Raw genomic sequence first — 56,711 nt, forward strand, 5'->3', positions numbered from 1 at the left:
ACTTAATTAAGTTTATTTTTCTCACGGGCAATACGCTCTTCCCAGGCCTTACTCGCCTGTTTCATATCGATACCGGAGGCCGACAGATAGTTATTAATTTTACCCTTGTACTTCCCAAACCACGCGTGTTTTTTATTGGATGATTCGGCATCCATGGCCCGTTCACGAGCTTCGGTTAAGTAAGCAAGAATTTGCTTTTTCTGCCCTTCCGTTAAATCAGGTAACATCTCCTGATACCCCTTATATGTGATCGGCAAAACTCCGTACGTCATACCATCCTTAACAGCCTCTATTTGTTGCTCCGAAAGCACTTTTTTTAACTTGGACAAGTACGCGGAATGGGCCTTTTCTAAGGCTGCCATTCGTTGATCCTCTACCTGCCTTATTTTCGTTTCCTGAATTTCTTTAGAAAGATCCGTTGCTGCTTTAATTTGCTTAATCTGTGCATTGTATAGATCATGCATCGTATTCAACTGCCGATACTGATCTACAATAATATCCCGAACTTTTACTGAATCAGGCGTGTGTAAAGGAGTAACAATTTTCTCAGCCCGTTTCGTAATGGTCTGCGTATAAGCCTCAGCTTCCTGTTGGGTATTCTGGGCTTTTGCTCCCAGACTAATACCTACGACCATCGTAATCGTTACAAGGATTTTATTCATTGGAATAAATAGAAAGTATGGTAGTTCCTGTGCGAAATTTTGCGTTTATGCCAGCTTTTAAATAAAGTCCTTTATTTTCCCGAAGACCCTTACGCGATTCTGCAGATGATGAAGACTGAAAGCGTCCAATCCATGGCAAACTATAGCTAGCTGAAACTTCTCAAAGGGTGAAAGTTTATGGATAGTACACGTAAAATATATTTGAATAGTACAAATTTTGCACTTTTCAATCATAAATCAGTCCTCATTATTATCAACTTATTATAGGAAATTATCATAGAATTCATTTGAATTATTATATTTGTATTTCCTTACGTTCTTCCGCTCAGTTTCAGATCGAGAACAACAAATCTTTTAATAAAAAAATTTATAATCATCTGTCATACAGATCATTATAAATACATCGATAAAACAGACATTGCTGCACGAGTTTAGCGATGTTTGCTCGTTTTGTTCAGGTTGAAGAGAAACGGTAAGGGTAAGATTTAACAGAATCCCGGAGCAAGCACTTTCTGAGTTTCGCTCCGATGCATTCACACCTCTAAGAAAACGATCAACGCCTTGCGTACATGAAGCCTCTATTTCACAAAGTCCCCGTTAAACTGGAGAGTTCTTTCAGCATTCGTCACGACATTAAGCCTAATTTCGGTACCATCTGGCATTACCACCCGGAAATCGAACTTCATTACGTCATTCAGGGCGAAGGCGTCCGATTCATCGGTGATAACATCAGCAACTTTTCGAAAGGCGAAATTGTACTGTTAGGTGAAAATTTACCGCATACCTGGCGTTGTAAAGAAGAATACTATCAGCCCGATTCAGACCTGAACGTGGAAGCGATTGTGATTCACTTTCTGCCCGATTGCCTGGGCGATTATTTATTGAAATTACCAGAAGCGTATTTGATTCCTAAACTGTACGAAAAAGCAAAACGCGGCATGGTGATGACCGGATCAGTAAAAGAAAAACTGATCGAATTAATGTACGCCGCTACTACCGCAACGGATCTGGATAAAATTATTCTTCTGTTAAAGATTCTGAAAACGTTAGCAGAGACGGACGAATATACCCCTATCGTAAGCAGTCAAAGTGCGTTTTATCAGTCGAATGATATGGATACGCAACGCTTGAATAAAGTTTGTGCGTATACACTGACGAATTACAAAAAAGACATTACGCTGGAAGAAATTTCATCCATCAGTAACTTGAGTGTCACTTCCTTTTGTCGGTACTTTAAACTATTAACCAATAAGACCTACTATGACTTTTTAATCGAAATACGAATTAGTCATGCCTGCCGGGCTTTGGTCGAGAATAAAGTACCGACGGAAGTCATTTGTTTTGACTGCGGATTCAATAACGTTTCCAACTTTTACCGGCACTTCAAAAAAGTAACGGGCGTTACGCCGTTAGAGTATAAACGCAAGTATTTGCACCGCGTCAACTAAGCATTTTTTTTAGTAGACGGCTTTCAGATCCAGTTCTTCCTTCAACTGACTATACTTTGAATACAGACTTTCGACTTCTTTGTAAATCTGAGGCGTTAGTACACCTACGTTTCGCCGCGTAAACGTGGAGATATCAAACCCGCGTTTTTGCAGAAAATACTTGGAAACGATGGGGTATACGTTGTGCATCACATCCATGTTATCAATCAGAAACTGCTGGACTTTCTGTACTTCATCTTCGGAAGAATTGTAATTTTCGCAAAGCCAGACGATCAGTTCCGGCGAAAAGTTTCCCTGAATACAGGACAGTCCGGCGGAACCGGCCCGGAGCGAATCCACCGCATGAACCATGTAGGCGTCGTATAAACCAAACTGGGGGTTGTCGGTAACGCTCAGTTTCTCCCTGATCTGATTGAGATCCAGGCAGGTATCCTTGTGGTATATAATCCGTCCCGTGGCAACGAAACTCCTGAGTTGTTCCGGGGAAATCAGACGTTTATACGGTACCGGACATTCGTAAAAACCCAGTGGAATGTGATCCGTCAGATTCAGTAATTCAGCTACGCGGTCGTTGAACACCTCATCCGAATCCTGTTCATCGGCCAGTAAACCCGAAATCAGAATCACGGCATCGGTACCCAGGTCGTGTACCCGTCTCACAAACTCGGCCTGCTGCGGAATGGGTCCGCCAAAGGTACCCGTGGCTACCACCGGAACGGATCCCTGGGTTACTTCCAGCACGTGAGCGATGACCGCCAGCCGTTCTTCGTCGTTCAGCTCGAACATTTCACTGGACAGGCAGTTGGCGAACAAGCCGGAGGCTCCGGCTTCCAGGTAGAAATTCGTCAGTTTGGTCAGGGCCGGAAAGTCGATCGAACCGTCGTTTTTAAAGGGCGTAAGCATCACGGGGATGAATCCCTTCGTAGTAGTTTTCATGTTTTGGAGAAATGTTTAAATCTTTAGAGCAACAGGCACAGAGCCGCCAGCAAGGAGACGACTACGGGTTTTTTAGAAATTTTCGTGGGTATAAATCGGGTCAATAGCAGTCCGGTCAGGAAAATTGCCAGCGTACCAATCACGATGATCATATTCTGATGCAGGGGACTGCGAAGAAATTCGTATTCTTCGGGGAAATGCGGCGAAAAGGTCATCCAGATAATAACGAGTATACCGATCAGCGTAGCCGTAATGGCCTCATGGTTACGGGTTTGCCGACTGATAATTCCCAGCAGAAACAGCCCCAGCATACCTGCCGCGAAAATGCCCGAGAGCGTCCACCAGATGTCGAGAATACTCTTTACACCAATCATGGCAATCCCTGCTCCCAGCCCCAGCATACCCGCCACTACCGTTGCCAGATGGAGCAACCGCAGGCTTTGTTTGCTGCTGACATTCGGGTTGATATACCGTTTGTAAATGTCCTCGGAAAATACCGTTGCCGACGCATTCATTCCCGAACTGATGGTACTCATCGCGGCAGAAAGGATCGCCGAAACGATCAGTCCGACCAGTCCCGTTGGAATTTTAGTTACCATGAAATGAGGCATTACTTTGTCGCCGTAGTCCGAAGGTTTCAGGTTAGCCAGAGCCTGTGACACGCTCGTACCGCCCGTTGCCTGCTCCTGAGCTACCTGCATTTTGACGGCTAGTAACAATTCCGGATGAGCTTCGTAGTACGCAAACAGACAGGAACCAATTACAAAAAACAGCAGCGAAGCCGGAATATACAGCACCACGCAAAGCCACAGAGAGCGGGAAGCTTCCCGGGATGATGAAGTCGTATGGTATCGCTGGATGTAATTCTGGTCCATCCCGAAGTTGTTCAGGTTGATGAAAAATCCGTACAGCAAAACGACCCAGAAAGAAGACTGCGTGAAATCAAGCGAGAAAGTCCCCAGACTGAATTTATCGTACGACTTTCCGATTTCAACGATTTTAGGCACGCCACCGGGCATTTCCCGGATAATGAGGTACAGAATAATCAGGGCACCGAGGGTCTTGATGACGGCCTGTACTACTTCCGTCCAGATGACCGCTTCGATACCTCCCATCACCGTATAAATGATGATACTGATCCCCATGACGATCATGATCATTTCCATGGAATACCCCGTCAAGGCCTGTAAACTCAGGGCAATGCCGAAAAATATGGATCCCATTCGGGCCAGTTGCGTCAGCAGAAAACAGACCACGGCATAGGTACGGGCCCAACTGCCGAACCGATGTTCGAGGTGGGTATAGGCCGAGATTTCGCCCGTTCGACGGTAAAAAGGAACGAAGTAACGAGAAGCCGTATACGCCGCCAGTGGCATGGATAGACTAAAGACGAAAGCATTCCAGTTGCCGCCAAACGCTTTGCCGGGTACGCCCAGAAAGGTATTGCTACTTAGAAACGTTGCGTAGATGGACATCCCAATGGCCCAGCCCGGAATCATACCGGAGGCTTTGGTGAACTGTTCCGCGTTTTTGTTTTTCCGTGAAAAATAGAATCCTACCGCAATCATGGCTCCCAGATAGAGAGCGATAACCGTAAGATCAATCAAAGGCAAATTTTTCATAACAATCGGTAGAGGTCTGTACCTGATAAAGTCTGCTTTTCTGCCGCCCGTACCGTACGCAGCTTCCCAATTTTTGCCTTTTCCCCGGCAAATCACCTTCGAATAGAGACGAAAAGGCTATATTCTTCGGAGTACTCCCGGTTTTGCCCTATTCTTTCTCACAAAGTTACCATAGCACTTTCCGGATTATTTATATGATTCTTACATCAAATTATAGCATCTTATCCTTACTGAACATCCAGTGTATCCAGGTATAAACGGTCCGCATCCAGCGTTTTCAGACGCAGCGTGTAGGTACCCGCATTGATCATCGTACCCGTATTCGTAGTGGCGTAGGTCCATTTGCCGGGTTTGGAAGGCTCCAGCTCCAGCGTTTCGGCGGGCTTCACCACCGTACCGTCTTTGAGGATCAACTCAACACTCACTTTTAATGCTTTCTGAGCTGGATTATGGTACTTGAGCGTGAGGGAATACGTATCGGCCACCCCCACGGCAAGGATCCATTCCAACGTATCACCGCTGGCTTTTTTAAAGACCATCCGCTCTTTGTCGAGGAAGACCTCCTTACCCACGCCCTGACCTATGGGTTGGGCCTGCGTGGCTTTGTAACTCGTGGCTGCTTTCAGATCGTAGGCGGGTTCAAGGGTGTACACAGGTAGTGCGGCCAGCCAGGAGCCCGCCGCCGCCATCAGCTTTTCATTCGCCTGCATTCGTTTGCGAACGAGCGAATACTGCCGGGGTTCATCGGTCGTCAGGAACGTGTCCGTGGCTTCAAAACCGGAAGGTGGTAATGCCGACGCGGGTACAGCCAGAAACACATCTGCCGCTTCCGTGACCTGTACCGTTGCGGCTTCGTTCCGCTTCCGTTTTAGCCAGGTGGCTCCGTACAGATGAGAGGGTAGCGAAACGGCCCGTGTGGTTTCGTCAGCGAACAACCCATCCCCCGTATCCAGCCAGGATTCAACGCTTCCCTGTGTACTTTTCAGGATGGAACTCGATTGCTGGGTAATTACAGATTTGGTATCCAGAGCCGCAATGGCAATAGCCGAGATGACCGCCTGAGCGGATGGTACGTGGGGAAAAGAAACCTTCAATTGCCCGCCCCGCACCCGTACGCGTAGCGTTTTTTTCAGCAGAGCATCATGGCCCACTTCCTTCCAGATGTCCAGATTTTTAAGGCGTACCTCGTCGTTGATGGCGACGTCAAACAATCGCCAGCCTGTGGCATCGAGTCCGCCGCCGGTGCCGTACCAGGGTTCGATAAAGTACAGTTCCACCTGATAGTCGCCGTCGGGTACGTTGAAATGATAGGCCAGTTGGTCACGTCCGTAGCGAAAGGTCTGGAAAAGTTTAGGGTCGGACGTACCGCGAATGGGATCAAACGTTCGCCGCTGACTGGCAAAGAAGGCGGGCATGCCCGGATAGTGTTCAGTCCAGGAAGTAGACCCCCAGGCGTTTGTCTCCGTTTTTCGCTGATCGGCGTACCAGACCTTTTTCTGGACATCGGTGTACGTCGGTCCGCCGCAGTTGACCCGGTACAGGTAGCGTAGTCCAGATGTGGAGGCGGCCGTTACTTTCCCGGTTACTTCCGAAAGATGCGGAGCTTCGGGCAAATGATTCAGGACTACCACGTCCGTAGCCACCGCTTTGCCCTTGACGTATCCTACGGCGTAGAGGGTATTCGTTTGAATGTCGGCTCCGTCCCACTGAAAATGCGTCCCTACCCCCTGCCGCGTTTTCCGGCCCAGCGAACGGTGGTTCACATCATTGAAGAGTTCCACCGCATCGCAATTGGAGTAAACGATGAGGCTATCTTTCCTGCCCGGCGTCGTCCAGCGGTTCGGCCAGGTATGCGACACGATGTAGACCATCGGCTCGGTTTCTTTGGGAGCGTAGTTGGACCGGAACAGGTAAAAGGCATCCGTCGGTTCTTCCCAGGCCGTGAACAGCCCTTTGTAATTCACGGGGCCGATTCGGTCCAGTTCCCGCAGCCCTTCGCCACCCTGTACGCGACCGGGATTATCGTGCGAATTGAGCAACCAGAAAAAATGCCCGGCCGTGCGATCCCGTACCGATTCCGCCAGCCGGATTTTGGTTTCCATCAGGTCCGTCATGCGGTTTTCGCTGAATACGCCACGGCCTTCCGTATGCTGGTCGATGGTTCGCCAGGCTCCGTATTCACCCACCAGAATCTGCCGTTTCAGGTCTTCGCCGTACTGTTGCGGATCGCCGCCGTAGGTACCCGTCCAGTTCTGCGGCACGTCCCAGTCGGTACCTTTCCCACCGTTACAGGTCGTGATTTTTCGCTGGGAAGAAGCCGTCGGATCGAGTTGCCGGATCAGCTCGCTACATTCCCGGGCGAAATCCTCGGGAAGCGTACTTTCATTTTCGAGTCCCCAGAGAATGATCGATGGACTGTTCCGCCGCTCTTTCACCCAGTCGATCAGCAACCGTTTGAAATTTTGGCGAAAGGCGGGCGTATCGTACCAGATGTGTGCGGCCATTTGCGGCCACCAGAGAATACCGGCTTCGTCCCAGTACAGATGATAGCGAAGGTTATGGGGTTGATGAGCATCGCGAAAGGCATTGAACCCAACGGCTTTGACCTGACGTACCCGGGTATGAATCTGCTCTTCACTAAACGCGTGACTGTTTCCCAGCAAATGTTCATATTCGGCTACGCCATTGATGAAGACCGGCTGGCCGTTGATACGTAAGCGGGTTTTCGCGTTGGGACTCAAATCCCAGCTCACCCGCCGGATGCCGTAGGGCGTGGTTAGTTGATCCATTCGCTGACCCTGTTCCAGCACCTGCGTCACGAGCCGATAGAGGTACGGCTGCTCGGGTGACCAGAGCTGCGGACGCGACACGGAAAGATCTGGTGACGCAAGCGTTACCGTTTCTCCGGCTTTTAAATTCAGTTTTTGCTCAACTTTGGTTACGGTTTTTCCCGAACGATCCAGCAGTTGCTGCACGACCGTCAGGGTACGGGGCCGGGTACCGTAGTTTTTGATTTCACTCGTAACGTGCAGTTTCGCCGCCGTGGCCGAAACGCTCGTATCATTCCAGACGTGTACCCCAAAGGGTTCAATTCGTACGTCACGGGTTACGATGAGCTGCACCGGACGAAAGATGCCCATTGGCTGGGAGCCTTCCGAGAAACCCCGCTCGCTGGAACTCCCGCCGCTCACCCAGGGTAAGTCCTGAATCTGATCGGGATGGTCCGCTCGTACGGCCAGCAGATTGGTTTGATTGTTGAGACGAATAACGTCCGTAATATCCAAAGTGAACGAAGTCCGTCCCCCCGCATGGTAGCCTATCTTTTTTCCGTTGAGCCAGAGGGTGGCGTACGAACCTACGCCTTCAAAAAAAAGGAAGAATCGTTTTCCCGCCGCGGTTTCCTGTACCGTAAATGTCTTTCTATACCAGGCCACGCCGTAGCGATTGCCGTTGACTTTCCGTCGATAGCCACCGTACTGATCCCAGTTATGGGGCACCTGCACGGTTTTCCAGGACTGAGGCTTGAATTCACTTCGGTAAAAATCAGGGTGTGCCGTGGTGTCGTCCGTGGCGGTAGACTGCCAGTTCGCCTGCAGGGAAATTTCTTTTCGCGACTGCCCCCAGGCCGTGAAGGTCAGGAACAAACTCAACAGGATCAGTTTTGAATGCATCGATTCCAAATAGAAAGTACGTCCGGTCCACGCGGACCGGACGTGTAGGTATAAACGACTGGCTGAAACGCTTTACTTCTGCTTTTCCAGCTTGTCGTTGAAGGTGTAGGATTGGCCCTTTTCCGTCGTGAACTTCACTTCTTTCGAGCCATACCGCAGAACGCAGGGCTCTCCGGCCAGCGAACGGACCGTTACCGTCGTCAGCTTACCCTGTTTCCAGGAAAAATCCAGCTCAAAACCACCCCTGGCCCGGATTCCCCGCAGGTTTCCCTCGGCCAGTACTGCGGGCAAAGCGGGCAACAGATCAATACCAGAACTATGGCTTTGCAGCAGCATTTCAGCCATTCCCGCCGAGCCACCAAAGTTTCCATCGATCTGAAACGGCGGGTGAGCATCGAAGAGATTAACGTACGAACCACCGGCTCCCGACACCGGACGCAGCAGCATTTTGACGAGTTGCAGAGCGTGTTCGCCCTCGCGGAAACGAGCCCAGAAATTGATTTTCCAGGCCAGACTCCAGCCTGTTCCTTCGTCGCCCCGGTACAGCAGCGACTGCCGGGCGGCCTTCATTACGTCGGGCGTTTTCTCCCAGGTAATGTCATCGCCCGGATGTACGCCCCAGAGGTGCGACACGTGACGGTGGTGATTGGTCGTATCGTCCTGGTCTTCCAGCCACTCCTGCAATTGTCCGTACCGCCCGATCTGATTGGGGGCCAGTTGCTGGAGTTGGGTTTGCAGGGTTTTGCGGAAGGTTTCGTCCGTACGCAGGCGTTCGCTGGCCTGAATGCAGTTTCGAAACAGGGTGCGAATGATCTGATGATCCATCGTGGGTCCGGCGACTAACCCACCATTCTCGGGCGAGTTGGAGGGCGTACTGATCAGCCAGCCCGTTTTAGGATCTTTTACCAGGAAATCCGTAAAAAACAGAGCGGCCTGTTTCATCAGCGGATACGCCCGCTTTTTCAGGAAATCCAGATCCTGGGTATACTGAAAATGTTCCCATACGTGCTGACTCAGCCAGCCCGCTCCCGTTACCCAGATGCCGTGGTTGGCGGCATTGATGGGAGCCGTTCCCCGCCACAAGTCCGTATTGTGGTGCAAAACCCAGCCCCGAGCATTGTAATGGAGCTTCGCCGTTTGCGTACCCGTCTGAGCGAGTTCATCCATCATCCGAAACAGCGGCTCGTGCTGGGCCGACAGGTTGAGTACCTCGGCGAGCCAGTAGTTCATTTCGAGGTTGATGTTGGTCGTGTACTTGCTGCCCCAGGGGGGAGCCAGCAGGTCGTTCCAGAGGCCCTGCAAATTGGCGGGTTGTCCGCCCGGTCGGGAGCTGGAAATCAGCAGATACCGTCCATATTGCATGTACAAAGCCATAAACGAAGGATCGGGTGCGGCCGAAAAGCGAGCCAATCGCTGATCGGTCGGCAGTTTCTGGTCGGTGTTAGGCCCTAGTTCCACCGAAAACTTCTGGTAATACGGCTGGTATTCCCGCAGGTGTTCCTGCCGAACCTGAGCGTAGGTTTGTCCGGTCACCCGCTGTATGGTTTTCTCACAGGCGGCCACCGGATTCCCCGAAACATTCTGGTAATCAACGAAATTCGTAGCCGCCGTCACATACAGCGTCACTTCGTCGGCTCCCTCGATCACCACTTGATTCGACTCGATGCGACGGGTGCCTTTCTTCGTTTCCACCCGCAGGTAACTTTCCCCGCGAAGGGCTCCGTTTCGTACCTGTACGGCCAGAGCCAGTGTTTGTTCATCGATTTTCCGTACGCTATGTCTGGCATGTGGACTGCTCAGGGCGGCCGTCAAACTGATGCGTCCCGGCTGACTGGCCGTCAGGTGAATCGCCAGTACGCCTTTCGGCTGACTCGTCAGGTATTCGCGGGTATACGTCACGTCGCCTACCTTGAACTGCGTCCGGGCTGCTGCCTCATTCAGGTTCAGTTCGCGACGATAATCCGTTGAGTTCGTTAGGTTTTTGAAGCTCAGGTTGAGATTTCCAAACGGCTGATAATCGGCCTGATATCGGGGTACGGCGGGCGGTTCGCTGTTCTGGATAAAATACTTCCAGTTACCATTCAGGGATAGCTTCTCAGAGCTATTGGCCGGGTACAGAGCCAAATGGCGAGTCGTATCCTTGTACCCCGCAATCCCGCCTTTGTCAAAATAATTGATGACCTGAATAGCAAGCACATTCTTGCCGGGTTTCAGTACGTCGGCGGGAATCTGATACTTGCGGGGTTCGGTGCTGTTCGTCGTTCCTATGAGTTTGCCATTGACGTAGGTAAAATCATGATCGCGAACGCGGTTCAGGTCAAGCGTGAGGGCTTTACCATTCCAGTTTTCGGGTAAAGTAAACGTGGTTCGAAACCAGACGGCTCCGTCCAGCCCTTCGAAGCCTACCGTTTCCCAACCCTCGTAGGCGGGTACGGGCATGGTTTTCCAGTCCGAATCGTCATAGGCCGCTTCTGCCGGATTTCCTGGTACGCCCTTGCCCATCTTCACCGACGCCAGCCATTCTTCCTTGCGACCTTCGTTACTTTTCAGGCCCATGAAATGGGCTTCGGCTAATTGCTCGGCTTCTTTCTGCTTGCCTTCGGCCAGTAATTTGCGGATTTCGGGCAAATACGCCGCCGCTCCGGGCCGAGCGTGGGCACGCGGCTCACCCGTCCATAGCGTGGACTCATTGAACTGAATCCGGTCATTCTCGACTCCTCCGAAGACCATGGCTCCCAGCCGACCATTACCCAGCGGCAAGGCGTCCGTCCACTTGACGGCGGGCTTGGTGTACCACAACTGATACGACTGAGCCTGAGCCGTGTATCCCAGCAACAACAGTAAGAAAATGCGTAATTTCATGCGTATGCCCCAACCATTTAGTTCCGTACCACGTCTTCCTTCACTTCATTCGACTTCCAGACGGGCGTTTTTACGCCTTTAAACTGGTTGCTTTCCAGCGTGATATTCCGGCTATCGGCTCCCTTGATTTTCAGGTATACCTCGGTACCCGCCGCTGGAAAGGCATTCGTAATGAAGGCATCGCGGACGTTGGTCAGGTCCAGCACGGGCGTATCGGCGTGTGGCGTATAGGTCTTCACCGCGTTGACTTCCAGCGTCTGTACATTTTCAGCCTCAATGGCGGGACCGGTTTGAGTACTGACCTTGACGTTATGAAAGGATACGTCTTTGGCTGCTTTGATCAGAAATCCGGTTTTGGCCCGAATCTGAAGGTCCGTGAAGCTGACGTTTTCAATGGGCATTTCCTGCAATCCGTTCAGATAACCCGCCCGGTTCACCTCGGCGGTGATGTTACTGAAGTGAATATTCCGGAAGGCGGGCGTCCGTTCGGAAACGGGTTCGGGGTTGGTTTTGGCGTACTGCATATCGAGTACAATGGCCTGATCCCGAATGTTTTTCATGATGATATTGTCCACGCGAATGTCTTCCACCACGCCACCCCGACCGCGAGCGGTTTTAATCCGGATGCCGCGATCCGTACCGTCGAATACGCAGTTGGAGATCGCGATTTTCTTCACGCCACCCGACATTTCGCTGCCGATCACCACACCGCCGTGTCCCGACAGCATGGTACAGTTGGTGATGGTATGGTTTTCGGCCGGAACGTTCATCTTGCGACCCGCCCGATCTTTACCCGATTTAATGGTGATGCAATCGTCGCCCACGCTAATGTGGCAATTGGAAATGTGCACGTAGCGGCAGGATTCGGGGTTGATGCCGTCGGTATTGGGGGAAGGCGGATTGTTAATCGTAACGCCCGTGACGGTTACGTTTTCGCAGAATTCCGGGTTGACCGTCCAGAATGGCGAGTTCCGAATGGTGATCCCTTCGATTAGCACGTTTTTGCAGTGCATGAACTGTATAAAGGGAGGCCGCAGAAAACCCCGCTCCACCCAGCCCGGCAGATCGGGCCGCAGAATGTCTTTATTGAGGCGGTGAAACTCGTCCTGCCACTTCGAACCCGGCGAATTCTTGACGTGTATTTCCGAATACGCCCACCACTTTTTGCCGTGCCCGTCAATCAGTCCACGACCTGTAATGGCAATATTTTCGGCCCGGTTGGCGTAAAAAAGCGGCGAAAAATTCGTTACGTCCGTTCCTTCCCAACGCGATTCGACCATGGGCAAATAGGCGTCGAAATTATCCGTAAAGTGGATTTCAGCACCCGCATCGATATGAATCGTGATGTTACTTTTCAGGTGAATGGGTCCCGTTTTGTACTTGCCCGGTGGGAAGTATACGGTGCCGCCTCCCCCCTTCACGGCGGCGGCAATGGCTTTCTGAATGGCCTGCGTTGCCAGGGCACTGCTGTCTTTTTTAGCTCCGTAGGCCGTGACGTTGAAGTACTGCTGGGCCTGCGTCGTTCCGGCGATCAGTATGCAGGTCAATAAGGTGAAAAGTGTTCGCATGATTGCTTTGTATTAGCATTAAAGCCGGGTCTGAATGGCTTTCAACTGTTTTCCGTGGTAGACTTCCTTACCATCGGCCCATACCCGGAAACCTTTGCCTTTGCCGTATTTTTTTCCGGTTTTATCCCAGAGAATCGTCAGCGTTTTTCCGTGGTAGGGCACCCGGTCCAGGCAGAACCAGTCCCATCGTTTTTCTTCGAGGAGTGGTTTGATTTCCAGCGTATCGTCCGAACGGGGTTTCAGTCCGATCAAATCGTTGATGATCAAATCCGCGAACCCGGAGTGGTTGTAGAATTTACTGCGGGGATCGTCGCCCTTCAGCCATTCGCCGTTCTTTTCATCCTGATATTCACCGAGGTATAGCTTGCCGTTCATGACGTGCGAATCCGCGTATCGGCGTAATTCATCGAAGAACTGGGCCCGGCTGACGGTTTTATTATGCTGGTAATCCGTCAGAAAATGCGACAGGGCTTTCAGGGTTTGCGTCGTGGCGAAGGGCCAGAGCGGCCCGTCCCACTCGCAACCGTGTCCCGAACCGTGCGTCCGGAAACCGGGATGGCGGCGTTCGGCGGTGGTCAGGCCCCAGGGAGCCTGAAACCCAGTCGTATCACCGAGTTGTTTCCAGGCAGCGGCGTACTTGGGACTATCGTCGGGCAGGTTAAAGTACCAGGGAATGAATCCGATGGCTTCGCGAGCGTTGGCAAAGGTTCCGTTTTCCAGTTTCACCTCGAAAAACTGATCGCCCTCATTCCACAAGGTCTGCTGCGTCAGTTGCTTCAGTTGCAGGGCTTTTTGCAGATAGGTTTCCCGCAGCGTATCGTTTTTCAGCAGTTGCCCCAGAGCGGCCAGGGCTTTGGCGTTGCCGTACATGTAACTGTTGATGGTGGGCCGTACGTTTTTCACTTTCCGACCGCCACTAATGGATTCCTCCATGGCATCTTTTACATCGTGCTGCCAGAAGAGCTGATTGGGCAATTGCCGCTCCGACTCCCAGCGGCGGTAGTCGGCGGCCAGAGCGGGGGTAATTTTCCGAACAAAAGACTCATCTCTATTCACCAGATACCGCTGGTATACGGCGTCGGCGAGCCAGCTGCTGAAGGAATGGAACCGCTGTACGGTATGCCTGGGATCGACGTACAGCCAGAAGGAAATGTACTCATCGATGTACTGCGGATTGCGGAGCCAGCGGCCTTCGTACACGTGATGACCCAGAGCACTGCTAATGGCATTGTGCTTCCCGGCGTGTTTCACCGGTGTAATGAATTCGGTAAAAATAAAGCCGTCGGGCGTTTGCTTGAGGTGTTTCCGGAAGGCCCACCAGCGATAGTAATACAGCTGCGTAAGTACGGAATCGGGACTATCGAAGTACGGAATGTTTTGGGAAAGCCAGGCCTGCGACTGGGCGTTGGGGACGTAGTTTTTCACGGCCTCTTCGTCAGCCGCGTTAAAGGCCGTTACGTATTTCTGAAGGGACTGATCCGTTAATACGTGTTGAGCGAAGGTGCTTAGACTCATACAAGCGAGCATTCCGCTGAGAAGGTACTGACGCATAGAGAGGCTTTTTTTGCTGGGATGTGCCAGAGGACGTAGCCCTGGTTACTTTTGTTGATTCCTTCGAATCTCGATTCCAGGGGTTGCACCCCTGGCTAATCGGGTTGAACTCCTTCGGAGTTGGTAGCTGCTCGATTAAGCATTTCCCGATTTCAGGGGTCGTACCCCTGACTAGTTGGGTTAATCGGTTTATTCGAATAACCAGTCGATGTTTTTTTGATTACCGGCCAATCCGCCGTCGAATACCGGAATTTCCTGAGCCCCTTCCACAAAACCCAGCAGTACGCACTGCCCCCGACCCAGGTGTAAGGTATGATTACCGGGAGCAAACGTGAACGCATGCACGTGTACGGGCGGGAAGCCTTCGATCTGGATAGCGTTGGAAATCTTGATTTCCGCCTGCCCGTAATCGTTGGCACTGGCGTCGGTTTCCAGCTCGGGTGCCCGCAGGTACGCCGCATTCTTTTCGTTGTAAAAACCCACCAGCAGTTTCACGGGCTTATCGGTATGGAACGTCAGCGTAGTACGCTCCGACCGCTGCTGTTTCTTACTCATTTTCAAGCCTTTCAGATCTTTCAGTTCGGGCGTCAGGGCGACGATTTTTGCCAGCGTATCGGCGTAAATGCTTTCGCCCGCTTGTACCGGGAAGTAGCTGGCGTTCGTCAGTTGGACCGTTGCGGGTTTAAAAGCCATTCGCTGCTGAGTGGCGGCCCCCGTATGGGCTTTGAGCGAGTCAATTTTCCGTTCGAAGGTCCGGAGTTCCTTTTCAAAAACGGGCAGCATTTCGTACCAGTTTTTGTACGTCGCATTGACGCCCCGCATCGGAATTTTTCGCTGTGCCGTTTGCATACTGTTAGCGTAGAGATAGGTGTCTTTCGTCAGCTTGGTTAGCTCCGCGTAGTGAGCCACGCTCGATTTTAGCAGCGGTAAGGCTTTTTCCAGATCCTCGACTTTGCCGGAATACTTGTAGCGTAGCACCGCCACAGCCGCCCGGGCTTTATCGGCGTAAAACTGAGCATGGCGTTCTGAGCGTAGACATCGTTTCGTAACCGCTTGAATTCTTCCCGATCTTTGGTGACGGCGGGCGTTGCTTCGTCAATGGCCCGCACGGCCTTCCTGCCGTGTTCAACCACTTCTTCCGCTACCCGAATCGGTGTTTCTCCGATGTGCTTCTCCTGCTTCGCTTCTCTTTCCGCGTACTCAATGATCATCTCGCCCTCGGGAGCTTCCGATTCGTACAACAGCGTGAAGAGGCCGTACCGCCAGGGGTTGATGAGCTGCGTCATCAGCATGCCCAGCGTGAGCGTCTGGCGGTTGCCGTCGGTAATACCGTACCGCCGTAATAATTTCGGTGAAATCTCGCCCGTTTGTTCATAGGCTTCCAGTACAGCCTTGCCTTTTTCCAGCGGCAATCCGTATTTCTGAGCCAGCTCATGGCCCCAATACGTAACCTCTCCCGCCCGATCGCGATTGGCTTTCCAGGCGTAACGAGCCAGGTCTGGTACCAGATCCAGTCGCGATCGACCTGTAGCAAACGTTTGGGTGCGGCATCAGCGGCGTAGGGCCAGTCCCAGTACGAAGCCTGCGGGTACAGGTGCAAGCCATTGGCTCCGTAAACGTTGTGCATGGCCTGTACGGACTTTTGCACAAAGTCCGCCGAACCGTAGCGGAAAGGCTCCAGATTGGCCAGAATGTGGACGTTTTCGATGTGTACCGTGCCGATATTGCTCAACGTGCGATGCAGCTCGGCCCACTTTCCCCGGGGGGTATACGTCGTCAGGGCCTCGCCGTTAAATTTTGCCATCGTGTACAGATTCTTGTACAAAGGCAACGCTGATTTCATGACGCGGGGGGCATCCGTATCGTGAGCCCGCAGTACAATGGGCGGTTCGGTTTTCTGCCCAATCGTTTTTAAACCGTCCTGTACACCGGGAATGATGGTCTTCGTAAACCAGTCCACATCGTCCTGCCCAACGCCTTCCATGGCTTCGCCCAGCGTGATGAGCAAACCAACGTTGGGATACTTGGCCACGAAAGCGGCGATGGATTTCCGCGTGTAATCGGACATGAGCGGCGTGATGGGCCGCTCCCGATCCTGCGTTTTCAGGTTATGTTTTTCGGCGAAGGGTTTCGACAACAGAATGTTATAAAACATCTGAATCACCCAGATGCCGCGTTTGTCGGCTTCCTTCGTCAGGAAACGGAACATTTCTTCATTTTTTTTAAACGTCGCATCGTCCACTTCCACCGCGTACGGGTATTCCTTGAGTTTAACCAAAGAAGCAAAAGGGTGGCCGTTCCAGAGATACAGGGAATTATAGCGGTTTTCCACCATCATGTCCAAGTACTGAATCCATAGCTCTTTGTCGTAAAACCAAGGGAACGTTTCGGGCGTGTACGGATACTCATACACCGTACGTCCCGGCAAATAGTACGGTTTCTGGATGCCAATGCAGGTACCCCGCAACACCATTTCGGGCTGGTCGGTCAGATGCAGGGTTTCGGGTAGTTTGGGTTGCAGACGGGAAGCCAGCTCCAGACATCCGTACAGGGCTCCGGAAGCGTCGCTGCCTTTGATGAACCAGGGCTGCCCTTTTTCTTTGTGTACGATGAACCCTTCCTTGCCGCTTTTTTCGGTAACGGACTGAACCAGAGCGTCACCGACAATTCCGATACGAATTTGTGAAGGGTCGGCTTTTAACTGATCCTTGCGGACCAGGGTGACCTGATAGCCCGCCGATCGTAATTTCTGCTGTAGTTTTTCGGCTCCAAAGCTGACCCGTTCCGGGCTTTTCGACGGCAATATCAGAGTCAGTTGTTGCTGAGCCTGCCCCTGGATGTGGAAAGCAAAAAGCAGGGAAAGGAATAGAAAGAATCGATGCATAGTAAATGTTCAGAGCGAATGAATTACAAAACTACCAGCGTAAGCCAGCCTGATTATCTAACATTTTCTCTTTTAATTGTACCATCTTAGCCAGAGCCTTGCGGACATTTTGAGCGTAATGGTCGGCGTGTGTTTCTTTGGTCTTTTCTAAAGTATGGTCAGGCTTCCTCACTTGCTACTACCATTATTTCGGGGCTACTGGCTTTATTTTTCCAGAGATTCCGCTGGCTATTCAATTCATTGCATGATGGGTATATTCAGACTTTCGTTAGTTGCTGCACTTCTGTGGTCTTTGTCCGGAGTTCGTGCTCAAACGCCTTCGCTAACATCGTACAATGTAGTCTGGGATACGCCCAGTCGAAACGCTGCGGAGTCCATGCCCTGCGGCGGTGGTGACGTAGGTTTGAACGTCTGGGTAGAACAGGGCGAGCTGCTTTTGTACGTAGCTCGCAGCGGCACCTTCGATCACAACAATACGCTACTAAAACTAGGACGCGTTCGGGTGCGACTTTCCCCCAATCCTTTCGAATCTGGAACCCGTTTTCGCCAGGAACTTCGGCTGCAGGAAGGGCACGTACGCATCACGGGTAGCAAGGGTACACACACGGCTCAGATCGATGTTTGGGTGGACGTTTTTCGACCCGTCGTTCACGTAGATATAAGCAGTAATCGGGCCGTTCAAACCCAGGCAACGTACGAAAGCTGGCGGTACGCCGACCGTCCCGTGAAAGGCAAAGCCAACCATGCGAACTCGTATAAATTTGCTCCGCAGGGTGAAATCGTCACACGAAAAGACGACGTACAGGCTCAGGAAAATGAAATTCTCTTTTACCATGCCAACGGTTCCGGCCCTTCGGTATTCGACGTAACGGTACGCCAACAGCAACTCGATTCGGTCAAGAATCAACTGTACAATCCGCTAAAAAACCTGACGTTTGGGGGCGTCCTTTCAGGACCAGGGCTGAAAGCGGCGGGTACGGTTGAGGGGAAATACCAGGATACGGGTTTTCGGGGGTACCAGCTCGTTAGCCTACGCCCCCAGCGGCAACAGTCGCTCACGCTGCATTTACATACGGCTCAACATGAGTCGTTTCACGAATGGCAGAAAGGAGTAACGGCCCTTTGGAACGAATCCGCCCAAACGGCCCGTTCAGCCCGAAAAGCGACGCTGGACTGGTGGAAATCCTTCTGGGAACGCAGCTTCATTACCATCGGAGCGGCGAATACGCCCGAATGGAAGGTAGGCCGCAATTATCAGTTGTTCCGCTACATGTTGGGCTGCAACGCCAGCGGACACTGGCCGACCAAATTCAATGGTGGCCTCTTTACCTACGATCCCGCTCTGACGGATTCTTCGATGAAATTTACGCCCGATTTCCGGAACTGGGGGGGTGGTACGCATACGGCCCAGAACCAGCGGCTGGTGTACTGGCCAATGCTGAAAAGCGGCGACTGGGCCTTGATGAAACCGCAGTTTGCTTTTTATCAGCGTACGTTGGCCAACGCCGAATTACGGACGCGGGTGTACTGGAAACACGCCGGGGCGAGCTTTACCGAACAACTCGAAAACTTTGGCTTACCCAACCCGGCGGAGTATAGCTGGAAGCGTCCGGCAGACTATGATCCGGGCATGGAATACAATGCCTGGCTGGAGTACGAATGGGATACGGTACTGGAATTTTGCCTGATGATGCTGGAAACCGAGCGGTACGCCGGGGACGCCATTCATGCCTACGTACCGTTCATTGAAAGCTGCCTGACGTTCTTCCATGAGCATTACCAGTATCTGGCGAAAAAACGCGGCAGTAAGACGTTTGATGGAGCTGGAAAGCTGATTTTGTATCCCGGTTCGGCGGCAGAAACGTACAAGATGACGTATAATGCCACCTCCACGATTTCAGCTCTGAAAACGGTACTAACCCGACTGCTCGAATTGCCCGATTCGTACCTGAATCCGGAAAAACGACAACACTGGCAATTGATGCTGAGTCGAATTCCTAGTATCAGTTTTCGTAGTTTCGAAGGTCATCCGACACTGGCTCCCGCCCAGCTTTGGGAACGTATCAACAATACCGAAACGCCGCAGTTGTATCCGGTATTTCCCTGGGGCACGCACGGCATGGGCCGGGCCAATCTGGATACGGCGATCAATACCTATCGTTACGATCCCGACGCCCTGCGGTTTCGGAGTCACGTGGGCTGGAAGCAGGATAACATCTTCGCCGCCCGACTCGGCCTTCGAGATGAAGCCGCTCGCCTCACCTTACTGAAGCTCCAGGATTCAGGCCGCCGCTTTCCCGCCTTCTGGGGTCCCGGCTACGACTGGACACCCGACCACAACTGGGGCGGCTCGGGGATGATTGGATTACAAGAAATGCTCCTACAGGCCGATGGCCGGAAGCTGTACCTTTTTCCCGCCTGGCCCCAAAACTGGGACGTACATTTCAAACTCCACGCTCCTTACCAAACGACGGTGGAAGGGATACTAAAAAATGGAAAGCTGGAACAACTGAAGGTATGGCCCGAGGAACGGCGGAAGGATGTGGTGGTGTTATTGCCGGAGTAGGTTGGTTTCTAAGTTTCCCGCATTACAACATAGCCCGGCAGTTAGAAACTGCCGGATCGTAGGTACAGGTTTGGAAACCTGCACCAGTTACCTCTTCTATTATACGCCCCAACCCCGAAGGGGGTTTAACAACAATAGCCCCGTATGCAATGCGGGGGAAAAGGTCAGGTACCACATCCACATCACGAAAAACCTCACCGCACCACCGGCAACCATACCGCCATTTCCGAATGCCCCCGGTTACTCCAGGCGTAGTACGGAATGAGGCGAACGGTGGTGGATGTAGGCTTGGGCGTTTGGAGCGGTCGGTAGAGTTGCTGGTTCCATTTCTTGGGCGTTAATGGGCGAGCTTTCCCTTCCAGCACCATCACCTGTGTACCTTCCACCCCCAGCGGCTTCGTTTTCCAGGTCGTTTCGGTTAATAAAGCCACCTGATCCGTGGGTACGGAAGGGTTATCTACGGATTCCAGGCAGTACACCAGTGGTCCGCGTTTCACGGCCACCTGATTGCGGGTTTCTTCCACCAGCGGGTTGGATTCCATCAATTGTACAGGCATGGGCAATTTGATTTCTACCACATCGCCTGCTTTCCAGGTTCGGCGGATTTCGGCGTACGTGCCGGATGTCACGGACTGCGTTTTCCCGTTTACGCTCAGTGTGGCTCCCGTACACCAGCCCGGAATCCGTACAAAAAGCGAATAGACCCGAGTCGGCACTTTCTCCATGCGTACTTTGATCGTACCCTGCCAGGGATAGTCCGTTTCCTGCGAGACGACCAGCGGCGACCCATCGGGTAGCTTCGTATTTAACCGATTACTACCGTATAAATTCAGCCATAAACCCTGATCTGACGTACTATACAGATAATTACTGACCTCGGCAATCGTCCGGACGGTATTCGGCGGACAGCAGTTGGACAAGGCGATGTACGGCGAACGGCCCCCCATCCAACGCATCTGGTACGGGTACGCATCCGAAGCCCGCAACGGGTTGGTGTAGAAGAACTTCGTTCCGCCCAGATCAATGCCCGAAAGAATGCTATTGTACAAAGCCAGCTCCATCACATCCGCGTATTTGGAATCGCCCGTAATTTGTAGCATCCGGTAATTCCAGAGCAAGTTTCCAATATTCGCACAGGTTTCATTATGGGCCGACAGGTTGGGCAACTGGTAGGCTTTCCCGTAGGCCTGATGAATTTTCTGAACGGTATCCGGCTGGTACGAAGTGCCCTCGGGCGATACGCCATCGTACAAAGCTCCGCAACCACCCGTGATGTACATCTTGCGGTTGACGACATCGTCCCACACCAGATCGAGTGTAGACAGCAGCGTACTATCGCCCGTTTCGGCGAATACGTCAGCGGCTCCGGCAAAGAGGTAATTGGCTCGTACGGCGTGCCCAATCACTTTCTTCATCTCGCGAAACGGTACGCGGTCGGAGTTGTCGTCCGTACCTTCACTCATCCCCCGAATATTGATGAGCTTCTGGGCCAGAGCCAGGTATTTCGGCTCGTGCGTAGTCCGGTACATTTCCGTAATGCCCATGTAGTGCGAAGGACAGATGGCGTTACGGGCCTGCTCAGGACTGGCTTTGGTATAGAAATCAATCAAAAAATCAGTGGCTTTTCGGGCAATGTCGAGAAAGCTCGTCTGCCCCGTAGCCCGGTAATGAATGCAGGCGGCGGTCATCAGGTGGCCGAAGTTGTAGGCTTCAAAACTGAGTTTATCGTCAAACATCTGCTTCTTGCCCGTCTTCTTTTGCTCGATGATCGCTTTCGTATAAATGTATCCGTCGGGCGTTTGAGCCTTGCCGATGACAGCAATCGCCTCGTCCATGTGCTTTTTCAGCTTCGGATCTTTGGTCAGGGCGTACATACTCGCCACCGATTCGAGCGTCTTATAAAAATCACCATCGTGAAAAGAAGGTCCTTTGAACACTCCGGCTGAACGCCAGCGGCCACTTCGAAATTGCGGTAGGCGTGACTGACGTCCGCGTCGGTGTAGGTTTTCCAGAGCTGAGGTACCATGGAATCCCGGCATACCCGGAAGCGGTCGGCCCAGAAGCCCGTCGTCCACTGTACGGCATCGAGATCCAGGCTACGGAGGCGGGAAAATTTACTTTGGGAAGTATTGACCAGACTGTTGGTCTGGGCCAGACTGAGGGTACTGCAACCCACCAGTCCGGCGATGGAAATACGGCGAATGAGGTTAAGCATGGTAAGCAGGCACTTTAGTACGAACAAACGCGGATACAGGGCGTAGATCAAAAGTAGACGATTACCGACTGGCAAAGCTCCGGGAATTTTACCAGAGGCTGTAGGATGTTAGCCTGTTTGCCGGGAACCGTTTATTTTTGAAGGCAATCAGCGGCACCGTACGCCGCCTGTCTTTTACTCGCATGTAGTTATGAATCAACGACGGCCCATTCGCGAACAGGAACTCGCACTCATCCACCATATGCTGCAACACGTACAGCTTAATCCGGCAGACTATCCCATTGATGAACTGGTGGAAGAATACGAAGGTGGAAAAATGGGTAGCATTTCGCTCGGCGGTAATCCCGAAGCCTACGCGGGTGACGTGGTACAGGTCAATTACATCGACTCCGATCAGACGCCCGTCGTTATTACGCTTACGAAGGACGAACACAATCGCCTGCTGGATCTGGATTTCTGGAAAGTGGATTTTTCAAAATTACTAGAGTATCCTACACCGGAGAAGGTGGTGTTTCAGTAATTTGCTTAGACGTGGAAATTGGGACATCCGACCTTAGCCAAAATCCCTTCAGAACACTAAAAAGCTGGGTTGATTTCTCAACCCAGGCTTTTTAGTGTTCTGTTTATTAGTTAGCTGACGAACTCAACCTGTTCATCGAAGCTTTGAAGTTCTTCAGCATTTCATCCAAGTCAAATTCTGAGGGATCCATGGTTGCCAGATATTTATTATTCGTCTCCATATTCTTCTGTATGTCAGCGTATAACTCTTTCGGCATTCCCTTCTTAACAAACGCTTCTTCACTCATTTTAAATACCATCTGATTTTGCTCAACGACCATATGATCCGCTACGATTTTGCTTAATTGAATGAGCATTGTCTGCTGTTCCGGCGTCCGTAAATGATCCGGGGCTTTGCGGGCCAGGTTATAGTCAGAAAAGGTATACCCTACTTTCTGACTTGTTTTTACACCAGAATTACGTCCGCTCCTGCACGCAACAAAGCCTACCGCAATAGCCAGGATCAAGGTTATTTTTCTCATAGACTTCCAGTGAAAAGGGTTACGTATTTGCTGTGCGTGAGCCTTCATCAATTAAATACTGGCATGACTGCAATACGAATAGTCCCGTTTTGGTGAAGAATTCCTCTCAGCAAGCGTGCCTGAGTAGCGTCTACTATTTTTATTACAATTATAACTATTCACACTTTAAATATAACTAAATACAATAGTATTTTATAGGCCTTCACATAACCATTAGCGATACATTCATGTAAAGAAAGTTTTTAATCATCTCCATTCGTCTTTATAGTAAACGAAGAATTAATTCTTTTACTAATTGGCTGTTTTACGTTAATAATCAGAGCAATGCGAGTAATTAGTCTATATAGTTTCAAATAATATTTTACAAAATTTAACCCTAAACCCTGGGTAATTGACGGAAAGGAATTTTACTGAAATGGGCTTCTAAAACATCTCCAAAACTTTAAAATTTATTATCATTTAATAATCAATTAAGCAAATTCCTACAAGCTCTGCACGGAAAGGAATTATTTTCAGCATTTCACTCGGTTTATTTGGTATCTAATTCATAACGCAATAATTTCCTGACAGGTTGACTTTTTGAAATCAGCCATGTCCCTTAAAATGTATTGACTATAAGCAAATTATACGTTTAATAGATATCAGAAAGATTTGCTTTCGGAGTCATGAAAGAAGTAAAATTTAAGCACCTACACTTAAAAAATTATCATTTCATGATTGCCGCTTCATACATATACGGATACAAAGCTGAACAGTCGTCGCCAGACTGTACCTTATCAAGACAACCTCATTGCTAAATATGATCCATGATGACGGCCTTCACTCCTGAATAGCTCAGGATAAAGACCTGATCCAATTAAATCGCCAAGTCCAAGGAGCTTATTATTCACCCATGCAAACCTTTATTAATGTCACGATGCTAGCCGCATCCGGTGAAGGAAAAACTACGTTTTTATCTTCAATGGATGATAACATCCGCCGCGATTTGGCCAGTAGTATTGGTTTAAACCTAACCCTGGATTCCCAGTTAGCTGCCCAGTTAGATCAAAATAGGGAGAAGCTCATTGCCTCGCTGGGCAAGGGCACCATTACTTATTTCGATGGAATTCAGTCAACGGATGCTGTATCCACCTATCCGTTAGAAATTTCTCACAAAAACTCAGAGCCTTTTCTGGTCGTTTCGTTCCGTGATATTCCGGGAAACTGGATTACGGATGATACGGAAAAAGTCGTCAATTTTATTCAGGATTCTTCCGTCATTGTCATTCCCATCGATTCGTCAGCCGTCATGAACGACATGGAAGAATGTAAAAACAATGTCCAGAATCTATTGGATGTATTGAAGCTGGGGCTAGAAAAAAATCCGGATACAAAACTGGTTCTGTTCATTCCAACCAAATGCGAAACGTATCTGGTCAATGATACGCTGACCAAGGACTTAACGCTGAAAATTCATGAAGTGTACCAGAAAATTTTTGACTTTCTGGGTCTTCAGGATAACCTTAAATCAGCGATCATTCCCATTCAAACGTTGGGTAATGCTTCATTCATGTATCACAAAAAGGTACAAATCCTGAATACGGAAGTATGGAAGCCTGTATTTAGTGTTACGCAACGCAATCAGTTTAATCCCCAGAATATTGAATATCCTTACCTCTACTTATTTTCCTTCATTTTCGAGCAGTATTATTTGAAAAGAAAGAAAGGCCTGATGGGCTTTTTCAGAAACCTGTTTAAAGAACTTAACTACCTGAAATCTACGAACGAACGATTGCACTCGCGGTGCCTGAACTACAGTAATCTGAAAGTACTCAGGTAGCCGCTTTTTTGTTTCGTTCAGAAATCACACGGACGGCTAATTTCCAGAGCCAGCTCAGGCAGGGTTACTGGCGACGGAGCGTCGTCAGGTAATCTTACTGGATTGTTTTGTGCCTGATCAAAAGGATGACTGGATTTTCGGATTCTCGCTGTGTTTTTCTTACATTTTTCTTATTGAATTGACTCCATGCCTAATTTCATAGTATCCAATATCCAGCAGATCATCCAGAAGCGGGGGCAGTTTGCGGATAAAATCACGCAGGACATGCAGCGGCTCGCTTTGATGAGCCACTCGATGTCAGTGTTGGAAAATGTTAAACTAAAAATATCGGATCATGCGTCTGACCAGGTCATCCAGGCCATTGATCGGGCTAATTTGCCCACGCTTCTCAAGCGAATTGAAGAAGAACAACAGTATCTGGTTCAGCTCAGTCAGCGATTTTCCCGCAAAAGCATCAGCATTGGAGTCATTGGCAGAGCCCGCCAGGGAAAAAGCAGACTGCTGCAAAGCCTGTCCGGACTGAATTCCCAGGTCATTCCCGACGGCAATGGCCCGCACTGCACGGGCGTCATGAGTGTCATTGCCAACGATAGTCACAAAGCCCGGGCTCTGGTAGAATTTCACAGCCGGACGAGCTTTTTCCAGTCAACGGTATCTCCTTATTTTCAGGAACTGGACTTGCAGTATAGTCCGGCCAACCTGGCTGAGTTCGTTTCGCAGGCCTTACCGGATCAGCCCGAGGATACCAGTCCGGTTACCGTAGCCCGTTACCAGAAGCTCCAGGAAATTCACCGTAACTTTTCCTCGTTCAATCACTTACTGACGGGCCTTACGCAGGAAGTTCCCCTGCATCAGGTGCGGCAGTACATTGCCCAGGTGAACGAAAACCGCGAGGCCAGTTACGCCTATCTGGCCGTTAAACAGGTGCATATTGACACGCCTTTCCCCCTGGCGGAAGCAGGCCCGATTACGCTGATTGACATGCCGGGACTGGGTGATACGGGACTGGTCAATGAGCAGAAATTGATTCGGTCGCTGGCCAGTGATATTGATTTTATTCTTTTTGTCCGCAAACCTGATGCGTTGGGGGCCGTCTGGGAACCCGCCGATCTGGACCTGTATCAGTTCTGTGAAAACTCCCTTGAACAGATGGCGATTCCGGGCATCAGCCTGCCCGCCTGCTCCTTTCTGCTCCTGAATCATACCAAGACCTTGACGGACAATGCCCGGAACTGCCAGGATTTAAAAGACAGTACGGATCGCAACGGTTTGTTCTTTAGCAAGATCGTTACGGTAGACTGTGCCAGTGCCGGGGAAGTTGAAGAAAACGTACTACGGGCTGTTCTGGAAGATATGCAGGATAAACTCGATGACTGGGATCAGCAATATGCTCTGGAATACCAGCGGAAAATGACCAGTATCGATGGAGCCCTTCATCAGGTAATTAACTATTTTAACGGAATTTTTACTCCCCCCGACGATATGACGGATTTCGCCACTTTCAAAAGCTTATTCAATACCCTTTGGCAGGAATTAACCAATGCCTGTGAAGAAAACCTGAAAGAACTCAACGCCCTGCGGGATTCGCCCAACCTGCAGATTCAGGAAAAATTCGATCAGATCAAGCAGTCGTGTCTGGAATATGCCGCCAATCTGACCATTCGGGATATTGAATTGAGCCGTAATGCGTTAGGCTCGTACAATAAGACGTACGAAGAATATCTGAACGAGCACCGCACGTTCATCACGAAAGAGTTTCTGAAATTGGGTGATACGCTCAATGACGTGATCCATCAGGTGCGTCAACGCATTTTTGATATTCTTAAAACGGAAGGTCGTCTGGCGGGCCTTGTTCACCCTCATGAATCTTTTGAGGTGAGTCTGTTGCGGGAGCTGGAATCCATGCCTTCGTTACACCTGCCCGTACAATCGTTCGCTCAGTTCCAGTTGTCGTATTTAGGTTTTCTACACTTCCGGATTCGGGAACACCTGGATATCCTGACGCCGGATTATGTCTCGGTGCGGCTGTCCCGGGAGGATACGGCCGAAGACATTCGTAATTACATCGTCAGCTCCGTGGAGGCCTGTCTCTACAAGATTCAGAATGAATTCGACGTCTGGGCGAAAGACCTCAATAAAATGTCTTTTGCATTGGTGGAAGAATTGCTCGATCAGTTATTCAAGGCTAAAAATACCAAGGACAACTGGGAAATTTTCTATCAGCGGAATCGCGTGCGAATCTGGGTGGAAACCTACGAAAAGATCAATTTCAACCAGCAGGTGCTTCAACAAAGCAATGAACAGGTCGATCAACTGAGAAGTTACCTCTCCACGCATAAAAATTAACCTCACCAGCGACTTGGCTCGTACTTAGAAAACCTCATCAGGTCTGTGATCTGATGAGGTTTTTTTCGTTAATTCTATCCAGATCTGTAAGTATTTAGAACGCTACTTTCACTACGCATCGCGTACTAGCGAGCCCAGCGATACGCCAGAGAGAAGCCACCGTGCAGGCCTGCCAGATTCATTCCTCCCCTTTCGTTATCGCCAGTATCGCTGGCTAAAGAGGACAGGTAGATGCGTTGGTAGGTGTACGCTTTATGCCGAAACCCAATCCCCAGAAACGGGGTGATGTACACGGCCTGATGAGCAGAGAAGGAAACCAGTTTTCGATTCAATCCTACCAGTATTTTTCCTCCCCAGACATCCATTTCTTCGCTTTTTCGGGCCCGAACATAGGTACCCTTTGGATTGAGGTACTGTTCATCCAGGCGATTCAGCCACCAGTACCGCATAAATAGCTCCGCCGAGACGTAAAAGGATTTACGGGTATCCAGATAGTAGCGGGGGCTAAGGGAGAACTTAACGCCCTGATAATACGGATTAGCCATATTTTGCAAACGGTAATCAGCCGTCATGATTCGCATTAAATCCGCCACCTCTGACGTACCGCTGGACTTGCGAAACCGGTATCCAGCCCCCAGTCCAATGGTCAGTTTTTCCGTCACGGGAAACTCGTATTCTACCACCAGCTCTCTACACAGCAATTGCAAAGGTTGGATTCGCAAGTACTGATTCCATACCGTATCCGATTGGGCGTACACACTCGTCGAGACCGTGAGTAATATCCATAAGCCTAGTTTGGGTATGAGTTTCATAGGGATTTGATTGGGTTCATGTATACTGTTTAGCTTCGAGACCATCAGCGAAGGCGATACGCCAGCGATACGCCCAAATGAATACTGGGCGACAGGCTGACAGTACCCCTCTCTTTCTGGTACGTTACGGGGGTATCCCCCAGGGTTCCGTCCCAGGTTTCATAGGTGTAGGTTTTGGACCGAAGTCCGAAACCTAGGAAAGGAGTCCAGTACACCGGATTTTTGCCTAGTAAGAACAATTTGCCATTCGTACCTATCAGTAGTTTTCCTCCCCAAACATTCATTCGTTCGGTTCGTACTGCGTCAAAACGGTAGCCTTCTGTATTATCAAATTTAGCCTGTACGTTGTCAAACCACCAGTGTCTGAAAAACAGCTCGGTTGCCAGAAAAAAGGTTTTGCGGGCATTCAGATAATAGCGGGGCGTAATCGAAAACTTTACGGCCTGATAATGGGGATTTCCCATATTTTGCAGGTTATAATCACCCATCATCCCCAGAGCCAGTCCTTTAATTTCGGGCGAATGACTAAATCGGCGAAATCGGTACCCGACTCCTACTTCGAGGGTGAATTTTTGAGTGAACGGAAATTCATAGCCCACCACCAATTCCCTAAACAAAAGCTGTAAGGGCTGTAGCCGTACGTAGTGATTCGTTAGCGTGTCCGACTGGGCAGAAGCCCGGGCAGCGAACGCCAGCAACAGGACGAGTAAGGATTTATGCATAGGTGAGGGTTCTTTTCGTCAGCAATATAGTACCTCCCCGCTTCATTCTTTGCCAGTCCTTTTATACTAGCGTTTAGATGCCTAGATTTGAGCATTCGTACACGACCATTAATCCGTTCAAACCTCTATGCTGCGTACCCTTACGCTGGTTATCCTTACCGCAACCAGTCTCTCCGTTTATGCCGAAGACCGCAAGCCAGCGGTTGCTCCGGCGGCTACGTCTCTCGAAGGACGCTGGGATCTAACCGTTCAGTCGGGAAACAACACCATGCCCTCCTGGCTGGAGGTGACACATTCGGGTCATAACACGCTCGTAGGCCGGTTTGTGGGCAGTAGCGGCAGTGCCCGTCCCATTTCCAAAGTGACATTCAACGACGGGAAACTTAGCTTCGCCATTCCTCCGCAATGGGAACGAGCCACGCAGGATCTGGTTGTAAACGGAACGCTGGAAGGCGACAAGCTCAGTGGCACCATGACGACGCCTGCGGGCCAAACCGTTTCCTGGACGGGCGTACGGGCTCCTTCGCTGGCCCGCACCAAACAGCCGAACTGGGGCAAATCGATGGATCTATTCAACGGAAAAGACCTGAAAGGCTGGAAGGCCATGGGCCAGACCAATCAGTGGGTGGTGGAAAATGGTGTACTGAAAAGTCCCAAATCCGGCTCGAACATCCAGACGGAGCAGAAGTTTTCAGACTTTAAACTGCACCTTGAATTCAAGTATCCCAAGGGCAGCAATAGCGGCGTATACCTGCGGGGACGCTATGAAGTACAGATTGTCGACAGCAAAGGACTTGAACCACAAATTGACATGCTGGGTGCCGTCTACGGTTTCCTGGTTCCGAATGAACTTCCGGAGAATGACGCAGATCAGTGGCAGAGCTATGACATCACGCTCATTGGTCGCCGGGTAACGGTCGCCTTAAACGGAAAAATTATCATCTGCGACACGACCATTCCGGGTATTACGGGGGGAGCCATCGACAGCAACGAAGCCGAACCGGGTCCGATTTACCTCCAGGGCGATCACGGTCCGATTGAGTTTCGGAATATCCGGATTACGCTTCCTAAAGAATAAATTTCCCTGGTCCGTAGCTTCGGCTACGGACTTCTTTTTTCCTGACCATTCGTCCCCCTCCCGAACCTCTTTCTACGTTTTGGCTTCCTTTTCTGCGTATGCACAAACTCGCACCCCTGTTTTTTCTATGGCTGGGTATACTGACCAGTCAGGCTCAATCTACGTATCAGAAAGACTGGCATCAGTTGTACACGGCGGTTCAGCAACTTCCTTCGTACCGCGAACAGATGAAAGGCGAATCCAAAGTGGCCTACGCTTTGGGTGCGGAACGGCTGAAAAACGTTCAACCGACTTCTGACTTTCAGGAATTTTATACCTTATCCCAGCTTCTGTTGCCTTTCCGGGACAATCACCTGGCTTTTTACCAAAATCCCAAACAAGCCATTACCAAAGAAATGCTCGTCGATTCTGCCTGGATTACGGCATATCGGCAGTCGGAATCTTTCCTGGGTTTCCCCCGGGTTACTCTGGCCCGGGATTCCCTCGAAGCCGTGTTACAAAACACCGCCTTTGATCAGGTTGAAGGCGTGTATCACTACGAATCTTACCTGCAGGTGGGAATTTACCGAACTGCCCGGAAGGACAGTTTGCTCGGCGTTGTTCTGCATTCGCGGTTACCGCACTGGCAGCCGGGACAGCTTGCGTTTATTCTCAGGGAATTCAAGCCGGATCATTTCCGGGCGTACCACGCTCACCTACTCCAGAAAACGTTTTTGCTCGTTAAAAATGAAAAATTCATTCCTGGACGGCTAACCGAAACGCCCTGGAAAAAAGAGTCCAAAACTCCGGATTACGTGAATTATTCGGGCAAGGTTTTTGAGTTAAAAGCTCTAAGCGATCAGGTCCAGTATCTACACCTGGGTAGCTTCTCAACGTCTCCGCAGGAACTTCTCAAGTCAGCCGCCTTTTACGACCGGATCAAGGATTCCCTGCACGCTCCCCAGCTGATCGTGGATCTTCGCAATAATGGCGGCGGGGGATTTAAAGCGTCCCGTAAATTTCTTCACTTGTTGCAACGCTACACCCGCCGGGGTACCGTTTATGCACTCGTCAATCACCGAACGTTTAGCAACGCCGAGCAGTTTGCCCTTGAACTTCGGAAACTCAAACGCGTAACGCTACTGGGCAGTACTACGAATGGGACACTCACGTACGGTAATAATTACGGAAAACGCATGGCCTTGCCCAGCGGCAAGTACACGCTTTACCCTACCGACATGAAGGATTCGGGGCATTACCAGCGGTACGAAGAAGTGGGAGTCGCACCGGACATTTTACTGGATTACAACCGGGACTGGACGGAACAAACGCTGAACTATATCCGCCAGACCGCCAACCGATGAATCCTTTTGCCTGGATGAGCCGGTAAGTTTTTCTTTCGCGGCTTTACCTTGTTTAGTGACCTCAGTACCCACGTCAGGCTTGCTGATTCATCCAAGCAGAAGGTTTCTGAAGGGACGGTCAGGGCTTGAAATAATACTGCCGCAGTAACTGCATAGCTTCGGTTTCATCTTCGGCACAGGCTTGGCAAAAGGTTCCTACACCATCGACGGGCCCTTCGTAGTGCCAGGAAAAAGTCTTTGCTGCGTACTTCCCCTTCAAATCATACACCCGTAGCTGATTCCCTTGCGGGGAAAGCAGTAGAACGAGTTGGTTGGGAAACCGTACCTGAAAATGGGTTTTATCCTGTTTTACGTAGCGTACGCGAAGTGTCTTACGATCCTTGCCGTACACGTACTGAATTTCAGCGGGTTGATTATTTTTTACCCAGAACGAGAATTCTTCGTAATTCTCCTGCCCGGGTGTACCGTAGGAAAAATTAGCTACGCGGTCATCGGCGGCCCGCACGCCCAGCGTAAGCATCAGAAAGGTGAGTAGCGTTTTCATGGGTTTAAGGTTTTGCTGATTCGATACAAAATTGATACCATTCACTCTAGTGATGGCTTCGATTCTGTACTTACCACCGAAAGAAAAAAGCGTACAGAAACGAGCCTACCAGAACAAATTCCACCAGCCAGACGTAGAGTACGTTACGTTTTAGCATTCCCCAGATGATGATGTGCACGACCACTGCTCCGAACAAAAGTGGAACGCCGAAGAAAAATTGTAGTACGTTGTTTTCTTCCCCCAGATGCAGTAGACCCTGACCAATGATGAGCAGTCCGGCTCCGGCCATGAGGGTGAGTGGGGTTACGAATTCAAATAGCTTTTTCATGGAATAGAGGTCGGTTTTGACTTTTGTTAGAAAAAATAATACCTATGCCCAGGGTTCACGACAGGCATTCCTAAGCTTTCTTAGCTAATTCTGATCATTTCTCCCTGAAATGAATAATCTTGGCATCGAAATTTTACAGAACTAAACGTTCAACTTTTACACTACTATCTATCTATGCGTTGGTTAGGAGGTCGCGAAAGCGATAATGTCGACGACCGTCGGAGCAGTGGCTCTGGTGGCCTGATCATTGGCGGCGGCATTGGTACCGTCGTCATTGCTTTAATTGTTACCCTGTTGGGTGGCGATCCTTCCAGTATCTTAGGCAATCAACAGGCTACGACGCAGGCTCCCGTCGATCAGCAGGCCGATGACGCCGCCGCTCAGTTTACCCGTCGTGTACTGGCCAGTACCGAAGACGCGTGGACGAAGATCTTCGCCGAACAGAATGCTCAGTATCCCAAGCCGGTACTGGTCATGTACCGGGGCGTAACCTCCTCGGGCTGCGGTACGGCTCAGAACGCCATGGGGCCTTTCTACTGTCCGGCGGATGAGAAAGTCTACATCGATCTTTCGTTTTACGATGAACTGGCCGAGCGTTTTCAGGCTCCGGGGCAGTTTGCCATGGCCTACGTCATTGCCCACGAAATCGGTCACCACGTCCAAAAACAGATGGGTACGACCGACAAAATGCAGGCCATGCGACAACGGCTGAGCGAAAAGGAATATAACCGTTTATCAGTACGACTGGAATTACAGGCCGACTTTTACGCGGGCGTATGGGCCAACCGGGCTCAGGGCCAAAGTGTAGCCCTGGACGAGAAAGACATTGAGCAGGCCATCAACGCCGCTCATGCCATTGGCGATGACAAGATTCAGGAAGAAACGCAGGGCCGCGTCGTACCGGATGCTTTTACGCACGGTAGTTCGGCCCAACGCGTGTACTGGTTCAAAAAAGGGTTGAAAACCGGCGATATTAAACAGGGAGATACGTTCAACAGCAACGAAGACGCCAACCTTCAGTAACGTCATTTCTGTTCACCAGAGGCTGCTATGGATTTTTAAAGAATCTGTAGCAGTCTTTTTTTATTCCCTTCTCAATCCCATTGTTTGGCTACGCTTACCCAATTGAATTCTTTATCTTGTTGCATGAAAAAACCTCTTCTCTTCATTCTCACGCTCTGGTTGAACACCAGTTTTGCTCAATCAACGTTACCCCGCATCGCCATCGCGGGATTAGGTATTGAATCCAGTACATTTTCGCCCGCCGTCACGCACGAAGAGGCATTTCACCCCAAAACGGGTGATCAGGTCTTTACCTCCTACCCTTTTCTGACGCCCGACTCGCCCCTGCGGCAACAGGCTCAGTGGTTTCCTTCGCTGGTTGGCAAATCCATTCCCGGCGGAGCAGCTACGCGGGAGGCCTACGAATCGCTCGTCACGAAAATGCTGGACCTGCTCAAGCAAAACGCTCCCTACGATGGCCTGTACCTGGACATTCACGGAGCCATGAGCGTACAGGGCCTCAACGATCCCGAAGGCGATCTCATTACGCGAATCCGGCAGGTGGTGGGGTACAAAACCTTGCTATCCACCTCAATGGACTTGCACGGTTGCGTGACCAAACGGCTAGCCCAGAACACTGACCTGATGACCTGTTACCGCATGGCCCCCCACGAAGACGCCATGCAAACGAAAGAACGGGCCGTCCAACACCTCATCGACCGCCTGAAAAGTGGGAAGGGCAAACCCGCCTACAAAGCCTGGATTCCCGTACCCATTCTCCTACCCGGTGAACAAACCAGCACCCGCATCGAACCGGGCAAAAGTCTGTACGCCGAAGTGGCTCCCCTCGCCGACAATAACCCCGGTATTGTGGATGGCGGCATCTGGATCAGCTATGCCTGGGCCGACGCTCCCCGCAATCACGGCGTCATCATGATGGTGGGCGACGATCAGGCGAAAGTGGCCAAAGCGGCCGAGAAGCTGGCGAAGCATTTCTGGGACGTTCGCTCGAAGTTCGATTTTGTGGCCCCCGTAGGCAAGCTGGATGAGGTACTGTCGAAAGCCATCGCCAGCCAGAAAAAGCCCTTTTTATCAGCGATACGGGCGATAACCCAACGGCCGGAGCTGCCGGTGATGTGACCTGGACAATTACGGAAATCCTGAAACGTCCGGAGTTTCGGAAAGCTGACGGTCCGACGCTGATTTACGCCTCCATTCCCGATCCTGCTTTTGTGAAGAAAGCCCAGGCTGTGGGTGTCGGTGGCTCGATTGAGGGTACGGCCGGAGCCATCGTCGATCACCGCTTTGCCAAACCTGTAGCGTTGAAAGGTACGGTTGAATCTATCGTGGAAGGCGACCGGGATGCCGTGGTAGAAGTGGTAGTGAAAGTCGGCAGCGTACACGTCATCGTGACGCAGAAACGCAAACCCTATCATAAAGAAAAGGACTTTACCCGCCTGGGCCTCAAACCCCGCGAAGCGGACATTGTCGTCGTAAAAATCGGTTACCTTGAACCCGAATTATACCACATGCAAAAAGACTGGATCATGGCCCTGACGCCCGGTGGCGTCGATCAGGATCTATACCGTCTACCCTACAAACACATCCAGCGTCCCATGTATCCTCTGGATAAAAACATGAAAACGCCGAATCTGTCGGCTCAGTGGATTCCGGTGTCGGGGAAGTAACTGTATTCCTATCGAGCTATTGGGTGAAGCTTGGTTTCAGCAATGGAAGAAGTCCATGGTTTCAGGCGTCACCTGAAACCATGGACTTCTTCTTTTTCCAATTTTATATCCGCTGATCCCGATTTACAATCGGGATCTTAGGGGTCCAGCGTCTCCGACGCGTTATTCCGCCCCACCAATCCGTTCGTCGCAACAAAGAGCGGCTTCCCCTTACTCCGCTTCCACAAAACGACGTTCAAATTTCTGATACTGCCGTTCAAATGTCGTCTCGTAATTCTGGGCCAGCGTTTCCAGTTTCGCTTCGCGTAATTGCTGGACGATCCGATTCATCTGAAACAAATTGACCCGTATATCCTCGCGTCGCCATTGCTGGAAAAGTAGTAATTCAGGTTTTCATCGCAGCGTTTCATCATCGTTTGAGCCATCTCAAGAGCTTTCTGTTTTTCACCCACGGAAATCAGGGGCCCAATGAAGCTCGCTGAAATCTGATCGTAGGGAATTGCCTGATCCGGCATCACCTCCAGACAACGATGCAAAGCCGCTTTCGCCGTATCCAGCTTTCCTTCCTGAATCAACTGGGTCGACAAGCGATAAAAAGCCAGTCGGGCCGAAACGACGGGTATGCCGCGAATGGTATCATCGTGGTAGACATCCGGGTTGTTCATACCCCGCCAGGCCATTTTGTGCATCATTTTATCGTACATCAGTTCCGTATTGACGAACCCATCGGTGGCTCCGGCTACCTTGAACGGCATCAGTCGATACGCGTACCCTTCGATTTGCATAAACTCTTTCAAACCCAGATAATTCGCCGGCGAAAGCGTCGAGGCAAAGTACACGGGTCGCTTAAACTGATTCTGAGCGATAATATCCAGTTGAATCAGCCGATCCTTGATGATGTCGTTCGTACCAAAATCCCAGGTCATCCGGTCTTCCGTAAACAACGGCTCCATACCCTTCGCCACCACTCCCGATTTCTGAATGGTATCCCGGTCCAGCTTCAGCGAGAAAACCCGCGAAGGCAACACATTGATCGTTCCCAGCGACGTTTCGGCCTGAATGGCGGGGTTGTTTTCACGAACCAGTTTCAGATACTCCGTTAGATCAATGCCTTGCTTTACATTCGGATTTTCCGAGAAGATGATCTGATCGTTGATACCCGTCCGGAAGTTGTCCATCGCCAGTGAAATCGGCAACGGCTCCGATCCATCCGCTGGCTCCTTCATTTGCTGAATGTACCATTCCGTACCCAGTAGCGAAAGGCAGCACACGCGTACATCGGTTCGAAAACCTTCGACTTCCTGCACGTACCAGAGCGGGAACGTATCATTGTCGCCTCCGGTAAACAGAATCGCATTCGGGGCACAGGAACTCAACAGATTTCGGGCAAAATCAACGGCCGTATACCGATGGGAACGGTCGTGATTATCCCAGCTTTTTGCCCCCATCAACAGCGGTACACCCAGGGCCAGTGCACCCGCCAACGATCCGGCCAGTACCTGATGTTTCGTGATTTTCTGAACCAGATTTTGCAGGGTCAGTACGCCCAGTCCGGCCCATAGAGCGAAGAAATAAAACGACCCCGCATAGATGTAATCGCGTTCGCGAGGCTCTACGGGTGGAGCATTCAGGAAAAAGACCAGAGCCAGGCCCGTCATCAGAAAGGCAACAGCAATCACCAGCCAATCCTTATCCCGTTTGGTAAACTGCGTGAAAAAGCCCATCAGTCCCAGCATCAGCGGCAGGTAATAAAAGTTATCGTGTCCTTTGTTCGTACGAATACTTTCGGGCAGAGCCACGCTTTTGCCCAGCCGGGGGTACCAGTCGGCCCAGAGCTGATCACTTTCCCGACCCACGAAATTCCAAAGAAAGTATCGCATGTACATAAAGCCCATCTGACGACTGAACATGTACTGCAGGTTCTGAACGAACGTAGGCTTCTGGTACCGCGAGGGGTCCGTGGGGTCTTTGGGTAAGCCCAGCGAGGCGGCATACAGGTCGGCATGACCGGGCAGCTGCGAGCCCATGCGGGGCAGGAAAGACTGCTGGTCTTTTTCCCAGATGTAGGCGGGTTCGTAGTCGTAAATCTGGTAGCGACTACCATCCGTTTTATACTGGGGTTTACCCCGTTTAAAATCCGTGACCCGAGCCGTAAACTGCGGTCCGTATAACAAGGAGCGACTTCCGTACTGATCCCGATTCAGGTAATGCAGGTAATTGATGAGATCAGAAGGGTTGTTTTCATTGATCGGCGTATGAAAGTTCGACCGGATCACGATGGACGTATACGAGCCATAACCAATCAAAATAAACAGCACCGAAAGCAGAGCCGTACTGAGCACGGGGCGTTTACGTTGCTGGGCGAAATAAACGCCGTAGCCCAGAGCCCCAAACACCAGCAACAGCCACACCACTACGCCCGAATGGAACGGGAAACCGAACGAATTGACTAGCAAACGATCCGTAGCAAAGGCAAGAGTCCCAAGACCGGAAAGCATCCCTCCGTTGATCAATCCGACCAGTAAAACCCCGACCAGTACCGCTCCTATGCTTTGTAAAAATGAAGGATTCTGCTTTTTACGGTGGTAATAAACCAAAGTCAGGGCTGGCAGAATGACCAGATTAACCAGGTGTATCCCAATGGAAATACCCGTCAGATACGCAACCAGAATAAGCCAGCGGTTGGCAGCCGCTTCCTCTTCGATCAGCTCCCATCGCAACATGGCCCAGAAGACCAGAGCGATCAAGAATGAAGACAAAGCGTATACTTCCGTTTCTACCGCTGAAAACCAGAAGCTATCGCTAAAGGTGTACAGCAGGGCTCCAACCACGCCCGCTCCGAAGATGCCAATGGCTTCACTGGCAGATACGGTAGCCGCCGTTTTACCGACGACTTTACGGCCCAGTAAGGTCAGCGTCCAGAACATGAACAGAATGGTACCGGCACTGGCCAACACCGATACCATGTTGACCCAGTACGCGACCTGCAATGGATCACTTCCCGCCAACAGCGAAAACAATCGACCCAACATCAGGAAAATCGGTGCTCCGGGCGGGTGCGGTACCTGAAGTTTGTAGGAGCAGGCAATGAATTCGCCACAATCCCAGAAGCTGGCCGTGGGTTCGACCGTAAAAGCGTACGTAAAGAAGGCAACGGCAAACATGCCCCAGCCTAACCAAGTGTTGATACGTAAAAAGTTTTTCATAAGGTACAGCGAACATGTGAAAGGCTACGATAAGCAGGCCGAAAGTAGAACGCCGTACCAACGCTCTAAAAACCAGAACGTTAATAGTTGTTAAGAGCTATGTTAAAAGTTGTTAGCGGAAAATGAAGGGTACATTCGGAGCAGTCGCTTTCGGATTACAAATCCGAAAGAGCGTGGATTGTAACTCCGAAAGAACGTAGATTATAAATTCGGAAGAGCTAAACGATCCAACGGCTAACTTTTAAGCGTAACACCATTATCTGCCGTAAAAGTGTCACTTTACTGGAAATAAACGAATGCCCAAATAATCACCGGAAGTCATTCCTAAAAATGAATGTGTACTTTTACGGGCACTCTAACTATATATGCATGCTTTCCCGACTTTTTTGTTTAGCCTTCATTGTTTTAGTGTTTAGTAGTTTCAGTAGTGATCCCATTGAGAGAATAGGGATTAAAGGCCCGTTTACCTTCAATCAAACCCAGTTCAAACTGGCCTGGACCGCTAAACCGAACGATTTTTATTACATTCAGGAATACCTGCCCGCGGGCGAAACCCCGGAGAAATTTAACCAGATGATCACGTTTTATCTGCTTGATAAAAACGTTGAAGTAAAAGCAGCAGTAAGTCAGAAAGTAAAGGAATTAGAGAATCGCAAAAAGACGGACCCAACGTGTAATTACGTAGTCAGCGAAAGTCCTGACGGAAAAGAATTTATCGTTGATTTTATTTTGAGTGAAAGCAAAGGAAACGAATTGAGTACGGTCGAGTTCAATGTCTATCGGTACCAACGGGTTGAAATTCAGCCGAATCAGCCGGGTGTTCTGGTTTGTGCGTACTCCAAGCGGGCGTATGACAACGAGATTACTACGTTCCTGAATCGCTTGAAAGAAGACCGGATGGCGTTTATCAATGAGATGATTAGCCTGAATATTCCGACTGTTAAACTGAGTAAATAACGTCTTTTATTACGCTTCGGATTGAACGTATTCGATTTCTATCATTTTATGAAACGTCCTCTTATTCCTGATCGTAATACGTATAATCCTTCGTAATTTTTCCCTTTTCAATTGTAAAAACGGTACAAATGGGTAATTCCCATTTGTTGCCATCGGGCATGGAGCCGGAGGATACAAATTCAACAATGACCCGGGTGTCTCCGGAAGGGTAAATACCCGTAATTTCATCGTGAATATCCGGTGTTTCCTGGTGCATGGCGGCGTACTTTTCAACGATTTGCTTTCGGGATTGCATCACGGCTTTTGTACCAAAAGCCGGATCTTTGAATTCGGTAGAATCGCTGTAAAGAGCCGCCATCCCTTCCCAATCATGGGCGTTGAAACGTTCGTATACCTTGCGGGCGATGGTTTCGTTTTCAGGCATCTTCTTTTTTTCAGCGTCTGGCTGACAGGCGAAAGCAACTGAGGCAATCAAGCCTAGTACGAGTCGTTTCATGAAGAATAGGGAAATGAGGTAGTATAGTTTTATTCACTCATTATCAATCATTTCATTCGCCTATAGCGGCTTCATGCAATCTTACCTTTTTGATTTCGCCCGTTTTTCCTGCATTCGGAAATCCACTATTTTCTCAATCAGTGCGTAGGGAATAGGTTGCGTAAGCGGAAACTGGGCGGTGCCTTTTGCTTTTCGGTACGGGGCGAGTTCAGCCTCGAACGTACTCTTCGAAGGTACCGGGTAAAAGCCAATGTGATGTTTATAGGCCGCAAAATGCACCAGGTTACCGTGCAGCGTAAACGTAGGAATGGCGTATTTGATCGTTTCTTCGGCTTCCGGAGCGGCTTTTTTCACTACCGCACGAATTCGCTGAAGAATCGCCTGAACGTCGTCGGGAAAACCGGCGATGTATTCATCCACGCTGGCAGGCACAATGCTTTTCATACCGATCGAAGGTTTTCGCTTGCTGATACAGCAAGGTACGTTTAATTTCGGTTTGATTTATACTTTAGGCTGAGGGGGTTGGGTCTCAACCCAACCTTACTAAATAGGTCGAGCCTACGGCTCTTTGATGCTCTACTCCACTAACGCAACAGAGCTGTAGGCTCGGCACATCTCTTAAGAACGGATTTCAATCCGTTCCCAACCCTAATGAAAACGAAGTTTGTCGCCCCTGATTCGTATGTCTTTTACTTTTTTAATATTTTCCGGATTTTTACTTAATATTTTAATTAGAACCAGATTTGTCTTTTCTTTTTTGTCTGAGATATGATCAATAATGATTCGAAGCAGATTGCTTTCGTCAATAAAGTATTCGGAATAATCAGAAGTACAAATTTCTCCATCTATACTAAAAACAGTTGGCTTATTGCTAGATCGGTGTATTTGGTTTTCAAATCGCTCAACGAAATAAGATTAGGCTTGTACGTACTTTTAGTTTCGACGTATAGCTGATGTTCATAATCGATTCCCTTTACCTGTATTTTTTTGTGCTCAACCGTTATGCTTTCTATTTGTTCAGGTGGTATACCCGCGACGGGAATATTTCCCGCGAATTGATCATTTACAAAAACAGCCAGATTCTGATTTTTTAGTTTTGCGGATTGCTCCAGATGGACTACCCGAAATACCGTATCCGGAACTACTGGAATTGATGGGTTGATCGCTTTTCCAGCAACCTCTTTAGGCATTTGTCCATAGACGGCTATCACCAGAAAAGTAAGTATTAAGCAGAAAAGATATTTCATCGCTTTAGAATTTAAAAGGTAGTGAGGATTAAGGAATCAAGTACGTTCATACGGCCAGATTTCCTGTGGTTAAATCTGTAATTGCGAAACAAGGTAAATACCCTAGGTAGGTTTGATGTATTCCTTAAGATTTTTTAACCCCTCTTTTTATTTATGGCAGGCATACCTTTTCTTGCCTCCATACGCTAATTCCTCAGCCATGACCCGTTATCTCATTGCCGCTCTCCCACCTGAATCTATCGCCGAACCCATCTGGGCCTACAAACGCTACGTAGCCGAGCACTACGGCAGTGTTCGGGGTTTGCGGGTATTGCCGCATATCACCTATGTAAGTCCGTTTACCTTGTCCGAAAAGGTACCTATTTCGTCGTTGGCACAACAACTGGAATCTTTTTTGGGAAGCTTTCAGGCCGAAACTATTCAGCTGACTGATTTCGGATATTTTTCCACGAATCGGGGCCACGTGATTTATGTAGCCGTTGAGAAGACGGAACGCATGGAGCAACAGTATCTTACACTCGATGCGTTTGTGCGGGAAAGCCTGCAAGTATCCCTGCCACCGATCCATTCCGTATTTACACCGCACCTGACCATTGCGTACCGGGACCTGAGTCGCCGGCAGTTTGAACAGGCCTGGCCCTATTTTGAGCAGGAATCCTTTTCCGCTCGTATGCCTTTAGACGCCCTCTGGCTGTTGCAACACACGGGCAAGCAGTGGGAACCGCTTCGAAAATTTGACTTTGCCAGTAACGCTTAACTAGTTAGAGTTAGCCATAAAGGCACGAAGTAAATAGAAGCCTCACGAAGAAGCATTACTGGATCGATCGTAGTGAACGCTTCAGCCAATTCCTATCGAGTGATAATCTGTACTGGTCCCCGCAAGCCCGCCTCCAGTAACGGTCTGCCCTCCAGTCGGTACGGGGCGGTGGTAGTAGTGATGCGTTGTTTTTCGGGCAACCGATGGTCACCCATGAGCCGATTCGCCCAGGTATTACTCACTTCAATTTGCAATTGATTTTCTCCGGCTTTGAGGTATGACGTGAGTTCAACGCGGTACGGAAACGTCCATGCTACGCCGCAGGATTGGCCATTAAGCTTCACCTCAGCCATATTGGCTACTTTCCCCAAATCCAGCCAGTAGCGACCTTTTTGATCTGACCACTGAAAGGTTTGCGTATACGTAGCCGTACCCGAATAGTACCGAATGGACGAGTCGGCATGCTGACTCCAATCGCTAAGTGTAGCGAAAGTTTGAGTTTGGGCGGGGCCGCCGAACGCCGGATCAAACTGTACCTGCCAGGGTTGTGACAGGGTTTGTACGCGTTGTGATTCCTTTGCCACCTGACCCGTACCTTCGTTTTGCTTCGTCGGTTTTCGGAAAATGACGAATACCGAAGCATTCGGCTCCAGACGAAGCGTTACTTCCGTCCGGTTGGGGTGCATTCGCCACTGATCGGCGTTCAGGAGTTCGTCAGTGACGGCATCGTATAGTTCGGGTTTTTTGCCCCGCACCCGGAAAGAAGCCGTAATTTCCCGTACTTTTTCCTGCTGATTTCCAATAAAATACAGATCCATGTCAGCACTGCGGCGGTGCGTCCAGGCGAGGTCTTTAGCGTATGTACCGTTCGTCTCTGTAAACGCTACATCCCGTTCAATTCCCAGCGACGCGAAAGATTCCAGTTCATAAGGCAATTGAATGACCCGGCCTTTGCCTAACGTCTTGGCAACCAGCCCATTTTCCATTTCAAAACGCCCTTCCCATAATTCATTACTAACCTCTTTCGGTCCTTTTCCGGCGGAAAAAAAGCCTGATCTTCGATCAACACGGTGGCTCCGGCTTTCGCCAGAGCAACCAGCTTGTTAGCCGTTTCGGGGGTTACGAAAGGCTGATTTACGTTCAGTGGATGCCTGCCGGGAACGACCACAATCCGATACGCCGTACCCGGAGCAAAACGTACGCTGGAATCGCTTACGGTAGCCAGTCGGGTCAACGCATCGGCACTGAATGAGTCGTAGGCGTAGCCCCGCAGGGGATCAACCCAGTGTTCGGGATCCGCCATGTTGGCCGAATGCGATACGCCCAGGGGTTTGACGCGTAAGGGTTCGCCTGTATTCGCCAGTCTCCGGGCCTCGCTCTGTACCCGTTCGCTGCCGAAAATACCCGGTAAGGTGTTCACCAGTCGGTCGGGCAATACCGAACGCCGGGGCAAGTCGTCGCCCGTAAACACGGCTATATCCGCCACGGGTTTTCCCAGTTGTAGTAAGGTCTGGCAACGCCGGGCGTACTCCACCCAGGCCCGACCGGGTTTCCACCAGGTTTGATCGCGTTGAAAGTACAGTCCTACACCGTCAAGCGTCATGCCGGGTTTGCGATCCAGCCAGGGATTGTGTGAGAAAACGTGATAGACCAGTTTATTGATTCCCAGGGCATAATTTCGATCCTGCAAGGTTTTGAGCATGCCGGGATGCTCCGACCAATCCATGCGAACGGTGGTAAAGCCCTCGGCCTGTACAATATTCTTGCCATAAATGTGAGCTGCCGACGTGGCGTCGAGCATGTCGTTGGGTTTATCGTGCGTGGGACTATTTAGCCAGAATTCGCCCATCGGAATATCGACCTTCCGGTAATGAGCCAGTCCATCACTCGTCATCGTCGGAGCCACGCTTTCCGCTGAAAACTGTACGCCGTGCTGTTTCGCTAGTCCGGCCAGGGTGGTATAGAATTTGTCCACGACCAGTTCCGCTACCGTTCGCCGCAGGTCGTACAGCACCTGTTCGGACGTCTCGGCCGATACCAGCGGAATCCCCGCCAGCACGGGCAGGTACGGCAGTAGATCGTAGCCCCGGCGTTTTTTAAATTCCGCCGGAAACGTGACCGACCAGTTCTGACTCCCGCATTCCCAGCTATCCACGTGCAGTACTTTCAACACGTCCTTACTCGGCCCAATCTGCCGCTGGGCTTCGCCAAACCAGCGATTGAATTGCAGCGTAATGGCCTGCGGGTTGAATTTGTCACATTCCAGTCCCTTGCCGGCTCCGGCGGTGGCGTTGGTGTGTCCGGTGGAGGTATGGCCCATCCGGATGATCGTCCAGGTACCGGCAGGAGCCTGCCAGTCCAGTCGGCCATCGGCCTTGAGTTTACCCGTCAAGTTAATGATTTTGTTCAGCGGTACGCATAATTCCCGGGGAAGCTGCTGCTCCGTCGAACGCGGACTCACCCGCCAGACCAGAGCCGATTTTCCCTCATACTGATGAATTTTGGGCTCGGCGGATAATGCTAGTCCGGTAAGCTTTAGCGTAGGTTTCCATTTCGCCGCGTCCAGGTCTTCGGCCCCCGGTTCCGAGCCTTTTTTGTCGGAAATGAAACGAAAATACCGGGCCGTAGTCGTCGGAATGGCGTGGGTGACATCCGCGTCGGTATCCTGCCAGCCGTGCCGGGGCGGCTGTAGCTGCGTCACGGGTCGGAAGGTTTTACCATCGTTACTCGCTTCCAGTTTCAGGCGATGAGCCTGTACGTTATTGCCGGGCGTTCGCACCAGTAATGACCGAACCGTAACGGGCTGCTCATACGCGTACTGAATCCAGCAGACGGTATCGCTTCGGAAGGCCTGCTTGTTGGTGGGATCAATCAAAAACTGCGGAGAGCTTCCGGACTGACTGGAAGTTATCACTGGTTTGGAAGCGATCGTAGGTGAGGCGGGAATGGCGAACACCGCAATATCCTTGTAGTAGTTTTCCTGCGTGGGCGGTTGCGGCAACACGCCCGAAAATGGCTGATTCCCCTGCACCTGCGTCGTGGCGTATACCACTTTCTGCATCGATAATTCCGGCGTAATCCAGGGTCCTCCGGCCAGAGCAAAACCATCGCTCACGTGCATGCCCATCTCCAGCTTCAGCCGTTTGGCTTCCTGCATGGCGTGGCGTACCAGATCCCACCAGTGCGGCGTGAGTTGTTCGGCTACGGGTGTGTACACGGGCGGATTCTTCGCTCCCTGAATCGGCATCAGGTACGCCCCCCCGATCCCCGCCGCCTGCATGGCTTCCAGATCGGCAGTGATGCCTTCTTTTGAAACACCCGCCTGCATCCAGTACCAGAATACCCAGGGTTTGGCCGATGAAGGCGGATTCGGCACGAGTTGCGTCAACCCGCTGCCCGACTGGGCAAAACCTGCCGTGCTGAGGAGCCAGCATATAGTGAAGAGTAATTTCGGAAAACGGATAAGCCTCATACAAGTAAATTACGGTATCAACCCAAAACCTTCGCCTTTTTCTAAAGGCCCGAACGCTTTAGAGGAAAGACGGATTTTAAGTTTTATTCCTTGGAAAAGAACGCTATTATTCTTTTGCCTGCAACACGATTTCCGATCCCTTCAAGCCTTCTGCGGAAGCTTTCAGCCGAATGGTCCCTGCCTTTTCGTGGGTACGAATGATGGCCAGACACAGGCCATTGTAAGCCCGGTGGTACGAGGCCTGAAAGGGTTCCGTGCTCGCCGGGAAACCGTTGTCAACGCCCGCAAGCGTTCCTTCGCCTTCGAGATCAAAGTGCACCAGATGCCCGGCATTCGGTACCAGATTGCCCTGTTCATCCAGGATTCGAACGGTAACAAAGGACAAATCTTTTCCGTCAGCGGTCAGCTCTTTGCGATCGGCCACCAGTTCGATTCGGGCAGCTTTTCCGGCGGTATTGATTTCTTTGGTCAGAACCGTTTGACCATTTTTCCGGGAAACGGCTTTCAGGGTTCCGGGTTCGTACTTCACTCGCCATTGCACGTGCAGGCGATCGTCCGTTTTCTTTTGGGTACCGAGTGATTTTCCGTTCAGGAACAGTTCCACTTCGTCGGCCTGGTTGTAGTAGGCCCAGACGTCCACGGTCTGGTTTTTCTCCCAGTTCCAGTGCGGAAACAGGTGTAACATCGGCGTATTGGTCCATTCCGACTGATACATGTAATACACATCTTTCGGAAAGCCCGCTAGGTCAATAATGCCGTAGTACGAGCTGCGGGCGGGCCAGGGATACGGGTGCGGTTCGCCCAGAAAATCAAAACCCGACCAGACGAAACATCCCGCCAGATGCGGGTATTTTTTGATGACTTTCCAGACGTCTTCGTGCGTGGAACCCCAGTACGCGAATACGTTATCGTAGGCCGAAGCCGTAAAGTCGATATTCCCCTCCACCAGTTTCGATCGGCCGCTGCGGGGCCAGAGTTGCAGGGAGTCCGAGGGCATGATATAGTCGCCCCGGGTTTGCAGGCCTGAAACGGTTTCGGAAGGCAGGAAAAGCTGATGGGGAAAGGTTTTGGGCAGATCGGCGTAGGCTTCGTGTTTGTAGTTGAAGCCCAGTATATCGAGGGCTTTCGACTGATAAATGAAGTTTTTCTCAGGAATGTTTTCCGTCAACGCCGACGTTACCGGACGGCTGGTATCTAGGTTTTTAACGATCTGTACCAGCTCTTTCGCAAGGGTGGTACCCGTGGAATCAAATTGCTCCCGAATCTCATTGCCGATGCTCCAGAGGATGATGGAGGGGTGATTACGGTCGCGTTTCACCAGATCTTCCAGATCCCGGCGGTGTTCCTGATCCCAGAACATGGAATAATCTTTCGCGGACTTTTTCTTCTTCCACATATCAAACGCTTCATCCATCACCAGAAAACCCATCCGGTCACACAGGTCCAGAAACTCCGGAGCGGGGGGATTGTGCGAGGTACGGATGGCGTTGCAGCCCATGGCTTTCAGTAGTTCCAGCTGCCGCTCCATGGCCCGCACGTGGACGGCCGCTCCGAGGGCTCCGAGATCGTGGTGCAGGCATACGCCCAGAATCTTCGTCGGCTGATCGTTCAGGTAAAAGCCTTTGCTGGCATCGAAACGAAAAGACCGCACGCCAAAAGGCGTTTCCACCTGATCCACCAGTTGATTGTTCTGATACAACTGCGTCCGCAAGGTGTACAGATACGGGTTTTCGATGGACCAGCGGGTGGGTTTGGCAAGCGTTAACGAAATGGGCTTTTGAACATTCTTGGCCTGTTGGGTAGCGATTACCTTCCCCGCCGCGTCCAGAATGGTTTGCACCAGTCGATCGCCGCCCGAGACCTGCGTCTGCACCTGCACCTGAGCCTGCTGAGCGGTCACGTTCGGCGTCGTTACGAACACGCCCCAGGGACGGATGTGCGTAGGCGAAGTGGTGACTAGCCGAACATTTCGGTAAATCCCGGAACCCGTGTACCAGCGGGAATTCGGCTGAACGGAATTATCGACGCGAACGGCGATGACGTTAGGTTCTGTACCAAACTTCAAATGCGGTGTCAGGTCGTACTGAAAGGAGCTGTACCCACTTGGCCGAACGCCCAGGGAGTGTCCGTTAATCCAGACTTCGCTGTTGCGGTGTACGCCGTCGAATTCGATGGACACGCGTTTTCCCTGAGCGGTAACGGGCACGGTAAACGTTTTGCGGTACCAGCCGATACCTGTCGGTAAGGCTCCGCCCTGCGTGGTAGTCAGGTGATCTTTGCTGAATTGACCGCTGATACTCCAGTCGTGGGGCAGGGTAACGGACTGGCTTTTGGGATGCTGGAAACGGACTTCTCTGGCCTCGGGCACATCCGCAAGTACCAACGTCCAGTCTTTATTGAATGACTCGACTTGTCGGGGGGAAACCTGGGCGTAGGTTTGAAGACAGATTAGCGACAAAAAATGAATACGTATTTCATACCAGTACCCCGGATGGCATCCGGGGCTATTTAAGTGGAAGCCCTCCGGGCTTATTCGACCCTCTCGACCTAAGCCCGGAGGGCTTGCATGTGATTAGTCCCGGATGCAATTCGGGGAACATACCGGGATTGTCCGGGAATCCCTCTAACCTTACTTTTTCGCAAATTCTTTTTCACTCTTTCCTACATCTTTCGAAGTAGCGACGGCGATTCCCCGCTGATCTTTCTTATTCACCGCACAGTAGAAATGATACACGACGCCCTGGTGCTTGAGAACGAACGATTTGTGAGCGTATAATGCATCGTAGGGTTCGGAAGGCTCGATTAGATTGGGGCCCGTCCAGTCGGTCCAGTGCACGAGGTCTTTGGACGCAGCAAAACGGTTAAACCCTTGAGCTTTCTGATCTTTCCAGAAGGCTCCAAAATAAAACATCACCCAGGTGTCTTTGATTTTCTGGAGAACCGCATCGCCCGTGATACCGACCGGATGCTGGAGAACGGGCTCTGGTTCAAAGCGTTGCCAATGCTCCATATCGTCAGAGAGGGCCATACCGATGCGTTCGAACCAGCGGGTTTTCAGGTTATTTTTTGCCGAATCACCATTGGCGTTGTAGTACATCACAAAGCGATGCCCCGTCAGCTTTTGCGGATCCTCGATGACCGAGCTTTTAAACAGCTTGCGATTTTCCCACCAGCGGGTATCGGGGTCTTTAGCCGTGAACAGGGGTTTAGGAAACCGTTGCCATTCGTGTACCTGGGTAGGTTCTTTCGTTGTATAGGCCATACCGATGGATAAATCACCCGCTTCGTAGCCCCGGCCATTCCCTCCGATATACGACATCCAGTATTTGTTCTGATAGGCTTTCAATTCATAGCTCCCACCCCATTCCGTATCCTGCAGGGCGTTGTATCCGGCTTTCTGGTGAGCGTCCCACAGCGTCGTATCGGCGGAGAAGGATAAGAGACGCCCTTTGTTTTCCCAGTGCAGGAGGTCTTTACTTTCGGCTAGCCAGGTTTCGTACCCGCGACCGTCGTACTGCAAATAGGTCATGTACCAGTTCTTACCCTTCCGGAACACGGTGGGACAATCCATCTTTTTGGAATCATCCTCCGTGACCATTACCAGACCGTACTTGTAGGGCGTTTTGACTTCGTCGTACAACTGCTGCATTTCCGTTGCAGGGACACTGGTTTTCTGGGCAAAGGCAATCGAGGCAAGAAGCGAATATAGTAGAATCAGCGGCGTACGAATCATGCGAAAAAGACCTGTTTTGTGCAGTTACTTCTTTGAACGTTACAAAACTAAAGGCGTAAATCCGCAGTATTCTCTATCATTTTTTCTAAAGATTGTATGAAATTGCCGCCAGCCTATGTCTTCTCCGAATCACCAGCCTTACAGCTTCGTCCGAACCAGTGACGTTTGCAAAGGCTAGCGATTGGTAGTTATGCGGTCTATAGATTTAACTACTGACTTACCAACCGATAGCGTCCTGAGCCTACGATTACTTTCGTTTTGCCTTCCACGAGGCCCAGTATTTTAATTTCTTTTACTTCCTGAATGGGTCGATTGCTTTCGGTTAGCGTACGCGGGTCCGAGGTGGGAAGCACCAGCGTAGCCGTCGTATTGACCGGAATCTCTACGTTCAGTTCAAACGTATTCCCGGATTTCTTCCAGTCACTAACAATCAAGCCGTACGGGGACTGATACGTCGCTTTGGCCTGCGTTATATCGCCGACGGGTTGCGGTTCGATGACGATTTGTTTAAAGGCAACCGATGATGCCTCCTGCTTGATTCCGGCCAGTCCGGCGTAGAGCCATTCCATCAAATGGCCCAGCATAAAATGGTTGTTCGACGATGTGGGCAAGGCCTCCCAGGATTCCGTCAGAGCCGTCGCTCCTTTCGCCAACTGATAGCCGTAGCCGGGCACATCACTGCGGCTGTTCATATCGAAAATCACATCCGAGCGGCCCGCGTCTTCCAGTACCCGGAGCAGGTAGCGGTAGCCAATATCACCGGCAGTCAGCCCATTCTTCCGACGTTTAATATCCTGAATGATGTGTTCGATCACCGCCGCTTTGTCCTGCTCCTCCACCAGTTTCATGTACACCGCCATGGCATTGGCCGTTTGACTGTTGGTGGCGTACTGCTTGGTTTGAGGGTTGAAGAAGGTATCATTGAAAGCCTTTTTCACTGTTCCGGCCAAGGCCTGATACGCCGCTGCATCCTGCGGTTTGTTCAGTAACGTAGCGATCTGTTGAAGAATCATCAGGTCGTAGTAGTACATGGCCGTACCCGTTACGCCCATGGGTGTCAGCTGCGAAGTTCCCGGCGGTTTGGGTCCCAAGTCATACCAGTCGCCTAAGCCCTGCGAGAGAATATGATTTTTCGCTTTCGTACCCAGGTATTGAATGTAGCGTTGCATCATCGGGTAACTCGCCGCCAGTTCGCTTTTCTCACCGTACCACTGATAGAGATACCAGGGAGCGAGAATGGCACTGCTCCCCCACTCCGGCGAATCGCGGAAAATGCCGTCACCCCAGTGAAATTCCACGTACTCCGGGGCGATTTCCGGAATCAGTCCATTCGCCAGCTGCGAGGCTTTCATATCCTGAATGGACTTTTTCAGCAACAACGCAATGTCATACGGATACCGAACCGAGCCGCCCATGAGGTGTACCTGCTCCAGCCAGCCGAGTTTTTCGCGGTGCGGGCAGTCCGTAAATACACTCGCCATGTTACTCTTGATGGCCCAGTCGATCAGCGTATGGGTTTGATTGAAGAGTAGATTGGAACTTACGAACGTGCCCGTATTCGGGGCCACGTTTCGCGTATGTAAGCCCCGTAATTCCAGGATTTCGGGTTGTCCATCCGGGTTGTCCTGCCTGGTGGGTACGCCACCCCGCATCTGTACGTACCGGAAGCCATAGTACGAGAACCGAGGTTGCCAGGTTTCGACGCCCTGTCCTTTCAGAATGTATTCGAAGTAATACGGTCCGCCCGTCGTTCGCTGGGTAATGAGGCCGTCTTTCAGTAATTCGGCCGGATAAATCCGCACCGTATCGCCTTTATTGCCCCGGACTTTCAAATAAATAATCCCGGAGAAATTTTGTCCAAAGTCGTATAACCACTCGCCCGTTTTCGTTTTCGTCAACGATTTTGCCGTGAATACGTCGGCTACTTTCAGCGGTTCCTGTAGTTGGAGGGTGAGTACGGGTGAACCCGTTACGCGTATCGGTTTCTTCCAGGACGTATCGTTGAAACCAGCACTGTCCCAACCGACTTGCTCGAGGCGGGCGTCGTAATTTTCCCCGCCGTAAATGCTGGAAAACGTAAGGGGGGATGGTGCCGTTTTCCAGGAATCATTCGTGACAATATCTTCCGTTGAACCATCCGCGTACGCCAGTTGCAGCCGAGCGATGAGCTTGGGATACCCGAACTGTACTTTGAGTTTTCGGAAACGACTTTTCACGGGCGGCACGTAGTAAAAGCCATTGCCCAGCATAACCCCGATGACGTTTTCGCCTTTTTGCAACTGGTTGGTCACATCGAACGTCACGTACTGGGCTTCTCGGTCGTATTTGGTCCAGCCCGGATCGAGGAAGTGATCGCTTACCTTTTTCCCGTTCAGGCTCATTTCGAAGTGGCCCAGTCCACAGACGTAGGCCGTTGCTTTTCGAAGGGGTTTCCGTAGAACGAAGGCTTTCCGGAACAGCGGCAGGACGTTACTTCCCGTCACTTTATCCTTCACATCATCCCGGGGCAGCGGATTTACCAGCGAATCGGCCAGTTTCTCGTATCCGATCCACTGACTATCCTTCCAGTCAACGGGCGTGAGCAAACCCATATGCCAGGAAGCCGGGGCCGACCATTCGGACGAGTGCTGTTGGGTGTCCCACACTTTTACTTTCCAGTAATACGTTCGGGTGGCCTGCAAGGGTTTTCCCCGATAGATGATTTGAAGAGACGAATCAGACGCGATTTTTCCCGAGTCCCAGTACGTACCCTGCTGACGACTTAAGGCCTCTTCCGAATCGGCCACCAGAATCTGATACGCTCCCTGCCGGACATTCCGGGTATCGGCTGACAATTGCCAGCTCAGGGCCGGATGTTTGCTTTGAACGCCCAGGGGTTCCGTTCGGTACTCGCACCGCAGGTTCACCACCCGCAAGGATTGAGCAGAAAGCTCGAAAAATGCCCCACTTAGGATACTGAATAAAACTAGAAAAAACCGTCGATAACCAATCATGTCAACAACCAATACCGATGAACAAACAACCAAATTCTACAGCGAGTAACTCACCCGATAACTTTTCCCTTTTTCAATCGTCATTTCGTAGGAACCAGCCCCGGTTAAACGGATTTCGCCCTGCTTGCTGGTGGGTTTCTTTTTGCTTTTGAAGCGAAGCGTACCCGTTCCGGCGGCACCCGTCACCTTGATTTCTTTGCCACTACAATACACCTCTACTTCCCCCTGCGGCGTCGGCACTTTTCCTTCGATCCACTGCAGGCCACCCAGATTCGGCTCAATCAGATAGGTCTGATACGCCGGGGCGGTCGGTTTTACGCCCAGATAATACTTGCCCAGCAGGTACAACGGGCTGGCTCCCCAGGCGTGACACAGGCTCTTGCCAAACTCGCGACCGTACATGGCATAATGTTCGGCTCCTTTTTTGTCCGGATTGTATTCTTCCCAGAAAGAGGTCGCTCCGAGTTTGAGCATTCCGCCCCAGTAATCTTTCATTTCTTTGGTTACGTACGGTTGCTCGCCCAGGGCACACAGGGCTTCCAGCTCGTAAAAACGCATGTACGGCGTTGTAATTTTCGGCACCTGATTGTTCAGTAACACGTGTTGCTTGACTTCCTGTTTCTGGGCGGGGTTGAGGTAATCGAAAAAGACGGCGAACATATTCGCGTACCGGGTCACGTGCGGAGTTGAAACGCCGTCTACCCGGCTGTGTACCAGAGCGTGTTTTTCGGAATTCCAGTAGTATTGAAAGAGCTTGCCTTTTACTTCTTTGGCCAGTTGAGCATACTGACTGGCGTCCTCAGCATGGTTCACGATTCCGGCACACAAGGCCATCGTTTCCAGACTTCGGGCGAAGAGTAGTTGCTCGAAACTCACCTCTCCTTTTTGCTCAGTCCCTCCGCCCAGTCGATAAAAACCCAGTCGCCGGACAAGCCTTCCAGCAACCCGTTTTTATTCCGCCGGGTCAGACAGTAATCCATCAGACTTTTCATCCGGGGATAAAACTGCTGGATGAAGGTTTTGTCGCCCGTAAACTGGTGGTAATCGTAAATGCTGATGAACCAGTAAAAGGTGTAGTCCATGATGGTATTGATGTGGCTCGTTACGGGGTCTTTGCCGCGTAAGGCCAGCATGGTACGAGCCACGGACGGCGAATCGAAGAAGGAATAATAATTCATCAGGTAACTCTGGGAGGCGTCGCCCGACCAGATCCAGCGGTCACGTTTGATGCCGTCGATGAAAAATTCCCGGGTATTCAGATGAAGCGTATAGAGAGCAACGTCGTAAATTTTATTGATTTCTTCGTCGGAACAACGGAAGCCGCCCCGCTCCGTAACGGGCAGGAATTCGTAAAGCATGGAAACGCCGTCGATGGCCACACTGCCGTCAAACTGCACGTTGACGTACCGAAAGGCTTTGGTCAGTTCCATCACCGAGTCGCGTTTGGCGGATTGGTTGATTTCCAGAAAATCCGTGGTTTCGCAGGTCTCCGTTGCCAGAGCTTCTTCCTTCGATTCGCCGTAATAAATCCGGACGTTTCCCTGACCCGTCAGCCCTTTCAGCTTCAGGAAACCAAAGGTTTCTTTCCCAAAATCCAGTAAAAATGACTTCGCCTGCTTATCGACCGTCACGGGGTTTTCTTCTTTCGTATTCAGTTTGAATTGCGAAGGCGGTACAAGCGGATCGTTGAAGTTCCAGGAACCCGCCTGTAACCAGGTCGTTCCCGACTGGTCGGAGGCTTTTCCCGTTTCATCAATCCATTCTTTATCCTCGAATGTCACCAGCCAGGAAGCGTCGGACTGGATGGTTTTTCCACGAACGAAAACAGCCGGAACGTGGGCCTGATTGAAGACTTTGAGGTTGATTTTATGCTTTCCGGCGGGTACCGTAATGCGTTTGGGATAGCCCGTGAGAATCTTGCCGTCGAGCTTGACATTATACCGGCCTTCCACAAAAAGCTCCACTTCTTCCGGTTGACTCAGGGTAAATTCCTTGTGGAAATCCATGAGGTTGTAATGACTATCTAGCTTCCAGAACGGCGGCATAAAAGTCGTGCGTTCCGTACGTCGATTCTGCATCTGGTTCCCCAGCCAGATTTCGTAATCGCCGGGATACCAGATCCAGGTCGCCTGAGCGAATACCGAAACGTTCATCAGGAGCAGGCTTAGGAGGAAGAGGTTCTTTTTCATTTGAATCAAAAATGTTAATCCGTCAGTACTACAGACTCTTGCACTAGTTTACTTTAACCCAGCTTCTGTTGCTATCGAAACAGCAGATACAGCGTCAGCATCGTAATCATCAGAGCAATCCAGGCCGCCCAGACTTTGGGCGTGGGTTTGACTACCACCTGTGTGGTATTGACCTGATAAACCGTCGGGTTTCGATCCAGTACGGAAATCAGCATCGCCAGCACCAGCAGGCTTACGAAAATCAGAAACGAAAGCAACAGGTAATGCGGCCAGAAATCGTAGCGGTCGGGCGGTAATACCCACAGATACACAATGCCGACGCCGAGGCTGAATACCGAACCAGCCGATAAAACGGTGTTGACGGCCAGTCGCGTGGTTCGCTTCCAGAATACCGTCAGCAGAAAGACGACGGCCAGGGGCGGAGCAATGAAACCCAGTACGGATTGAAACACGTCGAACAGGTTCAGTCCTTTGATACTGTCAATGGCCAGGGCCATGCCTACGGCAAACAGGCAGCCCGCAATCACCGTCAGACGGCCTACCCGAATCAGGTCTTTGTTGGTAGCCGAAGGGTTGATTTTTCGGGCGTACACATCCATCGTGAACACCGTACTCAGCGAATTCAGCGACGAGCCAATCGTACCGACCAGGACAGCAATCAGCACTACAATGACCAGTCCGTTCAATCCGGGCGGGAAGAGGTTGGTCACCATCGTCATGTACGCCTCGGCCGGATCCTTGAGGTTCGGGAACAGAATGTAACAGAGAATGCCGGGCAGAATAAACAGCGGCAACGAAAGGATTTTCAGCCAGCCGATGAAGTTGACGCCCAGTTGTCCCTGCTCCAGATTGCGGGCTCCCAGTACCGACTGGACCATCGCCTGATCGGTACAGAAGAAGGCAATGGCCGCTACCGGATAACCCAGCAGGATGGCATACCAGGGATATTTCGGATCGTCGGCGGGATGAATCAGGCTCCAGTAATCGGCGGGGGCTTGGGCATAAACGGCTTCCAGTCCGCCGACTTTCTGAATTCCCAATAGGGTCAATGTCAGCGATACGCCGATCAGCAACAGCATCTGAAAAACGTTGACGCGAGCAATGGCTTTTAGCCCGCCCGTATACGCAAACAGTCCGGCAAAAGCGACCAGTACTACCACCGACGGCCCCATGGGTAAGCCCAGAATCTGTCGTACCAGAAACCCGCCGGCGAACAGGCCGAGGGAAAGCCAGGAAATCAGAATCTTGATGAGGGCATACCAGGCCAGGATGGTTTGCGTGGATTCGCCGTATCGCTGACCCATGAATTCGGGCATGGTACTGACGTTGGCGGCTAGGTATTTCGGAGCGAAAACAATCGCCAGCAGAAAGAGAAAAACGAAGGCATACCAGTCAAAATTAATGGCGACGATCCCCGTGCTATACCCGATACTCGCGAAGGCCAGCAGCATCGACGGCCCGACATTGGTCCCCCACATGTTGAAGCCAATACTCGCCCAGCCCAGCGATTTGTTCGCCAGAAAAAGCGTTTCTTCATCCGCCGATTTTTTGCTTACGCTGGATCTAAAACCGATGAAAGCTAAAATCAGGACGTAAGCCGCCACAATCCCGTAGTCCAGCAGCGTTAAGCGGTCAATGATGTTGTTCATACAAAGATTAACTTCCCGGAAAATGATCGTTTTTCGGGAAATCGGGAATGAAGGTTAAAGTCCGTGCTCACGCAGCAAATCCGCCACTTTTACGGGTTTTCCCGTTTGCAGGGACTGGTCCATTGCCTGTAGCAAGGCCACGGTTCCGATGCCTTCTTTTACATCGGGATAGGCCGTTTGTCCGCTTTCCAGGCAGTCGGCGAAGTATTCGAGGTAGTTCTGGTATTCGCCCGCGTGATGACTTTTTCCCTCAAACCGGAAGTAGTGCTTGAGTTTGTGCTCCCAGGTCAGGATGCGTTCTTCGCCGGTTTTGTCGGTGATGGCGTACCGCAAATCCATGTAATCCCCCTGACTACAGCCTTCCGTACCCCGCAGGATGCAGCTCATTTCGCTATCGCGGGTGACGGGCTGTACGGGTCCGGTATAGGCTCCACTAACTCGGGCGATGCGTCCGTCCGTAGCCCTGAAAATGAAGTGCATGGTATCGGCGTTTTTGAGGCCGCCTTTTTTCCCATTTGAACTAAGCATTCCATAACCCATCACCTCTTCGATGTTGGGCAGGTACCAGCGAATGAAATCGACGGGGTGACTCAGACCACCGTACAGCCACTTGAAGGCGTTTTCGAGCGACCAGCCTTTGTCTAAGAACCAGCGGTGGTCGGCATGGTAATAACTTTCGATGGTGATCAGCTCGCCAATGAGTCCGGCTTCGTAGTCGGCCCGCTGTTTTTTCATTGGCTCGAAGAAGCGGGAACTTTGGCCAACGAAGACGTTCTTACCCGTCTGCTCGCTCAGTTCGATGAGTTCTTTGGCTTTGGACAGATCGTCAATGAAGGGCTTGGTACAGATGACGTGCTTGCCGTGCAGCAAGGCCTGTTTGGTATGCTCGGCGTGAAATTTATCGGGGGTATAAATGGCGATGGCATCGATGGTCGGATCATCGAGCAAGTCCTGATACTGCGTGGTATAGGAGTAAAAATCAAATTCCTTGGATCGTTGCAGACAGAGTTCGAGCTTCTGATCACAGACTTTGACGAGTTCGATTTTTGTACTCTGCAACGCTGCCGACATGGTGCTACGGCCCTCGCCCAATCCTAAAATTCCTAGCTTCAACATGGATGTATTTTTAGATCTTTTTTTATTGTTCTGGATTGCCTGGACCCAATTCAAAAGCTTTGCCCTTTTAGAGCTTCGTTATTCACCTAAACGGGGTTTGGTTCTCCTTACTAGCTGGCTAGTAGCCCGTGAGCCTTCCAGGCTGGACCTCTACGTAACTGCCTAGCTTAGCTCCAGGCCACCGCATTG

General features: G+C 50.9%; 40 protein-coding genes and 1 pseudogene. 11 read left to right on the forward strand and 30 right to left on the reverse strand.

Annotated features, from left to right (window positions below; all coding sequences use genetic code 11):
• Window positions 1–2: 2 nt before the first annotated feature.
• Window positions 3–662, reverse strand: a complete 660-nt coding sequence (locus BWI93_RS03450) for a DUF3826 domain-containing protein (protein ID WP_094808769.1) — start codon at window positions 660–662, stop codon at window positions 3–5.
• 569 nt (window positions 663–1,231) lie between these two features.
• On the opposite strand from BWI93_RS03450, the gene BWI93_RS03455 reads away from it, so the two are divergent.
• On the forward strand, window positions 1,232–2,110 hold the full coding sequence (locus BWI93_RS03455; RefSeq protein ID WP_094808770.1) for an AraC family transcriptional regulator: 879 nt from the start codon (window positions 1,232–1,234) through the stop codon (window positions 2,108–2,110).
• Window positions 2,111–2,119: 9 nt separating this feature from the next.
• Here the strand turns inward: BWI93_RS03455 and BWI93_RS03460 are convergent, their stop codons facing one another.
• The 9 genes from BWI93_RS03460 to BWI93_RS28095 form a co-directional block, all read right to left on the reverse strand.
• Window positions 2,120–3,046 (reverse strand): dihydrodipicolinate synthase family protein, encoded by a 927-nt coding sequence (locus BWI93_RS03460; protein WP_094808771.1) that lies wholly within the window; start codon window positions 3,044–3,046, stop codon window positions 2,120–2,122.
• Window positions 3,047–3,069: 23 nt separating this feature from the next.
• On the reverse strand, window positions 3,070–4,668 hold the full coding sequence (locus tag BWI93_RS03465) for a sodium:solute symporter (RefSeq protein WP_094808772.1): 1,599 nt from the start codon (window positions 4,666–4,668) through the stop codon (window positions 3,070–3,072).
• A 227-nt stretch (window positions 4,669–4,895) separates the two neighbouring features.
• On the reverse strand, window positions 4,896–8,339 hold the full coding sequence (locus tag BWI93_RS03470) for a malectin domain-containing carbohydrate-binding protein (protein WP_094808773.1): 3,444 nt from the start codon (window positions 8,337–8,339) through the stop codon (window positions 4,896–4,898).
• 72 nt (window positions 8,340–8,411) lie between these two features.
• Entirely contained in the window at window positions 8,412–11,201 is a 2,790-nt protein-coding gene (locus BWI93_RS03475; protein ID WP_094808774.1) for a glycoside hydrolase N-terminal domain-containing protein, read from the reverse strand.
• A 17-nt stretch (window positions 11,202–11,218) separates the two neighbouring features.
• On the reverse strand, window positions 11,219–12,769 hold the full coding sequence (locus tag BWI93_RS03480; protein WP_094808775.1) for a glycoside hydrolase family 28 protein: 1,551 nt from the start codon (window positions 12,767–12,769) through the stop codon (window positions 11,219–11,221).
• Between the two features lie 18 nt (window positions 12,770–12,787).
• Window positions 12,788–14,320 carry a glycosyl hydrolase family 65 protein gene (locus BWI93_RS03485; RefSeq protein WP_141217339.1) on the reverse strand — a complete coding sequence of 511 codons (1,533 nt, stop codon included), beginning with the start codon at window positions 14,318–14,320 and terminating at the stop codon, window positions 12,788–12,790.
• 189 nt (window positions 14,321–14,509) lie between these two features.
• A complete protein-coding gene (locus BWI93_RS28085; protein WP_217902219.1) occupies window positions 14,510–15,304 on the reverse strand; it encodes a hypothetical protein in 795 nt (264 codons plus the stop codon).
• Window positions 15,238–15,606, reverse strand: a complete 369-nt coding sequence (locus BWI93_RS28090) for a hypothetical protein (protein ID WP_217902220.1) — start codon at window positions 15,604–15,606, stop codon at window positions 15,238–15,240. The genes BWI93_RS28085 and BWI93_RS28090 overlap by 67 nt, the downstream gene beginning before the upstream one ends.
• Window positions 15,606–17,204: a hypothetical protein gene (locus BWI93_RS28095; protein ID WP_217902221.1), complete on the reverse strand. Its 1,599-nt coding sequence runs from the start codon at window positions 17,202–17,204 to the stop codon at window positions 15,606–15,608. The genes BWI93_RS28090 and BWI93_RS28095 overlap by 1 nt, the downstream gene beginning before the upstream one ends.
• Window positions 17,205–17,496: 292 nt before the next feature.
• Between BWI93_RS28095 and BWI93_RS03495 the strand changes: the two genes are divergently transcribed.
• On the forward strand, window positions 17,497–19,770 hold the full coding sequence (locus BWI93_RS03495) for a DUF5703 domain-containing protein (protein WP_255157694.1): 2,274 nt from the start codon (window positions 17,497–17,499) through the stop codon (window positions 19,768–19,770).
• 194 nt (window positions 19,771–19,964) lie between these two features.
• Here BWI93_RS03495 and BWI93_RS03500 read toward each other — a convergent pair whose 3' ends face one another.
• Together BWI93_RS03500 and BWI93_RS28465 are read right to left on the reverse strand one after the other, a co-directional pair.
• Window positions 19,965–21,707, reverse strand: coding sequence for a glycoside hydrolase family 127 protein (locus BWI93_RS03500; RefSeq protein ID WP_255157695.1), 1,743 nt, complete (start codon window positions 21,705–21,707; stop codon window positions 19,965–19,967).
• On the reverse strand, window positions 21,632–21,985 hold the full coding sequence (locus BWI93_RS28465; protein WP_255157696.1) for a hypothetical protein: 354 nt from the start codon (window positions 21,983–21,985) through the stop codon (window positions 21,632–21,634). Before BWI93_RS28465 ends, BWI93_RS03500 begins: the two co-directional genes overlap by 76 nt.
• A gap of 190 nt (window positions 21,986–22,175) precedes the next feature.
• Here BWI93_RS28465 and BWI93_RS03505 point away from each other — a divergent pair, with 190 nt between their 5' ends.
• The gene (locus BWI93_RS03505) at window positions 22,176–22,505 is read left to right on the forward strand and encodes a hypothetical protein (RefSeq protein ID WP_094808777.1); all 330 of its coding nucleotides are present in this window, start codon (window positions 22,176–22,178) and stop codon (window positions 22,503–22,505) included.
• Between the two features lie 106 nt (window positions 22,506–22,611).
• Here BWI93_RS03505 and BWI93_RS03510 read toward each other — a convergent pair whose 3' ends face one another.
• Window positions 22,612–23,025, reverse strand: coding sequence for a hypothetical protein (locus BWI93_RS03510; RefSeq protein WP_094808778.1), 414 nt, complete (start codon window positions 23,023–23,025; stop codon window positions 22,612–22,614).
• Window positions 23,026–23,917: 892 nt separating this feature from the next.
• Here BWI93_RS03510 and BWI93_RS03515 point away from each other — a divergent pair.
• Entirely contained in the window at window positions 23,918–24,844 is a 927-nt protein-coding gene (locus tag BWI93_RS03515; protein WP_141217340.1) for a hypothetical protein, read from the forward strand.
• A gap of 186 nt (window positions 24,845–25,030) precedes the next feature.
• Window positions 25,031–27,190 (forward strand): dynamin family protein, encoded by a 2,160-nt coding sequence (locus tag BWI93_RS03520; protein ID WP_094808780.1) that lies wholly within the window; start codon window positions 25,031–25,033, stop codon window positions 27,188–27,190.
• A gap of 125 nt (window positions 27,191–27,315) precedes the next feature.
• Here BWI93_RS03520 and BWI93_RS03525 read toward each other — a convergent pair whose 3' ends face one another.
• Window positions 27,316–28,002, reverse strand: coding sequence for a hypothetical protein (locus tag BWI93_RS03525; protein WP_094808781.1), 687 nt, complete (start codon window positions 28,000–28,002; stop codon window positions 27,316–27,318).
• A 44-nt stretch (window positions 28,003–28,046) separates the two neighbouring features.
• Complete coding sequence (locus tag BWI93_RS03530) at window positions 28,047–28,724, reverse strand: hypothetical protein (RefSeq protein ID WP_094808782.1); 678 nt, start codon at window positions 28,722–28,724, stop codon at window positions 28,047–28,049.
• 127 nt (window positions 28,725–28,851) lie between these two features.
• Here BWI93_RS03530 and BWI93_RS03535 point away from each other — a divergent pair, with 127 nt between their 5' ends.
• Window positions 28,852–29,802: a DUF1080 domain-containing protein gene (locus tag BWI93_RS03535; protein WP_094808783.1), complete on the forward strand. Its 951-nt coding sequence runs from the start codon at window positions 28,852–28,854 to the stop codon at window positions 29,800–29,802.
• A gap of 98 nt (window positions 29,803–29,900) precedes the next feature.
• The gene (locus BWI93_RS03540) at window positions 29,901–31,145 is read left to right on the forward strand and encodes a S41 family peptidase (RefSeq protein WP_094808784.1); all 1,245 of its coding nucleotides are present in this window, start codon (window positions 29,901–29,903) and stop codon (window positions 31,143–31,145) included.
• Between the two features lie 118 nt (window positions 31,146–31,263).
• Here the strand turns inward: BWI93_RS03540 and BWI93_RS03545 are convergent, their stop codons facing one another.
• Together BWI93_RS03545 and BWI93_RS03550 are read right to left on the reverse strand one after the other, a co-directional pair.
• Window positions 31,264–31,689: a hypothetical protein gene (locus tag BWI93_RS03545; RefSeq protein WP_141217341.1), complete on the reverse strand. Its 426-nt coding sequence runs from the start codon at window positions 31,687–31,689 to the stop codon at window positions 31,264–31,266.
• Window positions 31,690–31,759: 70 nt separating this feature from the next.
• Window positions 31,760–32,017, reverse strand: a complete 258-nt coding sequence (locus tag BWI93_RS03550; RefSeq protein WP_094808786.1) for a hypothetical protein — start codon at window positions 32,015–32,017, stop codon at window positions 31,760–31,762.
• Window positions 32,018–32,191: 174 nt separating this feature from the next.
• Between BWI93_RS03550 and BWI93_RS03555 the strand changes: the two genes are divergently transcribed.
• Together BWI93_RS03555 and BWI93_RS03560 are read left to right on the forward strand one after the other, a co-directional pair.
• The gene (locus BWI93_RS03555; RefSeq protein WP_094808787.1) at window positions 32,192–33,040 is read left to right on the forward strand and encodes a neutral zinc metallopeptidase; all 849 of its coding nucleotides are present in this window, start codon (window positions 32,192–32,194) and stop codon (window positions 33,038–33,040) included.
• 123 nt (window positions 33,041–33,163) lie between these two features.
• Window positions 33,164–34,707: pseudogene (locus BWI93_RS03560) on the forward strand (M81 family metallopeptidase).
• A 326-nt stretch (window positions 34,708–35,033) separates the two neighbouring features.
• Here BWI93_RS03560 and BWI93_RS03565 read toward each other — a convergent pair.
• Complete coding sequence (locus BWI93_RS03565) at window positions 35,034–37,913, reverse strand: DUF2723 domain-containing protein (protein WP_141217342.1); 2,880 nt, start codon at window positions 37,911–37,913, stop codon at window positions 35,034–35,036.
• Window positions 37,914–38,282: 369 nt separating this feature from the next.
• On the opposite strand from BWI93_RS03565, the gene BWI93_RS03570 reads away from it, so the two are divergent.
• Window positions 38,283–38,870: a hypothetical protein gene (locus tag BWI93_RS03570; protein ID WP_094808788.1), complete on the forward strand. Its 588-nt coding sequence runs from the start codon at window positions 38,283–38,285 to the stop codon at window positions 38,868–38,870.
• 61 nt (window positions 38,871–38,931) lie between these two features.
• On the opposite strand, the gene BWI93_RS03575 is transcribed toward BWI93_RS03570, so the two are convergent.
• From BWI93_RS03575 to BWI93_RS03585, 3 genes are all read right to left on the reverse strand, one after another.
• Window positions 38,932–39,366: a nuclear transport factor 2 family protein gene (locus BWI93_RS03575; protein ID WP_094808789.1), complete on the reverse strand. Its 435-nt coding sequence runs from the start codon at window positions 39,364–39,366 to the stop codon at window positions 38,932–38,934.
• 81 nt (window positions 39,367–39,447) lie between these two features.
• Window positions 39,448–39,810, reverse strand: a complete 363-nt coding sequence (locus BWI93_RS03580) for an iron chaperone (protein ID WP_094808790.1) — start codon at window positions 39,808–39,810, stop codon at window positions 39,448–39,450.
• A gap of 401 nt (window positions 39,811–40,211) precedes the next feature.
• On the reverse strand, window positions 40,212–40,613 hold the full coding sequence (locus BWI93_RS03585) for a hypothetical protein (protein WP_094808791.1): 402 nt from the start codon (window positions 40,611–40,613) through the stop codon (window positions 40,212–40,214).
• Between the two features lie 199 nt (window positions 40,614–40,812).
• On the opposite strand from BWI93_RS03585, the gene BWI93_RS03590 reads away from it, so the two are divergent.
• Window positions 40,813–41,370 carry a 2'-5' RNA ligase family protein gene (locus BWI93_RS03590; protein WP_176454118.1) on the forward strand — a complete coding sequence of 186 codons (558 nt, stop codon included), beginning with the start codon at window positions 40,813–40,815 and terminating at the stop codon, window positions 41,368–41,370.
• Window positions 41,371–41,462: 92 nt separating this feature from the next.
• On the opposite strand, the gene BWI93_RS03595 is transcribed toward BWI93_RS03590, so the two are convergent.
• The 9 genes from BWI93_RS03595 to BWI93_RS03630 all read right to left on the reverse strand — a co-directional run bounded on the left by BWI93_RS03595 (window position 41,463) and on the right by BWI93_RS03630 (window position 56,522).
• Entirely contained in the window at window positions 41,463–42,356 is an 894-nt protein-coding gene (locus BWI93_RS03595) for a glycosylhydrolase-like jelly roll fold domain-containing protein (protein ID WP_094808793.1), read from the reverse strand.
• A complete protein-coding gene (locus BWI93_RS03600) occupies window positions 42,326–44,842 on the reverse strand; it encodes a glycosyl hydrolase (RefSeq protein WP_094808794.1) in 2,517 nt (838 codons plus the stop codon). The genes BWI93_RS03595 and BWI93_RS03600 overlap by 31 nt, the downstream gene beginning before the upstream one ends.
• Window positions 44,843–44,948: 106 nt before the next feature.
• Window positions 44,949–47,300 carry a glycoside hydrolase family 2 TIM barrel-domain containing protein gene (locus BWI93_RS03605; RefSeq protein WP_255157697.1) on the reverse strand — a complete coding sequence of 784 codons (2,352 nt, stop codon included), beginning with the start codon at window positions 47,298–47,300 and terminating at the stop codon, window positions 44,949–44,951.
• Window positions 47,301–47,471: 171 nt separating this feature from the next.
• Entirely contained in the window at window positions 47,472–48,575 is a 1,104-nt protein-coding gene (locus BWI93_RS03610) for a glycosylase (RefSeq protein ID WP_094808796.1), read from the reverse strand.
• Window positions 48,576–48,784: 209 nt separating this feature from the next.
• Entirely contained in the window at window positions 48,785–51,568 is a 2,784-nt protein-coding gene (locus tag BWI93_RS03615) for a family 78 glycoside hydrolase catalytic domain (RefSeq protein WP_094808797.1), read from the reverse strand.
• 36 nt (window positions 51,569–51,604) lie between these two features.
• Window positions 51,605–52,444, reverse strand: a complete 840-nt coding sequence (locus BWI93_RS28100) for an alpha-L-rhamnosidase C-terminal domain-containing protein (protein WP_217902222.1) — start codon at window positions 52,442–52,444, stop codon at window positions 51,605–51,607.
• Window positions 52,441–53,757, reverse strand: a complete 1,317-nt coding sequence (locus BWI93_RS28105) for a hypothetical protein (RefSeq protein WP_217902223.1) — start codon at window positions 53,755–53,757, stop codon at window positions 52,441–52,443. The genes BWI93_RS28100 and BWI93_RS28105 overlap by 4 nt, the downstream gene beginning before the upstream one ends.
• Window positions 53,758–53,828: 71 nt before the next feature.
• On the reverse strand, window positions 53,829–55,406 hold the full coding sequence (locus tag BWI93_RS03625) for a sodium/solute symporter (RefSeq protein ID WP_094808798.1): 1,578 nt from the start codon (window positions 55,404–55,406) through the stop codon (window positions 53,829–53,831).
• A 54-nt stretch (window positions 55,407–55,460) separates the two neighbouring features.
• Complete coding sequence (locus BWI93_RS03630) at window positions 55,461–56,522, reverse strand: Gfo/Idh/MocA family protein (protein WP_094808799.1); 1,062 nt, start codon at window positions 56,520–56,522, stop codon at window positions 55,461–55,463.
• Between the last annotated feature and the right edge of the window lie 189 nt (window positions 56,523–56,711).

Source organism: Siphonobacter sp. BAB-5385, from assembly GCF_002261125.1.
Taxonomy (GTDB): Bacteria; Bacteroidota; Bacteroidia; order Cytophagales; family Spirosomataceae; genus Siphonobacter.

Coding starts and splice junctions, on each gene's coding strand:
- BWI93_RS03450 (WP_094808769.1), bottom strand. CDS start 662: ATGAATAAAATCCTTGTAACGATTACGATGGTCGTAGGTATTAGTCTG.
- BWI93_RS03455 (WP_094808770.1), top strand. CDS start 1,232: ATGAAGCCTCTATTTCACAAAGTCCCCGTTAAACTGGAGAGTTCTTTC.
- BWI93_RS03460 (WP_094808771.1), bottom strand. CDS start 3,046: ATGAAAACTACTACGAAGGGATTCATCCCCGTGATGCTTACGCCCTTT.
- BWI93_RS03465 (WP_094808772.1), bottom strand. CDS start 4,668: ATGAAAAATTTGCCTTTGATTGATCTTACGGTTATCGCTCTCTATCTG.
- BWI93_RS03470 (WP_094808773.1), bottom strand. CDS start 8,339: ATGCATTCAAAACTGATCCTGTTGAGTTTGTTCCTGACCTTCACGGCC.
- BWI93_RS03475 (WP_094808774.1), bottom strand. CDS start 11,201: ATGAAATTACGCATTTTCTTACTGTTGTTGCTGGGATACACGGCTCAG.
- BWI93_RS03480 (WP_094808775.1), bottom strand. CDS start 12,769: ATGCGAACACTTTTCACCTTATTGACCTGCATACTGATCGCCGGAACG.
- BWI93_RS03485 (WP_141217339.1), bottom strand. CDS start 14,320: ATGCGTCAGTACCTTCTCAGCGGAATGCTCGCTTGTATGAGTCTAAGC.
- BWI93_RS28090 (WP_217902220.1), bottom strand. CDS start 15,606: ATGACGCAGCTCATCAACCCCTGGCGGTACGGCCTCTTCACGCTGTTG.
- BWI93_RS28095 (WP_217902221.1), bottom strand. CDS start 17,204: ATGCATCGATTCTTTCTATTCCTTTCCCTGCTTTTTGCTTTCCACATC.
- BWI93_RS28465 (WP_255157696.1), bottom strand. CDS start 21,985: ATGCTTAACCTCATTCGCCGTATTTCCATCGCCGGACTGGTGGGTTGC.
- BWI93_RS03505 (WP_094808777.1), top strand. CDS start 22,176: ATGAATCAACGACGGCCCATTCGCGAACAGGAACTCGCACTCATCCAC.
- BWI93_RS03510 (WP_094808778.1), bottom strand. CDS start 23,025: ATGAGAAAAATAACCTTGATCCTGGCTATTGCGGTAGGCTTTGTTGCG.
- BWI93_RS03515 (WP_141217340.1), top strand. CDS start 23,918: ATGCAAACCTTTATTAATGTCACGATGCTAGCCGCATCCGGTGAAGGA.
- BWI93_RS03520 (WP_094808780.1), top strand. CDS start 25,031: ATGCCTAATTTCATAGTATCCAATATCCAGCAGATCATCCAGAAGCGG.
- BWI93_RS03525 (WP_094808781.1), bottom strand. CDS start 28,002: ATGAAACTCATACCCAAACTAGGCTTATGGATATTACTCACGGTCTCG.
- BWI93_RS03530 (WP_094808782.1), bottom strand. CDS start 28,724: ATGCATAAATCCTTACTCGTCCTGTTGCTGGCGTTCGCTGCCCGGGCT.
- BWI93_RS03535 (WP_094808783.1), top strand. CDS start 28,852: ATGCTGCGTACCCTTACGCTGGTTATCCTTACCGCAACCAGTCTCTCC.
- BWI93_RS03540 (WP_094808784.1), top strand. CDS start 29,901: ATGCACAAACTCGCACCCCTGTTTTTTCTATGGCTGGGTATACTGACC.
- BWI93_RS03545 (WP_141217341.1), bottom strand. CDS start 31,689: ATGAAAACGCTACTCACCTTTCTGATGCTTACGCTGGGCGTGCGGGCC.
- BWI93_RS03550 (WP_094808786.1), bottom strand. CDS start 32,017: ATGAAAAAGCTATTTGAATTCGTAACCCCACTCACCCTCATGGCCGGA.
- BWI93_RS03555 (WP_094808787.1), top strand. CDS start 32,192: ATGCGTTGGTTAGGAGGTCGCGAAAGCGATAATGTCGACGACCGTCGG.
- BWI93_RS03565 (WP_141217342.1), bottom strand. CDS start 37,913: ATGAAAAACTTTTTACGTATCAACACTTGGTTAGGCTGGGGCATGTTT.
- BWI93_RS03570 (WP_094808788.1), top strand. CDS start 38,283: ATGCTTTCCCGACTTTTTTGTTTAGCCTTCATTGTTTTAGTGTTTAGT.
- BWI93_RS03575 (WP_094808789.1), bottom strand. CDS start 39,366: ATGAAACGACTCGTACTAGGCTTGATTGCCTCAGTTGCTTTCGCCTGT.
- BWI93_RS03580 (WP_094808790.1), bottom strand. CDS start 39,810: ATGAAAAGCATTGTGCCTGCCAGCGTGGATGAATACATCGCCGGTTTT.
- BWI93_RS03585 (WP_094808791.1), bottom strand. CDS start 40,613: ATGAAATATCTTTTCTGCTTAATACTTACTTTTCTGGTGATAGCCGTC.
- BWI93_RS03590 (WP_176454118.1), top strand. CDS start 40,813: ATGACCCGTTATCTCATTGCCGCTCTCCCACCTGAATCTATCGCCGAA.
- BWI93_RS03595 (WP_094808793.1), bottom strand. CDS start 42,356: ATGGAAAATGGGCTGGTTGCCAAGACGTTAGGCAAAGGCCGGGTCATT.
- BWI93_RS03600 (WP_094808794.1), bottom strand. CDS start 44,842: ATGAGGCTTATCCGTTTTCCGAAATTACTCTTCACTATATGCTGGCTC.
- BWI93_RS03610 (WP_094808796.1), bottom strand. CDS start 48,575: ATGATTCGTACGCCGCTGATTCTACTATATTCGCTTCTTGCCTCGATT.
- BWI93_RS03615 (WP_094808797.1), bottom strand. CDS start 51,568: ATGATTGGTTATCGACGGTTTTTTCTAGTTTTATTCAGTATCCTAAGT.
- BWI93_RS28105 (WP_217902223.1), bottom strand. CDS start 53,757: ATGAAAAAGAACCTCTTCCTCCTAAGCCTGCTCCTGATGAACGTTTCG.
- BWI93_RS03625 (WP_094808798.1), bottom strand. CDS start 55,406: ATGAACAACATCATTGACCGCTTAACGCTGCTGGACTACGGGATTGTG.
- BWI93_RS03630 (WP_094808799.1), bottom strand. CDS start 56,522: ATGTTGAAGCTAGGAATTTTAGGATTGGGCGAGGGCCGTAGCACCATG.